General features: G+C 53.4%; 55 protein-coding genes, 1 other RNA gene and 2 pseudogenes. 35 read left to right on the top strand and 23 right to left on the bottom strand.

The window, feature by feature from the left end:
• The first annotated feature begins 364 nt into the window (after positions 1 to 364).
• From ACRRUX_RS15060 to ung, 3 genes and pseudogenes are all read left to right on the top strand, one after another.
• A complete protein-coding gene (locus ACRRUX_RS15060) occupies positions 365 to 934 on the top strand; it encodes a recombinase family protein (protein WP_432531786.1) in 570 nt (189 codons plus the stop codon).
• Between the two features lie 1,215 nt (positions 935 to 2,149).
• Positions 2,150 to 3,034 (top strand): annotated as a pseudogene (locus tag ACRRUX_RS15055) (YifB family Mg chelatase-like AAA ATPase); the annotation flags it as partial.
• Positions 3,035 to 3,103: 69 nt separating this feature from the next.
• The gene (gene ung / locus ACRRUX_RS15050; RefSeq protein WP_432531784.1) at positions 3,104 to 3,763 is read left to right on the top strand and encodes a uracil-DNA glycosylase; all 660 of its coding nucleotides are present in this window, start codon (positions 3,104 to 3,106) and stop codon (positions 3,761 to 3,763) included.
• A gap of 41 nt (positions 3,764 to 3,804) precedes the next feature.
• Here the strand turns inward: ung and ACRRUX_RS15045 are convergent, their stop codons facing one another.
• Positions 3,805 to 5,016, bottom strand: coding sequence for an HD-GYP domain-containing protein (locus ACRRUX_RS15045; RefSeq protein ID WP_432531782.1), 1,212 nt, complete (start codon positions 5,014 to 5,016; stop codon positions 3,805 to 3,807).
• Positions 5,017 to 5,382: 366 nt separating this feature from the next.
• Here ACRRUX_RS15045 and ACRRUX_RS15040 point away from each other — a divergent pair, with 366 nt between their 5' ends.
• The 4 genes from ACRRUX_RS15040 to ACRRUX_RS15025 all read left to right on the top strand — a co-directional run bounded on the left by ACRRUX_RS15040 (position 5,383) and on the right by ACRRUX_RS15025 (position 10,110).
• Positions 5,383 to 6,069: a DUF969 domain-containing protein gene (locus ACRRUX_RS15040; RefSeq protein ID WP_432531780.1), complete on the top strand. Its 687-nt coding sequence runs from the start codon at positions 5,383 to 5,385 to the stop codon at positions 6,067 to 6,069.
• On the top strand, positions 6,069 to 6,974 hold the full coding sequence (locus ACRRUX_RS15035) for a DUF979 domain-containing protein (RefSeq protein WP_432531778.1): 906 nt from the start codon (positions 6,069 to 6,071) through the stop codon (positions 6,972 to 6,974). Before ACRRUX_RS15040 ends, ACRRUX_RS15035 begins: the two co-directional genes overlap by 1 nt.
• Positions 6,975 to 7,012: 38 nt before the next feature.
• Positions 7,013 to 7,651, top strand: a complete 639-nt coding sequence (gene pcp, locus ACRRUX_RS15030) for a pyroglutamyl-peptidase I (RefSeq protein WP_432531776.1) — start codon at positions 7,013 to 7,015, stop codon at positions 7,649 to 7,651.
• A gap of 317 nt (positions 7,652 to 7,968) precedes the next feature.
• Positions 7,969 to 10,110 carry a M3 family metallopeptidase gene (locus tag ACRRUX_RS15025; protein WP_432531774.1) on the top strand — a complete coding sequence of 714 codons (2,142 nt, stop codon included), beginning with the start codon at positions 7,969 to 7,971 and terminating at the stop codon, positions 10,108 to 10,110.
• A 101-nt stretch (positions 10,111 to 10,211) separates the two neighbouring features.
• Here the strand turns inward: ACRRUX_RS15025 and ACRRUX_RS15020 are convergent, their stop codons facing one another.
• Both ACRRUX_RS15020 and ACRRUX_RS15015 read right to left on the bottom strand, forming a co-directional pair.
• A complete protein-coding gene (locus ACRRUX_RS15020) occupies positions 10,212 to 10,781 on the bottom strand; it encodes a hypothetical protein (RefSeq protein ID WP_432531772.1) in 570 nt (189 codons plus the stop codon).
• Positions 10,778 to 11,185: a hypothetical protein gene (locus ACRRUX_RS15015; RefSeq protein ID WP_432531770.1), complete on the bottom strand. Its 408-nt coding sequence runs from the start codon at positions 11,183 to 11,185 to the stop codon at positions 10,778 to 10,780. The genes ACRRUX_RS15020 and ACRRUX_RS15015 overlap by 4 nt, the downstream gene beginning before the upstream one ends.
• A gap of 191 nt (positions 11,186 to 11,376) precedes the next feature.
• Between ACRRUX_RS15015 and ACRRUX_RS15010 the strand changes: the two genes are divergently transcribed.
• Positions 11,377 to 12,183: a tetratricopeptide repeat protein gene (locus ACRRUX_RS15010; RefSeq protein ID WP_432531768.1), complete on the top strand. Its 807-nt coding sequence runs from the start codon at positions 11,377 to 11,379 to the stop codon at positions 12,181 to 12,183.
• A 24-nt stretch (positions 12,184 to 12,207) separates the two neighbouring features.
• Here ACRRUX_RS15010 and ACRRUX_RS15005 read toward each other — a convergent pair whose 3' ends face one another.
• Positions 12,208 to 13,083, bottom strand: a complete 876-nt coding sequence (locus ACRRUX_RS15005) for a DUF5694 domain-containing protein (protein WP_432531766.1) — start codon at positions 13,081 to 13,083, stop codon at positions 12,208 to 12,210.
• A gap of 165 nt (positions 13,084 to 13,248) precedes the next feature.
• Between ACRRUX_RS15005 and ACRRUX_RS15000 the strand changes: the two genes are divergently transcribed.
• The 3 genes from ACRRUX_RS15000 (at position 13,249) to ACRRUX_RS14990 (ending at position 15,737) form a co-directional block, all read left to right on the top strand.
• Entirely contained in the window at positions 13,249 to 13,734 is a 486-nt protein-coding gene (locus tag ACRRUX_RS15000) for a glutathione peroxidase (protein ID WP_432531764.1), read from the top strand.
• Between the two features lie 150 nt (positions 13,735 to 13,884).
• Complete coding sequence (locus tag ACRRUX_RS14995) at positions 13,885 to 14,766, top strand: acyltransferase (RefSeq protein ID WP_432531762.1); 882 nt, start codon at positions 13,885 to 13,887, stop codon at positions 14,764 to 14,766.
• A gap of 23 nt (positions 14,767 to 14,789) precedes the next feature.
• On the top strand, positions 14,790 to 15,737 hold the full coding sequence (locus ACRRUX_RS14990) for an acyltransferase (RefSeq protein WP_432531760.1): 948 nt from the start codon (positions 14,790 to 14,792) through the stop codon (positions 15,735 to 15,737).
• 203 nt (positions 15,738 to 15,940) lie between these two features.
• On the opposite strand, the gene ACRRUX_RS14985 is transcribed toward ACRRUX_RS14990, so the two are convergent.
• Positions 15,941 to 16,411 carry a DUF523 domain-containing protein gene (locus tag ACRRUX_RS14985; protein ID WP_432531758.1) on the bottom strand — a complete coding sequence of 157 codons (471 nt, stop codon included), beginning with the start codon at positions 16,409 to 16,411 and terminating at the stop codon, positions 15,941 to 15,943.
• A 236-nt stretch (positions 16,412 to 16,647) separates the two neighbouring features.
• On the opposite strand from ACRRUX_RS14985, the gene ACRRUX_RS14980 reads away from it, so the two are divergent.
• The 7 genes from ACRRUX_RS14980 to ACRRUX_RS14950 all read left to right on the top strand — a co-directional run bounded on the left by ACRRUX_RS14980 (position 16,648) and on the right by ACRRUX_RS14950 (position 24,405).
• Complete coding sequence (locus ACRRUX_RS14980; protein ID WP_432531756.1) at positions 16,648 to 17,364, top strand: GntR family transcriptional regulator; 717 nt, start codon at positions 16,648 to 16,650, stop codon at positions 17,362 to 17,364.
• Positions 17,365 to 17,374: 10 nt separating this feature from the next.
• The gene (prpB, locus tag ACRRUX_RS14975; RefSeq protein WP_432531754.1) at positions 17,375 to 18,247 is read left to right on the top strand and encodes a methylisocitrate lyase; all 873 of its coding nucleotides are present in this window, start codon (positions 17,375 to 17,377) and stop codon (positions 18,245 to 18,247) included.
• A 154-nt stretch (positions 18,248 to 18,401) separates the two neighbouring features.
• Positions 18,402 to 19,529: a bifunctional 2-methylcitrate synthase/citrate synthase gene (prpC, locus tag ACRRUX_RS14970; RefSeq protein WP_432531752.1), complete on the top strand. Its 1,128-nt coding sequence runs from the start codon at positions 18,402 to 18,404 to the stop codon at positions 19,527 to 19,529.
• 123 nt (positions 19,530 to 19,652) lie between these two features.
• A complete protein-coding gene (acnD, locus tag ACRRUX_RS14965) occupies positions 19,653 to 22,265 on the top strand; it encodes a Fe/S-dependent 2-methylisocitrate dehydratase AcnD (RefSeq protein ID WP_432531750.1) in 2,613 nt (870 codons plus the stop codon).
• A 56-nt stretch (positions 22,266 to 22,321) separates the two neighbouring features.
• A complete protein-coding gene (locus ACRRUX_RS14960; RefSeq protein ID WP_432531748.1) occupies positions 22,322 to 22,492 on the top strand; it encodes a hypothetical protein in 171 nt (56 codons plus the stop codon).
• 39 nt (positions 22,493 to 22,531) lie between these two features.
• Positions 22,532 to 23,743 (top strand): 2-methylaconitate cis-trans isomerase PrpF, encoded by a 1,212-nt coding sequence (prpF, locus tag ACRRUX_RS14955; protein WP_432531746.1) that lies wholly within the window; start codon positions 22,532 to 22,534, stop codon positions 23,741 to 23,743.
• Positions 23,744 to 24,045: 302 nt separating this feature from the next.
• On the top strand, positions 24,046 to 24,405 hold the full coding sequence (locus ACRRUX_RS14950; RefSeq protein ID WP_432531744.1) for a hypothetical protein: 360 nt from the start codon (positions 24,046 to 24,048) through the stop codon (positions 24,403 to 24,405).
• Between the two features lie 68 nt (positions 24,406 to 24,473).
• Here the strand turns inward: ACRRUX_RS14950 and ACRRUX_RS14945 are convergent, their stop codons facing one another.
• Positions 24,474 to 25,571, bottom strand: a complete 1,098-nt coding sequence (locus tag ACRRUX_RS14945) for a branched-chain amino acid aminotransferase (RefSeq protein ID WP_432531742.1) — start codon at positions 25,569 to 25,571, stop codon at positions 24,474 to 24,476.
• An 85-nt stretch (positions 25,572 to 25,656) separates the two neighbouring features.
• Positions 25,657 to 26,448 carry a TetR/AcrR family transcriptional regulator gene (locus ACRRUX_RS14940; protein WP_432531740.1) on the bottom strand — a complete coding sequence of 264 codons (792 nt, stop codon included), beginning with the start codon at positions 26,446 to 26,448 and terminating at the stop codon, positions 25,657 to 25,659.
• 278 nt (positions 26,449 to 26,726) lie between these two features.
• Between ACRRUX_RS14940 and ACRRUX_RS14935 the strand changes: the two genes are divergently transcribed.
• From ACRRUX_RS14935 to ACRRUX_RS14915, 5 genes are all read left to right on the top strand, one after another.
• On the top strand, positions 26,727 to 28,241 hold the full coding sequence (locus ACRRUX_RS14935; RefSeq protein WP_432531738.1) for a flavocytochrome c: 1,515 nt from the start codon (positions 26,727 to 26,729) through the stop codon (positions 28,239 to 28,241).
• Between the two features lie 14 nt (positions 28,242 to 28,255).
• The gene (locus tag ACRRUX_RS14930; RefSeq protein ID WP_432531736.1) at positions 28,256 to 28,621 is read left to right on the top strand and encodes a cytochrome c3 family protein; all 366 of its coding nucleotides are present in this window, start codon (positions 28,256 to 28,258) and stop codon (positions 28,619 to 28,621) included.
• A gap of 379 nt (positions 28,622 to 29,000) precedes the next feature.
• Positions 29,001 to 29,222: a hypothetical protein gene (locus ACRRUX_RS14925; RefSeq protein WP_432531734.1), complete on the top strand. Its 222-nt coding sequence runs from the start codon at positions 29,001 to 29,003 to the stop codon at positions 29,220 to 29,222.
• 81 nt (positions 29,223 to 29,303) lie between these two features.
• A complete protein-coding gene (locus ACRRUX_RS14920) occupies positions 29,304 to 30,446 on the top strand; it encodes a hypothetical protein (RefSeq protein WP_432531838.1) in 1,143 nt (380 codons plus the stop codon).
• Positions 30,447 to 30,740: 294 nt separating this feature from the next.
• On the top strand, positions 30,741 to 31,484 hold the full coding sequence (locus tag ACRRUX_RS14915; RefSeq protein WP_432531732.1) for a cupin domain-containing protein: 744 nt from the start codon (positions 30,741 to 30,743) through the stop codon (positions 31,482 to 31,484).
• A gap of 69 nt (positions 31,485 to 31,553) precedes the next feature.
• On the opposite strand, the gene ACRRUX_RS14910 is transcribed toward ACRRUX_RS14915, so the two are convergent.
• Positions 31,554 to 32,234, bottom strand: a complete 681-nt coding sequence (locus ACRRUX_RS14910; RefSeq protein ID WP_432531731.1) for a DUF1223 domain-containing protein — start codon at positions 32,232 to 32,234, stop codon at positions 31,554 to 31,556.
• Between the two features lie 281 nt (positions 32,235 to 32,515).
• On the opposite strand from ACRRUX_RS14910, the gene ACRRUX_RS14905 reads away from it, so the two are divergent.
• On the top strand, positions 32,516 to 32,785 hold the full coding sequence (locus tag ACRRUX_RS14905) for a Rho-binding antiterminator (protein ID WP_432531729.1): 270 nt from the start codon (positions 32,516 to 32,518) through the stop codon (positions 32,783 to 32,785).
• A 30-nt stretch (positions 32,786 to 32,815) separates the two neighbouring features.
• Here ACRRUX_RS14905 and ACRRUX_RS14900 read toward each other — a convergent pair whose 3' ends face one another.
• Complete coding sequence (locus ACRRUX_RS14900) at positions 32,816 to 34,294, bottom strand: Na+/H+ antiporter NhaC family protein (RefSeq protein ID WP_432531727.1); 1,479 nt, start codon at positions 34,292 to 34,294, stop codon at positions 32,816 to 32,818.
• A 265-nt stretch (positions 34,295 to 34,559) separates the two neighbouring features.
• Between ACRRUX_RS14900 and ACRRUX_RS14895 the strand changes: the two genes are divergently transcribed.
• Complete coding sequence (locus ACRRUX_RS14895) at positions 34,560 to 34,763, top strand: cell division protein ZapB (protein ID WP_432531725.1); 204 nt, start codon at positions 34,560 to 34,562, stop codon at positions 34,761 to 34,763.
• 66 nt (positions 34,764 to 34,829) lie between these two features.
• Here ACRRUX_RS14895 and ACRRUX_RS14890 read toward each other — a convergent pair whose 3' ends face one another.
• From ACRRUX_RS14890 to ACRRUX_RS14860, 7 genes are all read right to left on the bottom strand, one after another.
• A complete protein-coding gene (locus ACRRUX_RS14890; protein WP_432531723.1) occupies positions 34,830 to 35,042 on the bottom strand; it encodes a DUF1107 domain-containing protein in 213 nt (70 codons plus the stop codon).
• Positions 35,043 to 35,476: 434 nt separating this feature from the next.
• Positions 35,477 to 36,091 (bottom strand): thiol:disulfide interchange protein DsbA/DsbL, encoded by a 615-nt coding sequence (locus ACRRUX_RS14885; protein WP_432531721.1) that lies wholly within the window; start codon positions 36,089 to 36,091, stop codon positions 35,477 to 35,479.
• Between the two features lie 137 nt (positions 36,092 to 36,228).
• Positions 36,229 to 37,224, bottom strand: a complete 996-nt coding sequence (locus ACRRUX_RS14880) for a serine/threonine protein kinase (RefSeq protein ID WP_432531719.1) — start codon at positions 37,222 to 37,224, stop codon at positions 36,229 to 36,231.
• Positions 37,217 to 37,543, bottom strand: coding sequence for a DUF3630 family protein (locus ACRRUX_RS14875; protein WP_432531717.1), 327 nt, complete (start codon positions 37,541 to 37,543; stop codon positions 37,217 to 37,219). The genes ACRRUX_RS14880 and ACRRUX_RS14875 overlap by 8 nt, the downstream gene beginning before the upstream one ends.
• A 46-nt stretch (positions 37,544 to 37,589) precedes the next feature.
• Complete coding sequence (locus ACRRUX_RS14870) at positions 37,590 to 39,026, bottom strand: protein adenylyltransferase SelO (protein ID WP_432531715.1); 1,437 nt, start codon at positions 39,024 to 39,026, stop codon at positions 37,590 to 37,592.
• A gap of 22 nt (positions 39,027 to 39,048) precedes the next feature.
• Positions 39,049 to 39,339 (bottom strand): hypothetical protein, encoded by a 291-nt coding sequence (locus tag ACRRUX_RS14865; protein WP_432531713.1) that lies wholly within the window; start codon positions 39,337 to 39,339, stop codon positions 39,049 to 39,051.
• Between the two features lie 81 nt (positions 39,340 to 39,420).
• Entirely contained in the window at positions 39,421 to 40,149 is a 729-nt protein-coding gene (locus tag ACRRUX_RS14860; RefSeq protein WP_432531711.1) for a hypothetical protein, read from the bottom strand.
• A gap of 274 nt (positions 40,150 to 40,423) precedes the next feature.
• Here ACRRUX_RS14860 and ACRRUX_RS14855 point away from each other — a divergent pair, with 274 nt between their 5' ends.
• Positions 40,424 to 40,831 carry a nitrous oxide-stimulated promoter family protein gene (locus tag ACRRUX_RS14855; RefSeq protein ID WP_432531709.1) on the top strand — a complete coding sequence of 136 codons (408 nt, stop codon included), beginning with the start codon at positions 40,424 to 40,426 and terminating at the stop codon, positions 40,829 to 40,831.
• A gap of 91 nt (positions 40,832 to 40,922) precedes the next feature.
• Positions 40,923 to 41,807 (top strand): hypothetical protein, encoded by an 885-nt coding sequence (locus ACRRUX_RS14850; protein ID WP_432531707.1) that lies wholly within the window; start codon positions 40,923 to 40,925, stop codon positions 41,805 to 41,807.
• A 70-nt stretch (positions 41,808 to 41,877) separates the two neighbouring features.
• Here the strand turns inward: ACRRUX_RS14850 and ACRRUX_RS14845 are convergent, their stop codons facing one another.
• The 4 genes from ACRRUX_RS14845 to ACRRUX_RS14830 all read right to left on the bottom strand — a co-directional run bounded on the left by ACRRUX_RS14845 (position 41,878) and on the right by ACRRUX_RS14830 (position 45,909).
• Positions 41,878 to 42,453 (bottom strand): hypothetical protein, encoded by a 576-nt coding sequence (locus tag ACRRUX_RS14845; RefSeq protein WP_432531705.1) that lies wholly within the window; start codon positions 42,451 to 42,453, stop codon positions 41,878 to 41,880.
• A gap of 140 nt (positions 42,454 to 42,593) precedes the next feature.
• Positions 42,594 to 42,923, bottom strand: coding sequence for a YkvA family protein (locus ACRRUX_RS14840; protein ID WP_432531704.1), 330 nt, complete (start codon positions 42,921 to 42,923; stop codon positions 42,594 to 42,596).
• Between the two features lie 143 nt (positions 42,924 to 43,066).
• Positions 43,067 to 45,334 carry a YgiQ family radical SAM protein gene (locus tag ACRRUX_RS14835; RefSeq protein WP_432531702.1) on the bottom strand — a complete coding sequence of 756 codons (2,268 nt, stop codon included), beginning with the start codon at positions 45,332 to 45,334 and terminating at the stop codon, positions 43,067 to 43,069.
• Between the two features lie 170 nt (positions 45,335 to 45,504).
• Positions 45,505 to 45,909, bottom strand: a complete 405-nt coding sequence (locus ACRRUX_RS14830) for an MAPEG family protein (protein ID WP_432531700.1) — start codon at positions 45,907 to 45,909, stop codon at positions 45,505 to 45,507.
• A gap of 163 nt (positions 45,910 to 46,072) precedes the next feature.
• On the opposite strand from ACRRUX_RS14830, the gene ACRRUX_RS14825 reads away from it, so the two are divergent.
• On the top strand, positions 46,073 to 47,293 hold the full coding sequence (locus ACRRUX_RS14825; protein WP_432531698.1) for a threonine/serine ThrE exporter family protein: 1,221 nt from the start codon (positions 46,073 to 46,075) through the stop codon (positions 47,291 to 47,293).
• Positions 47,294 to 47,439: 146 nt separating this feature from the next.
• Positions 47,440 to 49,056: a ShlB/FhaC/HecB family hemolysin secretion/activation protein gene (locus ACRRUX_RS14820; protein ID WP_432531696.1), complete on the top strand. Its 1,617-nt coding sequence runs from the start codon at positions 47,440 to 47,442 to the stop codon at positions 49,054 to 49,056.
• Between the two features lie 392 nt (positions 49,057 to 49,448).
• Here ACRRUX_RS14820 and rnpB read toward each other — a convergent pair.
• Positions 49,449 to 49,812: RNase P RNA component class A (gene rnpB / locus ACRRUX_RS14815), an RNA gene on the bottom strand.
• 64 nt (positions 49,813 to 49,876) lie between these two features.
• Positions 49,877 to 50,722, bottom strand: a complete 846-nt coding sequence (gene rsmI / locus ACRRUX_RS14810; RefSeq protein ID WP_432531694.1) for a 16S rRNA (cytidine(1402)-2'-O)-methyltransferase — start codon at positions 50,720 to 50,722, stop codon at positions 49,877 to 49,879.
• A 186-nt stretch (positions 50,723 to 50,908) separates the two neighbouring features.
• On the opposite strand from rsmI, the gene ACRRUX_RS14805 reads away from it, so the two are divergent.
• The 4 genes from ACRRUX_RS14805 (at position 50,909) to ACRRUX_RS14790 (ending at position 54,348) form a co-directional block, all read left to right on the top strand.
• The gene (locus ACRRUX_RS14805; RefSeq protein ID WP_432531692.1) at positions 50,909 to 52,744 is read left to right on the top strand and encodes a penicillin-binding protein activator; all 1,836 of its coding nucleotides are present in this window, start codon (positions 50,909 to 50,911) and stop codon (positions 52,742 to 52,744) included.
• A gap of 13 nt (positions 52,745 to 52,757) precedes the next feature.
• Positions 52,758 to 53,084: a YraN family protein gene (locus tag ACRRUX_RS14800; RefSeq protein WP_432531836.1), complete on the top strand. Its 327-nt coding sequence runs from the start codon at positions 52,758 to 52,760 to the stop codon at positions 53,082 to 53,084.
• Positions 53,085 to 53,191: 107 nt separating this feature from the next.
• Positions 53,192 to 53,785 (top strand): phosphoheptose isomerase, encoded by a 594-nt coding sequence (locus ACRRUX_RS14795; protein ID WP_432531690.1) that lies wholly within the window; start codon positions 53,192 to 53,194, stop codon positions 53,783 to 53,785.
• Positions 53,782 to 54,348, top strand: coding sequence for a BON domain-containing protein (locus ACRRUX_RS14790; RefSeq protein WP_432531688.1), 567 nt, complete (start codon positions 53,782 to 53,784; stop codon positions 54,346 to 54,348). The genes ACRRUX_RS14795 and ACRRUX_RS14790 overlap by 4 nt, the downstream gene beginning before the upstream one ends.
• 7 nt (positions 54,349 to 54,355) lie before the next feature.
• On the opposite strand, the gene ACRRUX_RS14785 is transcribed toward ACRRUX_RS14790, so the two are convergent.
• On the bottom strand, positions 54,356 to 55,240 hold the full coding sequence (locus ACRRUX_RS14785; RefSeq protein WP_432531686.1) for a LysR substrate-binding domain-containing protein: 885 nt from the start codon (positions 55,238 to 55,240) through the stop codon (positions 54,356 to 54,358).
• Positions 55,241 to 55,354: 114 nt separating this feature from the next.
• Between ACRRUX_RS14785 and ACRRUX_RS14780 the strand changes: the two genes are divergently transcribed.
• Together ACRRUX_RS14780 and ACRRUX_RS14775 are read left to right on the top strand one after the other, a co-directional pair.
• The gene (locus ACRRUX_RS14780) at positions 55,355 to 56,230 is read left to right on the top strand and encodes a DMT family transporter (protein ID WP_432531684.1); all 876 of its coding nucleotides are present in this window, start codon (positions 55,355 to 55,357) and stop codon (positions 56,228 to 56,230) included.
• A gap of 171 nt (positions 56,231 to 56,401) precedes the next feature.
• Positions 56,402 to 56,543 (top strand): annotated as a pseudogene (locus tag ACRRUX_RS14775) (helix-turn-helix domain-containing protein); the annotation flags it as partial.

Raw genomic sequence — 56,543 nt, 5'->3', positions numbered from 1 at the left:
TTTCAGAAATGTACGAGTTTGTACGTTCGCTGAAAGACTGATTGAAGGTAAGCCAACAAAGGGGGGCATCATGCTCCCTTTTAATACTGCCCAAAGTTTTTACTCAAAAAATTCTGAGACGATATATATAACTAATCACTCAGCCCATTACCCCCATAGCCCCCACCAAGAACCACCAGCCAAGCCCAAAGCCACCACCAACAGCCAACACATAAAGCCCTGCTTCATTCCCTTCCTGTCTATCGCAAAGGTATACCCTTACGAACAACCGAAAATATTCTTCCGTAAACTTGTTGACCAACCTATTCGGAAGGATTACCGTATAACCACTTATCCGGAAGGACTGGACAGTTAGGCAGTTGATATGCAATACATTTACGGGCGAGTTAGTACACAAGACCAGAACGTTGACCAACAGGTAGCACTGCTGCAAGGCCAAGCAGGTTGGCAAGACGCAGTCATCTTTAAGGAGAAGGCTTCAGGTAAGTCCGTCGCTGGCCGTGAGCAGTTCGCAAAGCTCAGGGACACAGTGAAGACGGGTGACTCTGTTTTGGTGCAGTCTGTAAGCCGCTTAGGGCGTTGCACTTCAGACGTCTCTGAGTTTGTTCAGGAGATGAGGGAGCTTGGTGTATCTGTCTTTGTGTATGACTTGGGGATGCTGGACGTCTGCTCACCTAACGGGAAGATGCTTCTGGTCATCTTGGCTAGCGTTGCTGAGATGCAGCGTGAAGAGATACTGGAGAAGCAGAAGGTCGGCATTAAGCGTGCTCAAGCTGAAGGTAAGTTCAAGGGCAAGCAGCAATCCCCGAAGACAGTGCAGGCGTGCCAAAAGGCGCTTGAGTATGTCGAGAAGGGGTTAACAAAAGAGGCTGCGGCTAAAGCTGTTGGAATTGGTGTCACTACCCTTTATCGGTTCATTGGCGGCTATAAGTAATCCTTACAACAAAATGTGGAAGATGCGTACGCCCAAAGCAAACACTTAAACTGTACGGTGTACGCCCTCCTGCCTTTTTAGGACGCATCAAAGGGCTTCTTTTTTTAGGACGCATCTAATGGGTTACAGCTCAACTCCAAGCACCAAGCTTTCTAATTGGACGCATCAATAGAAGCCATGAGAAAAACTTTAAGATAAAGCTATTAGCCTTACCTACAGCCTCCGACTTAAAGCCAGCTATCAGCCCTACCATGACAGTGAATAATCATCACTAGCCACTAACTCAAAGCCAAGCTTCAAGCCATACCACAAGCTCACCAGCCACCAGCAAGCTCGCAGTCATCATCCAGAGACAAGTATTTAAGACGCATCACAGGAAGAGCCATGAGGAAAGCTATATACTTAAAGCTATAGCTATTAGCCTTACTCAAAGCTCAGTTGTAATAGTGAATAACTATACCCAGTCTTAGCTAGAAGCCTGTCTATGGCAGTTGCTGAAAGCTCAATGATGATTATGGTTATTGGTGTCTTAGCCATGCTTCAAGCCCTCTACTAACGTCCCTGAAAGCTCATGTATGATTGTGTATAACAATCCCTAGCCAATAGTCCTTAGTCCTTCAGAGCGCTTCCTGAAAGCTCACTACGCCTCAGACAACTTGAGCCTCGCAGTCATCATCTGGTGTGTCTCCAAGCACAGCGAATTGCCATGACTTAGGCGCTAGCCTGTCCATACAAACAACAGCGCCTCTTAGTCAAACTCTCCAAACCATGCAAGCCCCCCGAGAGCCATCCTAAGCGCTTATCCCACCTCCATGAGCATCCGTATGCCGAGCACTGAGTTATTGTCCTAAAATTGCTTACAGGAGCTTATGGCAGCATTCTTACAGTCAAAGCTAAGTAACATTGCAGAGACTCCCGCCACCAGCAGTAAGACAACGGATTGTCTGCTGTCTGCAACGCTTTGGATTTTGCTTTGAGGATTTTCAGAAAGCTCGCGCACGCGTTTGTTCTATGGTTTGTTATATATGGTTTGTTAGCTTATGGTTTTCGTAGTACCCAGAGCCTAAAAATCGAAGTACCCACAGCTAAATCTAGAAGCACCTACTTTCGATATTGAAGTACCAAAAGCCTACTCTTCAGCCCCACCTCAACACCCCCAAACAACATGTCTACCCAAAGGCCAAAACTTAGCCATACCGTAGACGGCACTATTGACATAACATGCTGTTTTTGGGCCCCCCTGGCACCGGCAAAACCATGTTGGCCAGCCGGATAATGGGGCTGTTGCCTCCGCTGAATTATCAAGAAGCGCTGGAGGTTGCGGCTATTCACTCAGTGGCAGGGCTGAACCCTCAACCTCAGCACTTTTACCAGCGCCCATTCAGGGCGCCTCACCACACTTCATCCTCCATTTCACTGGTCGGTGGCGGTACCATTCCCAAACCGGGAGAAATTTCACTGGCTCACAAGGGCGTGCTGTTTCTGGATGAGTTGACAGAGTTCCCACGTAAAGTACTGGACTGTCTGCGTGAACCGCTGGAAACCGGAGAGGTGGTCATCTCCCGGGCGGCCGCCAAACTCACCTTTGCCAGTGACTTTCAGCTGATCGCAGCCATGAATCCCAGCCCCTGCGGAGATGCAGGCCCCCAAAGCCGGGCAACGCCCGAGCAGATCAGCCGCTATCTTTCCCGTCTTTCCGGGCCATTTTTGGACAGGTTTGATCTCAGTATTGACGTGCCGAGGTTGCCTGCCGGGACCTTGAGTGAAGCCCAGCAACCCGGCGAAACGACTACCAGTATCCGGGCCCGGGTTCTGGCAGCCAGAGACAAGCAGCTGGCCCGTGCCGGCATGCTCAATTGCGATCTGGCTGGCAAACACCTGGCTCAGACGACCGGAATTAGCCAGCAGGATTTGCGTTTTCTGGAGCAAAGTGTGGAACGTCTTGGTCTGTCGGTTCGCAGTTTTCATCGATTGCAACGGGTCGCCCGCACCATTGCCGACCTTGATGGGGACGCCCGGGTGGAGCGCCGGCATCTGGCACGGGCTCTGGGATTTAGAGCCATGGACAGACTACTCGCCAGTCTGGCTCAAAACCGCTGATCCCTGACCATCGACATCAGTGCCGATTCCACATAGTATTTTGTCTGTTTAATCAACAGAGAACGCGCTATGACAAGCTGGACAGATCTGCTGTCGGATGAGAAACATCAGCCCTACTTTACCGATACGCTGAAATATGTAGCCCAGCGCCGGGCACAGGGCGTGACTGTGTATCCCCCCAAAGAAGAGGTGTTCAGCGCCTTCAGTGCCACGCCATTTGACCGTCTCAGAGTAGTGATTCTCGGCCAGGATCCCTACCACGGCCCGGGCCAGGCACACGGATTGTGTTTTTCGGTAAAATACGGCATTCAGCCGCCACCATCACTTATCAATATCTATCAGGAACTGCTGGCCGATATCCCGGGATTTCAGCCCCCCAGACACGGTTGCCTGCAGGGGTGGGCAGAGCAGGGTGTACTGCTGCTCAATACGGTACTGACAGTGGAGGCCGGGCAGGCGCATTCACACAAGCATCTGGGATGGGAGCGTTTTACCGACCGGGTTATTCAACAGATAAACCAGCATGCTCAGGGCGTGATTTTCCTGTTATGGGGCTCGCACGCCCAAAGAAAAGGTGAGGCCATCAACCCTCAACGGCATATCGTCCTGAGCGCCCCGCATCCGTCACCACTGTCGGCGCACCGGGGATTTTTTGGCTGCAGGCATTTCTCCAGCGTTAACCGGATCCTGACTGAGCGGGGAGATATGCCCATCAACTGGCAGCCCTGAGCGTTATCGCTCAGGTATCCAATGCAGCATCAAGCCGCGACTCAGAAGAAGGCGCTGGGGTCGAACGTCAGTGAGCCGGCGGAAATGCCCCGCTCAATCTCCAGCGGTGAACGCTGCAGATCCACAAAACTCACTTCCGTATAATGCTGCTGCTTCAGTGAGTAGAAACATTTCACCACAGGCTGGCGGACTTCCCGGCCACAGGCATCCCAGACTATTCCCACCCGGCCATCAGTCAGCTGCACCAAAGAACCAACCGGATATACCCCGACACAGCGGATAAACTCATAGACCAGTTGCTGATCCAGCTGATCCGGTGTCATCCCCAACAACACTTTAAACGCCGCCGCCGGGCTCATGGCCTCTTTGTAACAACGGTCAGCCGTGAGTGCATCATAGATATCGCAGATATTACTGATGCGTCCGTGCAGTGGAATCGCATCGCCGGCCAGTCCGCATGGATAGCCGCTGCCATCGAGCTTTTCATGGTGCATCAAACACACCTCCTTGCTCACCGGATGCAACTGTGTCGAGTTGGCCAGCGCATCCATGGCGAAAGCCTGATGCTGTTTGATTTGCTCATATTCCTGTGGCGTCAGTCTGCCCGGTTTATGCAGTATCCTGTTATCGATTCTGATTTTGCCAATGTCATGCAGAATCCCCCCTACCGCCAATTGCCTCAGGGTAGTTGCAGGCAGATCCAGATGACGTCCAAAGGTGACCAGCAGCACGGCAACATTCACCGAATGCTCCAGCAGGTAGGCATCTTTGCTGCGCAGTGCCGAGACATACTGCAGGGCATCAGTATCCAGCATCACAGATTCAATGATTTTGTCCGCCAGCACCTCAACCGGGGCAACTTCGATGGCTTTGCCCTCAAACACCTCTCCCAGTACTTTGCGGATCATCCCCTTGGCTTCTGTCACCAGATGCCGGGCTTTCTTCTGTCGGCACAGTAACGTCTGTCGCCGGGTGGAATTGGGAGCCTTCAACCCCTGCTGCGCCACTCTGTGCAAAGAGCGACTGCCCGCCTGATTATTCAACCCACTTCCCGGCAGGGATTTGTTGGCATCTACCCACACAAACTTGATATTACTTCGCTTAAGACGGGAGATGGCTTCGCGGCGTCTGAGCAGGCCTGCGGTCACCACGGTCAATACTTTGGATTGATCCACGTCTGTCACATACATCCCCAGTGCCAACCGGGAAACCGGCACCTTAATTAATTGTGATGATGCGGTGCTGGCAGTCATGCCAATCTCCAACTGATGACGTCAAAAATTCCGCAGCCTTCGTCCTGTGACGAACCTGCATTCCGGCCATTATTGTACGGTTCATCCTTCCTGCTGACATAGAACTGAGTGTAACTTTGTGTCTCACACCACAAAGCTGACATCAGCGGACAAAGATGCAACAGCTGTAACCGGTATTTATCGTTTAATAATCACTCACTGCAGCAAAGTTAATAAGTTGCACACAAAACATCATGATATTCCCCGCTTGTCGGCTGACGGCCCAATATTCAGTATTTTGTTCTGAATACTCTGCAATTCCTCCTTGAATCCCCTTGTCTTCACATGCTATTCAGCAAGACTAAATTAACTGACACTGACATACCTATGATCGATTTATGGCCCCTTATCGGCGTCGTCATTATTACCCTGGGTCTGGCACTGCGACTCAACACCCTGCTGGTGATCCTCACAGCAGGTGTGGTGACCGGACTGGTGGCGCAGATCAGCCCAATGGAGATCCTTTCCATCCTCGGCGAGTCATTCACCAACAACCGTTATATGTCGCTGTTCATTCTGGTGCTGCCCATGATTGGCGTGCTGGAACGTTTCGGCCTGCGTGAACGGGCTGAGCAATTGATCGGCGCCATCAAAAATGCCTCTGCCGCACGCGTGCTGATGAGCTACCTGCTGCTGCGCAAAATCACCAATGCCATGGGACTGAATCTGGGTGGTCACCCTTCGATGATCCGCCCACTGGTCGCCCCCATGGCAGAAGCTGCCGCGGAAAAAGGCCGCCAGCCACTGACTGACGATGAGCGCCAACGGGTCAAAGCCCTGTCGGCCGCCAGTGAGAACTTTGGCAACTTCTTCAGTCAGTTACTCTTTATTGGCACAGGCGGACTGCTGCTGATCAAAGGGGTACTGGATGACAATGGTTTTGCGGTCAAACTGGAAGACATGTACCTGTGGGCACTGCCCAGTGCCATCGGCTCCCTGATGATTTTTGGCCTGTTTGCCTGGCGCGCCGACCGCCGTTTGAAACGCGCCGCCACACAGCAGGAACAGAAATAATGCTGGAATACATTTATCAGGCCACCGGCCTGCTGCTTATTGCCTTTGCGCTGCAGACTTTCGCTGACAGGCACAACACCAAACGTCTGGGTACCGGGCTGTTCTGGCTGATCTATGGCCTGTCATTCTGCCTTGGGCCGTTCGTCCCTCACTGGCTGACCGGCCTGATGGTGCTGGCGCTGACGCTGCTGGCCGCCGGTGGTTTCATGGGCACAGGTCAGTATGGCCAGAGCACAGCCGAGTTTCGCAAAACCAGTGCCGAGTCATTGAAGAACAAACTGTTTATCCCCGCTGTGGTGGTGCCGGTTGGGACCATCGCCTGGAGCGTATTGACAGGTCAGAGCGCACTGATCGGCCTGGGGCTGAGCTCACTGCTGGCGCTGGCTGTGGCACTGTGGCTCACCAAAGGTCAGGCCAAACAGAGCCTGCATGAAGGCCGCAGGCTGATTGATGCCATCGGCTGGGCAGCGATTCTGTCGCAGTTTCTGGCTGCGCTGGGATTCCTGTTCAGTCAGGCGGGCGTGGGTGAAACCGTGTCGCAAATCGTTAAAGTGATCGTACCTGACAACAACCTGATGGCCTATGTGATGGCCTACACCCTGGGGATGGCAATCTTTACCATCGTCATGGGTAACGCCTTTGCCGCCTTTGCGGTGATCACTGCAGGTGTCGGCATTCCGCTGCTGATGGTAGATCAGGGCGGTAATCCGGCGATTATCGGCGTGCTGGGCATGTTGTCCGGTTACTGCGGCACCCTGATGACCCCTATGGCCGCCAACTTCAATATGGTGCCTGCGGCGCTGCTGGAACTGAAGAACAAAAACCAGGTCATTTACACTCAGGTCGCGCCCGGCCTGTGTATGCTGGCACTGAATACGGCTCTGATGTATTTCCTGGCCTTTTGAGGGCGATTTTGAGGACTGTTTTAAGGACTATAAGCAAGATGAAAAAGATACTGATCACCGGCTTTGAACCATTCGGCGGCGCCAGCATCAATCCGGCGCTGGAAGCAGTTAAACGCCTCGAAGGCCGCGCGCTGAATGGCGGCACCATAGTGACCTGTCAGGTGCCTGTGGTGCGCTTCAAAGCCATCGACGCCGTCATTCAGGCGATTGAAACCCACCAGCCTGACTATGTGATGACCATTGGCCAGGCCGCCGGTCGCGCCGGCATTACCCCGGAGCGCGTCGCCATCAATGTGGATGACTTCCGCATTCCCGACAACGACGGCATTCAGGTGATTGATGAGCCTGTTATAGAGGGTGGCCCGGATGCCTACTTCTCGACCCTGCCGATCAAAGCCATGACCAAGGCCATGCAGGATTCCGGCATTCCGGCGCAGGTATCCAACACCGCCGGCACCTTTGTGTGCAATCACCTGTTTTATGGCATTCAGCACTATCTGCGCCACAGCCATATCGGCCACGGCTTTGTGCACATTCCGCTGCTGCCGGAGCAGGCCACTGACGGCAACCAACCCGCCATGTCACTGGAGATGATCGCCGAAGGACTGGCGATTGCGGCGCAGGCCATCCTCGACAACCCGGTGGATATCAGCCGCGGCGCCGGCACTATCTGCTAAGCGACCAATACCTGTCCATCCCCAAGACCGCCATCGCGGTCTTTTTTATTATACGTTTGAAACTTCTGACCACATTTCAGCAATCCCTCAAGTAAATCAAATGATAAATTGAAATCAAGTTTTACCATTTTTGTTTAATTTCAACTTGTCTCATGCTAATGGATTGGACACAATCATGTTGCGTAACCCTATAACTCAAAGGGGAAGGACGTAAGGTAATACTCCCAGTGTCACCAATATCTTCCCTGATCCGGGTTGTTCGGGAACAGACCCGATGCCTTCGCAACACATAACGATAACAAATAGGAAATCCAAGCATGCATAAGAGCCTACTCGCCCTGGCTGTGGGAAGCGTTTTGCTTCTCGGTGGCTGCGCTCAGTACAATCAGGTTTCAGAAACTGCCAAACAGGCGCAAACCTTGACTGCCAATAACCCTTTTTATGCTCCAAGCCCGCTGCAATATCACGCTCCTGATTTTGCTGCGATCAAAAACGAACACTTTGAGCCTGCCCTGTTGCAGGGCATGGCCGAACAAAAAACCGAAGTACTGGCCATTGCCAACAACAGCGATGCCCCGACTTTTGCCAACACCATAGTGGCACTGGAAACCAGCGGTAAACTGCTGGGCCGCGCCTCGGCCGTGTTCTATAACCTGACCGGATCCAACTCCAACCCTGAGCTGCGTGCATTGCAGGGCAAGATGGCGCCACTGATGTCGGCCCACTCTGACGACATTAACCTCAATGCCAAGCTGTTCGAGCGGGTGGATTTTCTCTATGAAAACCGTCATGAGCTGGATCTGACTCCGGAAGAAGTCCGTCTGGTAGAGGTGTATCACCAGCGTATGGTACTGGCCGGTGCCAAGCTGACCGACGCTCAGAAAGAGCAAATCCGCAAGCTCAACAAAGAGCACTCTCAGCTGACCGACGAATTCCAGCAGCGCCTGCTGCGCCAGACCAATGAAATTGCCGTGGTAGTGAACTCCGCGACTGAGCTGGCCGGGCTGTCTGACAGCGCCATCCGCATGGCGGCAGAAGATGCCAAAGCCGCCGGGCACGAAGGCAAGTACCTGCTGACCATCACCAATACCACCCGTCAGCCGGTATTGTCGGTACTGGAAAACCGGGAGCTGCGTCAGAAGGTGTGGGAAGCCTCTGCCAATCGTGGTCTGAGCGGCGACAACGAAACCGCTTCGCTGGTTTCCCGTCTGGCGCAATTGCGTGCCGAACGTGCCGCGCTGCTGGGCTTTGACAACTGGGCCAGCTATCGCCTGGCACCACAAATGGCTCAGACCCCGGAAGCCGTTTACAAGCTGTTTGGTACCATGGTCCCCAAAGTGGTGGCCAACGCCAACAAGGAAGCCGCTGACATTCAGGCGATGATCAACAAAACCGGTGGCAATTTCGATCTTAAGCCATGGGACTGGGCCTTCTATGCCGAGAAAGTGCGCGCCGAAAAGTACGCGCTGGATGAAGAGATGCTCAAGCCTTACTTCGAGTTCGAGCGGGTACTCAAGGAAGGCGTGTTCTTCACCCTGGAAAAACTCTATGGCGTGACCTTAAAGCCACGTCCTGATCTGCCTGTGTACCACCCGGATGTAAAAGCCTACGAAATGTTTGATGCCGATGGCAGCAGCATGGCCATTTTCTATGCCGACTACTTTGCCCGTGAAGGCAAGCGTGGCGGCGCCTGGATGAGCTCATTCGTCGGCCAGTCAGGTCTGACCGGTGACAAGCCTGTGGTGGTCAACGTGATGAACATCAAGAAGGCGCCGGACGGCGAGCCGACCTTTGTCAGCTACGATGAAGTCACCACTATGTTCCACGAAATGGGCCATGGCACTCACGGTATGTTCTCCAAGGTGAAATACCCAAGTCTGGCAGGCACCTCAGTATCCCGTGACTTTGTGGAATTCCCATCCACCTTTGAAGAAGACTGGGCCGCCCATCCAGAAGTGCTGGCTAATTATGCCCGCCACTATGAAACCGGCGAGCCGCTGCCTAAAGATCTGCTGGATAAATTGTTGAAATCCCGCAGCTTCAATCAGGGCTTCGACACCCTGGAGTACATGTCTGCCGCGCTGGTGGATATGGAATGGCACTCCCTCAAGCCAGGAGCTCCCCTGCAGGACGTGGAAAGCTTTGAAGCCAAGGCGCTGGAGAAGCACGGCGTGAATATCGAGGCGATCCCGCCGCGCTATCGCTCTACCTACTTTGCCCACGCCTTCCCGGGTGGCTACAGCGCCAGTTACTACGCCTACATGTGGTCTGAAATTCTGGCAGCCGATGCCTTTGCCTATGTGCAGACTCAGGGCGGCCTGAACCGTGAAATCGGTATGAAGTTCCGCAAAACCATCCGCGAAGTGGGTAACAGCGTACCACCGATGGAAGCCTACAAAAACTTCCGCGGTCAGGAGCCGACCACTGACGGCTTGCTGGAGCGCCGTGGTTTGAAGTAAGCAAACCCGCAGTCACTTAAGCAAGGCAACAACGTTGCTTAAGCCGGAAAATGCAACAAGGTTGGCTCAGGCCAACCTTGTTTTTTATCACATCCGGCCAATTACCCGGCAGATTGACAAGGTCCCCCGCCGACCAACACATACTGCACGCCACTCCGCGGCCCGGTATCCGCCGTGGAGACCACAGGCTCAGCCGGCGCGATGGTTTGTGCAGCAAGATCCAGCTGACTGGTGTCCAGTTTGTAAACCTTGTCCACATAAGCCGAGAAAAACCAGAACGCAATCACCAGAATAATCAGGCCGATGACCTGCGAACTGATGCTGACACCGGCACTGCCAATTTTCAGCTCGTTAACCTGACCGCCATCGGCTTCATCACGTCTGAACTGCAAGTAGCTGAGCCACAAACCAAAGATCACCATCAGCAAGACCACAGCGCTGATTGCCATGGTTTGCATCGCCTGAAATTGCAGCGCCTCCAGCGCATTTTGATTAAGTGCCTGTTTGAGCGCCAAATCGGCTTTCAGCGAAGCCAGCTCCAACTCAAGCTTGGCGGTCTCAGTGGCCATACAGGTCTGATACCAGCTTTCCTGCAACTGACTGGCCGCAACATCCGCCCGGACTGCACCGGACAACAGCAGCAATAGCACCGCAGCAATCAACCTCATCATGGATTGCTCTCCCCGCCGCAGATCTTGCCGCACTGCAGCTGACACAGAGCATCAAGATTCACCGTCGTGCCAGCCCTGGGGCGAAACCCGGTGGCAATCACGATATCCCGGCAAGCCGGGCAGCCATTAAAGAATTGCTCAAACTGCCCCTGCAGCTCAGGGGTCACCAAATCCCCCGCCAGCGCTTGCAATAGCTTGCCATTATCCATTTGTTGCAGCTGCTGTTTATCCAGCACTAACTCAGGCACCAGCAATTTGCCCTGCTCTATCTGCAGCATGATCTCCTGCAGGTTTTTAAGCTGTTGCACGGAAGGTAAATCCCGCTGCATATCCCTTGGCATATCAACCGCTATTGCCGCACTGCTGAAGATCACACCCCATCCCAGACCCATCAATTTATTCATCAGGCTTCCTCCGTTTGAAGAGTCAGCATAAAAAATCCCGGTGACCATGCTCAATCGCCCAAAAGCACGGGTTTAGTACATCAGGCAAATACAAAACTGGATGCAGTGACGCATTTTCGCCAACCATCCAGTGATAAAATCATTACAAACAATTAGTTAGAACCATCTAATACAGAGTAACCGCAACTGCTATGAAAAGAACATTAACCACCCTTGCGGCCCTGTGTCTGTCAGCGGCCGCCTCTGCAGCTTCGCTGCAGGACTCCATGAACCTTATCGAACAAGGCCAGTACCAACAGGCCGCCCAGTCGTTGCAGACGCTGGCGGAACAAGGAAATGCCGAAGCCCAGTATCAACTGGGTGTCATGTATGCCCGCAGCCGTGGCGTATCACTGGATAACCAGCAAGCGGCACAGTGGTTTACCAAAGCTGCCGAGCAGGGCCATGCCCAGGCTCAGTATGATCTGGCCATCAGCTACACACTCGGACGGGGCGTGGAGCAAAATCAGAGCGAAGCGGTAAAATGGTTTGAAAAGGCTGCCAAACAGGATCAACCCGGTGCACAGTTCCGCCTGGGTAATATGTATGAAAACGGCATCAACCTGGCACAGGATGATGCTCAGGCACTGGCATTTTATGAAAAGGCGGCCAAACAGGGTCATGCTGAAGCTCAGCTGAACCTGGGTATGATGCTGACCAACGGCAAGGGCACAGACGTTAACCATGAGCAGGCAGTCAACTGGTTCCAGAAGGCTGCAGAACAAGGTAATGCCATGGCACAGAACAATCTGGCCATCATGTATGCCCTGGGTAAAGGCATCGCCAAGGATGAAAAACTGGCTTACATGTGGGCCAACCTGTCCTTCTACAACGGTGGCGCCGGTGATGAGATCGTCGAGATCCTCAATCACACCATGAAATTCGGTGACATTCGCGATGCCCAGAAGATGGCGGAAGATTGTCTAAAGAAAAACTATCGCGGCTGCGGTCAGAGCTAAGCAGCGTCGTCCTGCCTCCCCTTTTCAGGGGGTCACATAGTCCGCCAGCTCGACCCATTCCACATTGGGGCTCTGGCGGGCAAGCTGCCTCAGCCAATAGCTGTGGCCGGAACCGAAGATCACCACCACATTGTCACCGGGTTTGGCCTGGTGCATCAATTTGCTGAAAATCTTGGCATTGCGCAGATACCACATGGCATTCAGATCTGCACCGGCCTGCTCTTCGTTGTCACCGATCAACAGAAATTGCATGTATGGCTGATGCTGGATGTCGATCATGTCAGCCTGGTTAAGCCACAACAGCAATCCGGCGATCGAATCCTGTGCCTGACGACGCTCAAATTCGCGGATAAATGCCTGGGTGGTGGCCGCCGCGTTATCCAGCAGATACCGCTGGGCATTCTGGGCCGCTGCGGCCTGCAGCTCACCGTAAGGAAAATAATCGGGTTCATTCTCCTGTGGCTGTTCATCAATGCCATATACCACCGACAACCCGGCGGCCAGCGCCAGACGGTATCCCAGCTGGGCAGTTTCGCTGGTAAAACGGGGATCCGTCAGTTGCCCGGCAGTGAATCCTTCGTATTGTGGCAAACTCAGATCCGGACGCTCCGACAGTCGCTCGACCGCCACCATGGTAGGATGGTAAGCCAGCAACTGCTCCACCATTTGTTGCAGCTGAGCCTGTCTTGCCGGTGACTGCATGTCGTCCGCGCGGGTATTGTGTACATCCTGTCCCGGATTGCTGAAGTGATGACTGCCAATGATCATCACCCTGATCTTTGATTCATCCGTTTTTGACTCAGCGACATTGACCAGATGCGTCCATGCCAGCAGCAGAGTGGGTGCCAGCACCGCCAGCAGCAATACCCAGATAAACCAGCCTTTCCCCTTAGTTTCCATAGTCGACTCCCGCTTGTGCCAATATCAGCAAGCTACTCCCGGCAGCGCCGGGCGACAATCGCCCGAACAGCCAATACCAACCGGCGCAGACTCAGGCTGATCCAATGCCACGCAATTCGGGTATATTGGCAATATCCCAATTGTCTGAACACGCAGGAAAATCTCATGAGTGCTATTTACGATTTCAATGTCACCACGATTTCAGGTGACCCCCGAAGCCTCGGAGAATATCGGGGGAAAGTGATGCTTATCGTCAACACCGCCAGTAAATGCGGATTAACTCCCCAGTTCCGGGGCCTGGAAGATCTGTATCAACAATACAAAGAGCAGGGCCTGGTCATACTGGGTTTCCCCTGCAACCAGTTTGCCAATCAGGACCCCGGCAGCGAGTCTGATATCGCTCAATTTTGTCAGCTCAATTATGGCGTCAGCTTTCCCATGTTCGCCAAAATTGAGGTCAATGGTGAAAATGCCCATCCTCTGTATCAATACCTCAAACAGGCCGCGCCAGGGCTGATGGGGTCTAAATCTATCAAGTGGAATTTCACCAAATTCCTGATAGGCCCGGATGGGCAGCAAATAAAACGGTATGCCCCGACAGAGACCCCGGACAAGCTCACCGGAGCGATTGAGGCATTGTTGCCAGGATAACAGTCAAAATTTTTATTTTGCCACTTTCATCCGGATTGCCCGCCGAATGCCGGTTATCTGCTGGTCGGCCCAGCCAAAGCCGCTTGGGTAATTGAGCAAACGCCTTCCTGCAAGTAACATAGTGCTCCCAATTTTGTCAGGAGATACCGGATGACGAGGCTGTTGTCTCAGCTCAGGGGGAGCGTGGTTTTTTTAGGATATGTTTTCAACACGCTGTTCTGGGCCACCCCGCTGTTAATGGTAAGCGTGCTGAAACTCTTGCCGATCCCGGCGCTGCGCCGTCTGTGCAGCCGGATACTGGATGCGCTCGCCAGCGGCTGGATCAGCTGCAACAGCTTTATGGAAAAGCACTTCCATCCGGTCAAACTGACGATCACCGGTGACGTTCAGCTGAGCAAAGATCAGTGGTACATGGTGATCGCCAACCACCAGTCCTGGGTCGACATCCTGATCCTGCAGCGGATCTTTAACGGCAAGATCCCGTTTCTGAAGTTCTTCCTCAAGCAGGAACTCATCTATGTGCCGGTACTGGGCCTGGCCTGGTGGGCGCTGGATTTTCCCTTTATGCGGCGCTACTCCACGGGCCAGCTGAAAAAAAATCCCAAATTGAAAGGCAAGGATATTGAGATTACCCGCAAGGCCTGCGCCAAGTTCAAGCATCAGCCGGTGAGCGTGATGAACTTCGTTGAAGGCACCCGCTTTCAACCGGTGAAACACCGCAAACAGGGTTCCCCCTTCCAGCATCTGCTGCGGCCCAAGGCCGGTGGAATGGCATTTGCTTTGTCGGCCATGGAAGAAATCGATAAACTGCTGGATGTGACCATTTGTTACACCCAGGGAGTACCCAGTTTTTGGGATTACATCAGTGGCAATGGTGGCGACATTCGTGTGCATATTGAATTGCGTGAAATAGGTGCCAGCATGCGGGGCGACTATCAAAACGACAAGGCCTTCAAAAAGCAATTCCAGGAACAGCTGAATCATATTTGGCAGCACAAGGACGAAGTGCTCGGCCAGCTTCAGGCAGGCTGATACTGAGCGAGGTTAGAATTACTATGCTGAACTTTTTACCGGGACCGATTCTATTTGCACTCAGCAGTATTCTGCTGGTCATCAATACAGTGCTGTGGGGCGGGCTGATTTCCATTGGCGGCATTCTCAAACTGTTCGTGCCCTGGCACACCGGACGGCTGGCGCTGTCCCGCCTGATGAATCGCTGCCTGTGGGCCTGGGCGACCGGCAATGGTGGCATTCTTAAACTGATCGCCAGAATTGAATGGGATGTGCAGGGACTGGATAATCTGGATAGCAATGCCTGGTATCTGGTGATCAGCAACCACCTCAGCGGTTTTGATATTGCGGCGCAAACCTATGTGCTGCGCAATCACATTCCCATGCTCAAGTTTTTCCTCAAGAAAGAGCTGCTGTATGTGCCAATTTTGGGACTGGGCTGCTGGGCACTGGATATGCCCTTTATGAACCGCACCAGCGCTGCCAAACTCAAGAAGAACCCGAAACTCAAGGGAAAAGATCTCGAAGCGACCCGCGAGGCCTGCGAGAAATTCCGCGACATCCCCACCAGTATCATGAACTATGTGGAAGGCAGCCGCTTCACCGAGGACAAGCGCCGCCGCCAGAAGTCGCCATATCGCTACCTGCTCAAACCCAAAGCCGGTGGCATCGCCTTTGCGCTGTCCGCCATGGGGCCGCAGTTTACCAATCTGCTGAACGTCACTGTGGTGTATCCCGATGCCCCCAAAGATATTCTGGCAGGTGCCATGCAGGGCAAAGTAGGCAGGGTCGTTGTGCGGGTTGACGCCATGCCGGTACCCGAAGTGGATGCTGAACAATACTTCAGTAACGCCGAATACCGCGCCAGCTTCCAGCGCTGGCTTAACGGCGTCTGGCGTGACAAAGATGAACAGATCCATCAGTTGCTGCTGGAATATGGTGCCAACACTGACAGCTATCCCAGACTGGCAGAGCAAACACCAAGCCATTAAGCCATTGATACGGCGCAATCCGGATAACCGGGTTGAGCGCCTGAGTTCTCGTCAAAATGCATTGCCTGCAGCCATTGTGCGACAGGCAATGCGGTCCTCCCCCGGTGTCACAGTCTAAGCAACTTAATCTGAGCCCGGCTCCCGATACCGAACACGTCTTGTCGCCTTCAGAATCAGTAGCACTCAGGTTAGTGGTACTTAGGTTAGTGGCACTCGGCGTCCAGCTGTTCCAGATACAGCTGCGCTTCATCCAACTCCAGCTCACTGAACACCCGAATCCCGGCTTGCTTCAACGCTGCCGCGGTTAATCCATCTCCGTCTGTCAGGGTGCGACTGAAGCTGCCATCATAAATCCGCATGCTGCCACAGGAAGGACTGCGGGCTTTGAGGATGGCCATTTTCACCCCCTCTGCCTGAGCAACTGCCAAAGCCAGATTGGCGCCAAGGTGAAACTGGGCCGTCACATCCTGCCCATCACAGGTGATCACCTGCCCGCCGCGCTGCTCCGCAGGTGCCCTGGGGGTCGGCAGTCCACCACTGACCTCAGGACAGATAACACACAGTCGTCCCTGTGCCTGCCACTTGGCAATACAGGATTCGGTCAGGCGATTGTCTCCGCCGTCATAACGCACTTGATTGCCAAGCAGACAACTGCTGATCAGTATTTTTTCCATCTGCGCCACGCTCTCCTAACTGGACTGACTTCATACAGGACACAGCATAACCTGATTTTCCTACCGAACTATTGTCAACAATGCAATTTATCGAAAGTCGAATAAACATGATTCAACCCATTATTTTCAACGGTTTATATGTGATTAATAGGTAAAACAGTTACCAACAGGTTAATTCATTGTTGACAACGAATGCGTCCAGGGCTAATTTTTAGCCACCACTTCAGGGGGATGCTATGGATTCAGGCGTGATACCAAAAGAGCAGATGATGCAGGCTAAGCCCGGTCGACTGGTTGATCAGGTGCTGGCCGAATTGCAAACCGGCATCATCAAAGGTGACATCCCCCCCGGCAGTAAAATCAACGAGCAGGATATCGCCGAGCGCTTCGGCATCAGCCGCGGCCCGGCGCGGGAAGCCCTGCTGGCGCTGGAGCGTCAGCGACTGGTGGTACGCGCCCCCCATATCGGCGCCCGGGTGGCCCGCCTCACCGTCGCAGAGCTTAATGAACTGTATCAGCTGCGCAGCGTGCTCGAAGCTATGGCCTGTGAACTGGCCGCCAAACACATCAGTAATGCGCAGCTGGCTAAACTCAGAGAGCTGATTGACCACCAGCAGGCAGCACTCGCCAGCGACGACCCCTATTTTCAACAGCAGGGGGATGTGGATTTTCACTACCAGATTATTCAGGCCAGCGGCAACCGCCACCTGCAGGAAACCCTGATGGGCGGCCTGTATCACCTGCTGCGTATGTACCGTTTTCAAACCTCCAGCCGCAAACGCCCGACAGAAGCCATCGCCGAGCACAGGGCCATAGTCGAAGCCATCGCTCAGGGTGATGGCGAGTTGGCCGCCCTGTTGATGCGCCGCCATATCGAGCGCGGCCGCATCAGTACCGAACACAAACTCAAAGCCATGCAACAGGCCGACGGCCTGTCGTCACTCAATGAATAAGGAACACACAATGAGCGCAGGATTACGATTCCGCCAGGCACTGGCCAACGCCAAACCACTGCAGATTATTGGCACCATGAATGCTTACTTCGCCAAAATGGCCGAGCAAACCGGTGCTCAGGCGCTGTATCTGTCCGGTGCCGGTGTCGCCAACGCCTCCTACGGATTGCCGGATCTGGGCATGACCTCAATGAATGATGTGCTGATCGACGCCGGACGTATCACCTCAGCCACCCATGTACCGCTGCTGGTGGATATCGACACCGGCTGGGGCGGCGCCTTCAATATCGCCCGCACCATCAAAGAGTTTGAGAAAGCCGGAGTGGCAGCCGTGCACATGGAAGATCAGGTGGCGCAGAAGCGCTGTGGTCACAGACCAAATAAAGCCGTGGTCAGCACTGAGGAGATGGTGGATCGCATCAAGGCTGCCGTCGATGCCCGCACCGACGATAACTTCGTGATTATGGCCCGCACCGATGCGGTGGCCGTGGAAGGACTGGAAGCCGGTATCGCGCGCGCTCAGGCCTATCTGGAAGCCGGTGCCGATATGATTTTCGCCGAAGCCCTGACTGAGCTTAATCAGTACACCCGTTTTCGCGAAGCGGTCAAAGCGCCCATTCTGGCCAACATGACTGAGTTTGGTCAGACCGAACTGTTCTCCACCACTCAACTGGCCGATGCCGGCGCCGACATGGTGCTGTATCCGCTGAGCACCTTCCGCGCCGCCAACAAGGCCGCCCTGGAAGTGATGCAGGCGCTGCTTAAAGACGGCCACCAGCGCGCCGTGGTGGACAAGATGCAAACCCGCACTGAGCTGTATCAGTTCCTGGGATATCACGATTTTGAAGCCAAGCTGGATCAGTTATTCAGCGAAAGCAAATAAGCCGGTGACAGCAACTTAAAACACAGAGTCGGCGCCATCCTCCGGGGATGACAGCCGGCCACAGCAGCAGGGGCAAGAAGCCCGATGTCGTTGCTGACATTGTTTTGGCACATACCAAAGCGACATAAGAACGAACGCAAAGAGGGAAACAGCAATGGTCGACAAGAAATTAGGTGGTGCAGGTCTGCGTGGTCAGTCTGCCGGTGAAACCGCACTGAGTACCGTGGGTAAATCAGGTTCAGGCCTGACCTATCGTGGTTATGACATCAAGGATCTGGCGGCCAACACCCGCTTTGAGGAAGTCGCTTATTTGATCCTCTACGGTGAACTGCCAACTCAGGCTCAGCTGGATGCTTATCGTCAGAAGCTCAAAGGCCTGCGTAGCCTGCCTCAGGCGCTGAAAGATGTGCTGGAGCGCATCCCCGCCGACTCACACCCCATGGATGTGATGCGTACCGGATGCTCCATGCTGGGCAACCTGGAAACCGAGCAGGACTTCAGCGAGCAGAGCAAAGTGGCCGACCGTTTGCTGGCCGCCTTCCCGTCCATCATCTGTTACTGGTATCGCTTCAGCCATGATGGCGTGCGCATTGAAACCGAAACCGATGACGACGAAATTGGCGCCCACTTCCTGCACCTGCTGCACGGCAAGAAGCCATCCCAGTTGCATGCCGATGTGATGAGCGCCTCCCTCATCCTCTATGCCGAGCATGAGTTCAATGCCTCGACCTTTACTGCCCGCGTGTGCGCCTCCACCCTGTCGGATATGCATTCCTGCATTACCGGTGCCATTGGCTCGCTGCGCGGCCCGCTGCACGGCGGCGCCAACGAAGCGGCCATGGAGCTCATTCAGGACATGAAGGATGCCGCCGACGCTAAAGCCACCCTCAAAGGCATGCTGGAGCGTAAAGAGAAGATCATGGGCTTTGGTCATGCCATCTACCGCGAGTCAGATCCGCGCAATGCCATCATTAAAGAGTGGTCTGCCAAACTGGCCGATAAATATGGTGATAGCCGCCTGTACGATGTGTCAGTTGCCTGCGAAGAGCTGATGTGGGATGAGAAGAAACTGTTCTGTAACGCCGACTTCTTCCACGCCAGCGCGTACCACTTCATGGGCATACCCACCAAGCTGTTTACCCCTATTTTCGTATGTTCGCGCCTGACCGGCTGGGCCGCTCACGTGATGGAACAGCGCAGCAATAACCGCATTATTCGCCCAAGCGCCGACTATGTGGGGGTAGAGCCAAGGGTCGTAACGCCAATCGCCCAGCGTGGTTAATGACCCAACGCGGTGACTGTCATCCAATCAAAACGACAGTTAACCGCGCCATTTTGATGGCAGGCGCGGCTTCCCAACGGCCTGAGCGCCTGCCCTTTTCGATCCTGATGTGTGGATGATGCTATGACGACTCCTGTAAACACCCTGTATCGCAAGCCCCTGCCGGGCACAGATCTCAGCTATTTCGACACCCGCGAGGCGGTGGATGCCATCAGCCCCGGCGCCTATGACAAACTGCCCTACACCTCCCGGGTGCTGGCCGAAAACCTGGTGCGTCGCTGCGACCCAAACACGCTTACCGATTCCCTGAAACAGATCATAGATCGCAAGCGCGATCTGGACTTCCCCTGGTTCCCCGCCCGTGTGGTGTGCCACGACATTCTCGGCCAAACTGCATTGGTGGACTTAGCCGGTCTGCGTGATGCCATCGCCGACAAAGGCGGCGATCCGGCCAAGGTCAACCCTGTGGTGCCAACCCAACTGATTGTGGATCACTCGCTGGCGGTGGAACATGCCGGCTTTGAGCAAGATGCTTTCGAGAAAAACCGCGCCATCGAAGACAGACGCAACGATGACAGATTCCACTTTATCAACTGGACCAAGACTGCCTTCCGTAATGTGGATGTGATCCCGCCGGGCAACGGCATCATGCACCAGATCAATCTGGAGAAGATGTCACCGGTTATTCAGGTGCGTGACGGTATCGCCTTCCCCGACACCTGTGTTGGCACCGACAGCCACACCCCCCATGTGGATGCACTGGGCGTGATTGCCATCGGTGTAGGTGGCCTCGAAGCCGAAAGCGTGATGCTGGGCCGCGCCTCCTGGATGCGTCTGCCGGATATCGTCGGCGTGGAGCTGACAGGTAAACCACAGCCCGGCATTACCGCCACAGATATCGTGCTGGCACTGACCGAGTTTTTGCGTAAAGAGCGGGTGGTGGGCGCCTATCTGGAGTTCTTCGGTGAAGGCGCTGCTGCGCTCACCCTGGGCGATCGCGCCACCATCTCCAACATGACCCCGGAATATGGCGCCACGGCGGCCATGTTCTATATCGACAAGGCCACCATTGATTACCTTAAGCTCACCGGCCGTGACGACAAGCAAGTGGCTTTGGTCGAGCAGTACGCCAGACAGACAGGACTGTGGGCCGATACCCTGCAGAACGCCGAGTACGAGCGCGTGCTTGAGTTTGATCTGTCCAGCGTGGTGCGCAATGTGGCCGGGCCGTCCAACCCGCACGCCCGGGTCGCCACCAGCACCCTGGCAGAAAAAGGCATCGCCAAACCCTTTACCGAGACCCAGGGCGAAATGCCCGACGGCGCGGTAATCATCGCCGCCATCACCAGCTGCACCAACACCAGTAACCCGCGCAACGTGATTGCCGCAGGCCTGTTGGCCCGCAACGCGGTGCAAAAAGGTCTGGTGCGCAAGCCCTGGGTAAAAACCTCATTGGCCCCCGGCTCCAAAGCGGTAGAACTGTATCTTAAAGAAGCCGGTCTGCTGTCTCATCTGGAGGCGCTGGGCTTTGGCATTGTCGCCTTTGCCTGCACCACCTGTAACGGCATGAGCGGTGCATTGGATCCCAGGATCCAGCAGGAAGTGATCGATCGGGATCTGTATGCCACCGCCGTACTATCCGGCAACCGCAACTTCGATGGCCGTATCCATCCCTATGCCAAGCAGGCGTTTCTGGCATCACCGCCATTGGTAGTGGCCTACGCCATTGCCGGCAGCGTGCGCTTTGATATCGAAAAAGATGTGCTGGGCACAGACGCCAATGGCAAGCCGGTGACCCTCAAGGATCTCTGGCCATCGGATGAAGAGATCGATGCAGTCATTAAAGAATGCGTTAAGCCTGAGCAGTTCCGCAAAGTGTACGAGCCCATGTTCGATTTGAGTGTCGACTATGGTGAGCACAATGACCCCCTGTATCAGTGGCGCCCACAGAGCACCTATATCCGCCGTCCGCCCTACTGGGAAGGTGCGCTGGCGGGTGAACGGTCGCTCAAAGGCATGCGGCCGCTGGCGGTGCTGGGTGACAATATCACCACAGATCACCTGTCACCTTCCAACGCGATTCTGGCCAGCTCCGCCGCCGGTGAATATCTGGCAAAGATGGGTCTGCCGGAAGAGGACTTTAACTCTTACGCCACCCACAGGGGCGATCACCTGACCGCCCAGCGCGCCACTTTTGCCAACCCCAAGCTGTTTAATGAAATGGTGCTCAAAGATGGCCCGGATGGCGCTAAACAAGTAAAGCAGGGCTCACTGGCGCGTATCGAGCCGGAAGGCAAGGTGACCCGTATGTGGGAAGCCATTGAAACCTATATGGAAAGAAAGCAGCCGCTGTGCATTATCGCCGGCGCCGACTATGGTCAGGGCTCCAGCCGTGACTGGGCCGCAAAGGGTGTGCGTCTGGCCGGTGTCGAAGCCATTGTTGCTGAAGGTTTTGAGCGTATTCACCGCACCAACCTGATTGGCATGGGTGTGCTGCCACTGGAGTTTTTGCCGGGCACCACCCGCAAGACATTGGGTATCGATGGCACTGAAACCTTCGATGTCATCGGCGAGCGCATGCCGGGTGCGACCCTCACCTTGCTGGTGAACAAGACTGATGGTCAAACTCTGGAGGTGCCGGTGAAGTGTCGCCTCGATACCGCCGAAGAAGTCTCGATTTATGAGGCCGGCGGCGTGCTGCAGCGCTTTGCCCAAGACTTTTTGGCCAACTCGTAACTGGATATCAGGGGAGAGGTTAACACTCCCCTGCTTCCATTTTCAGGTATGACAGAATGAAACGACTGCACAGGTTTTTGCTGTTAAGCGCGCTGCTGATTACTGCTTTGGTGTGCTACCTGTTTGGTCAACTAAGTGGCGCATTGGGATTTTTAGTTCTGGGCATTGGAATGGAAATCCTGTTTTGGATGCAACTCTTTACCGGTAACAAGCCTGAGCGCAAATAGCGTGGGCGGTGCGGTTAAGCAAGACGAAAGGAAAGAACCATGACCTTTAAACCTCAGATTAAAATTCCCGCCACCTATATGCGTGGCGGCACCAGTAAAGGCGTATTCTTCCGCCTTGAAGATCTACCGCAGGTAGCCCAAGTGCCCGGCGAAGCGCGCGATGCGCTGTTGATGCGGGTCATTGGCAGCCCGGATCCTTATGGCAAACATACAGACGGCATGGGCGGCGCCACCTCCAGCACCAGCAAGTGCGTCATCATGAGCAAGAGCCAGGTGCCGGATCATGATGTCGATTACCTCTATGGTCAGGTGGCGATAGATTCGGCCTTCGTCGACTGGAGCGGCAACTGCGGTAACCTGTCCACCGCAGCGGGCGCCTTTGCCATTCACGCCGGCTTGATAGACCCAAGCCGGGTGCCACATAACGGCATCTGCGAAGTACGCATCTGGCAGGCCAATATCCATAAAACCATTATCACCAGAGTGCCGGTCACCAACGGCGAAGTGCAGGAAACCGGTGATTTTGAGCTCGATGGCGTGACTTTCCCCGCCGCCGAAATCGTGCTGGAGTTTATCGATCCTGCCGATGGCGAAGGGGCGATTTTCCCAACCGGCAATCTGGTTGATAAGCTGGAAGTACCGGAGGAGTTAGTCGCCGGCGGCGTGCTTGAGGCCACCTTAATCAATTCAGGGATCCCCACCATCTTCGTCAATGCGGCCGATATCGGTTACAGCGGCACTGAGCTACAGGATGCCATTAATGGTGATGCTGCGGCCCTTGCGCGCTTTGAAGCGCTGCGGGCCATTGGCGCCATGAAGATGGGCTTAATTAACTCGCTGGAAGAAGCCAAAACCCGCCAGCACACGCCGAAAATCGCCTTTGTGGCGCAGGCCAAAGACTATGTCTCCTCAGCCGGTAAGCAGATTGAAGCCAAAGATGTAGACTTGCTGGTTCGCGCCCTGTCCATGGGCAAGTTGCACCACGCCATGATGGGCACCTGCGCCGTGGCCATAGGCACAGCAGCGGCCATTCCGGGCACTTTGGTGAACCTGGCGGCCGCTGGAGGCAAGAGTGGCGACGAGTGTCAGGCCTCTGCGTTAAAAGCAGTAAACTTCGGCCATCCGTCGGGCACCCTGAGAGTCGGCGCCGAAGCCAAACTGGTGGATGGCCAGTGGCAGGTCACCAAGGCGATTATGAGCCGCAGCGCCCGCATTCTGATGGAAGGCGCAGTGCGCACTCCTCAGGCATAACAGTCACAGCGCCCCAACAGGGGCGCTTTTTATTGCTCTGCATCTTCGCGTCACCCTATTCGCCTGTCCCATGCTGCGTCTGCATGGCAGTTCAACCAAACTGAGCTTGAGTAGCTGTGCTCACTGCCCGCAAGGCTTTCACTCATTATCAATGGGTTATGCTCCTTCTGCTTGCCAATAACCAGTCGAACGACTGACACATCCATGCAACATTCCCAATACCAACATGGTAATATTGCGCCCGGAAAATCAGGGATGACTCAACAAAATGATTGAGTAAAAACAAAGGAATGGGCACACAATTGAAATCAGCTAAACACATTATTCTTGCTGTTTTGGTATCCGGAGTCCTGACAGGCTGCGCCAGCAATATCGCGCCAGAAACGGCCGAGCATCATGCCAGTCGACTCTGGATCCCCATCGGCCACATCATGGATTGGAGCCCCCTTTTCCCTCAGGAGAATGTCAGCTTTACCGTCAGTTATTCGATAACAACGGAGGGTGAAATCGCTGAATTGAAGGTATATAACATAGTGCCAAGCGCTGAATACGACCCCATTGCGTTTGAGCAGCTAAACCAGATCAAGTTTGTCGCCACGGCAGAAAACGTGGAAAAGCAGCCGGTATCAATTACCACGCAAATCGAACTGGGCACTCTCTGATAAACCGCCGGAATGCAGACGCAAAAAAGCCACCCTCAGGTGGCTTTTTCATCACAGGCAATTGCCTGTCAGGCTTCTGTATACAGGCGTGGCACCCTGACCACCCAGCCAGCAGGGCCCTGGGTTTTACCATTCTGAATGTCAGTGAACAGTTTGTAGATGCGGCGGACATGCGGGCCAACCTGACCGTCACCGACAGTGACAGTACGGCCATCTTCAAAGATGTAAGAGCCCACAGGTGACACCACGGCCGCGGTACCGAAACCTCCGGCCTCAACAATCTCACCGGCCTCAATGTCGGCGATGAATTTGTCCAGCATCACGGTTTCCTGGCGTACTTCGCAGCCAAGCATGTCACTGAGCTCCATAATCGACAGTGAAGTAATGGACTTAAGAATAGTGTCGGTGAATTTGGGGATGATCACTGTGCCGTCTTTGCGCACATGGAAGTGGTTCATGGCGCCCACTTCTTCAATCTGCTGATTGTTGGCATCCAGATACAACACCTGAGCAGCCCCCATTTCCGCAGCCGCTTTGGCGGCACGCAGCGAAGCGGCATAGTTACCCGCCGCCTTGGAAGCCCCGGTTCCGCCGGACACAGCCCTGTGGTATTTGGTGGTAATGAGCAAGCGGATGGCATTGCTGAAACCGGCTTTGTAGTATGCGCCGCTGGGACTGAGCATCACACAGAAGGTATAACGGCTGCTGGGGCTGACCGACAGCCTGTCTTCAGTGGCAAAGATGAAGGGGCGAATGTAAATACAGGCACCATCCTGGCGAGGGAACCACAGGCGATCGACATCGATCAGCGCCTGGATCGCCTTGACCTGCATGGCTTCGTCCAGCGCAGGAATGCACACAATTCCGGCGCTGCGATTCATGCGCTCGGCGTTCTTGTCGATACGGAATGTATAGATTTCACCGTCGTCGTGCATGAAGGCTTTGGCGCCTTCAAAAATAGACTGGCCATAATGCAGCGCCATGGTGCCCGGCATCAGCTCAAAGGGGGCGTAGGGCACAATGCGGGCATCCCGCCACTCACCGTCATAAAAATCCATGACGAACATATGATCGGTACGACGTACGCCAAAGCCGACATCCCCTTCCGGCACGAAAGGTTCCGAGCGGCGCTCTGATGAAGGTTTTAAATTATATTTGATTTCCATGGCATACCACCTTGTTGATTGTTTGAGCAGACTAGGGAGAGGCTCAAACAAAGTCAAGCAAGTGGCAGCCGGATCACAGATTTTCTCAGCTTGCCCGCGTCTGCTCGCGGGTACAGTCGCTACTGCAACCGGGTTTGACGCTGGCCAGTTGGTTGCAGGCGGCACAGGTCATGTGTGCCCGGTAGTGTTTATCGAAGAACACTTTAGTCTGCAGCTCCAGTGAGTCGAACTTCTCGCGGGTCAGCGGCAATTGCCAGTGATACTGCGCCATCAATCTCGCCAGATGGCGGTAACAGGTCTCGCGCCGCTCCCCCAGAAAATCCGGGTTGATCAACTGGCTTTCAAACTGAGTAAGAGAACCGGTCAGGTAGAAGATAATGCCCTGCGCCAGCTCTGCCTGTTGCAGCGGCGAAGCATTCAGCTCACCTTTGGCGACCGCCTCCTCCAGCGAGCTGCGGATAAAGGTCCAGAAGGTATTGATACGCTTCTTGAAGCGTTCAATCTTGTCAGCACTGGCAAGCTGCCACACCATGGTGTTGACCGATACCGATCTTAGGGTGAAGAAACTCTTGGAGCGTTTGATAGTCTCGAAGGTAAACAGGACGGGTAACAGCACCTTTTCCTGCGCCGTCAGTTCCGGATTTTGCGCCAGAAAGATCGGCAGATTGTTGCTGGTGGCGTTGCGCATAAACAGGCAAACCAGAATATCTTCCTTGCCTTCAAAGAATTTATACAGGGTTCCGGTTGAACAGCCCACTTCCTTGGCCAGTTGTGAAAACTTGAATGACACTATGCCCTGAGTCTCAATCAGGTGCTCGGCAGCATCCAGAATTTGATTGCATCTCAGGGTGGTCAGCGGCTCAGATGGGCACTTCATGTTCTATCACCTTAGGGTTAATTGCTGCGCAGAGTATGTGCAAACTCACACTAAAACAACAGGCCACTCACCCCAAAGCTGAAGCTGATTCACATTTCCCCAAGGGGTATATCATTAATTCGTGAAACAACTCATATACCCCTTTTGGCAGAAGAGAAAACTTGTTCGTGAGAGGAATCCCGAAGAAACTTTCCATCTCCATCTGCCCGTGAGCCAGTTCACTCTACCTCTGTGAATACGCATATATCTTGAGGCCATCATTTATTGAGGTCATCAACATGCAAAACAGACGTAACTTCCTCAAGCTCGGTGCCGGTGCGGCACTGGGTGGTCTGGCAGCCAGCTTCTCTGCCACTGCTGCCGCTTCCTCCTGCAGCAAAGAGATCAAATGGGATGAAACCCATGACGTAGTGATTATTGGTTCCGGCTTTGCGGGTCTGTCCGCCGCACACAATGCCAAGAATCAGAATCTGGGTTCAGTACTGGTACTGGAAAAGATGCAGGTTATCGGTGGAAACTCTGCCATCAACGGCGGTTGGTTTGCCGTTCCCCGCAACCCGATTCAGCTGGCACAGGGAATTACCGATGACAGCCCGGAAGAACTGGTAAAAGATCAGATGATCTCCGGCCGCGGTATGGCCAGCCGTCCACACCTGATGCGTATCGCCGAGCACGCGCTGGAATCCTTTGAGCAGTGTGTTGCCAACGGTGTCACTTTCCGTGAAGGCTTCAACATGCAGGTGGGCGGCCACAACAAGGCCCGCGCCGTTCGCACCACTTATGGAACAGGCGGTGAAATCACCCAGAACTACTACGAAACCTGCGTAAAGCAAGGCGTAGACTTCCGCAAGCAGGCTTATGTTGAAGACTTCATCATGGATGGCACGACTGTGCTGGGTGTGAAAGTGCGTTTCAACTACCAGTTCCCGAATGCCAGCTCAGGTCAGGTGAAATTCATCAAAGCCAATAAAGGCGTGGTGATTGCCACCGGCGGCTTCGCCCAGAACATGACTCTGCGCAATATCTTCGATCCATCACTGGATCCAACCTATGACTGCACCAACGCCAAGGGCGCTACCGGTGAAGTGACCATGACCGCCATGTCTCACGGCGCGCTGGCGGTGCATATGAACATGATCCAATCCGGTCATTGGGGCAGCCCGGATGAAGGAGGCTTTGGCTGGTCCAACGCCCTGCTGTCCATTACCTGGCACGAAGGTATGGTCGTGAGCGTGCTCGATGGCAAACGCTTTATGGATGAACGCCGTGACCGAAAGTACTGCTCCGAGCGTATCAGCGCCAACCGTTATCCGGACAACAGCCCGGCATACCCAATCGCCTTCTTTAACTATAACGACCATCCGGATGACGACCGTGTGACCCGTGCACTGCGTGACAAGATGGCCTGGGTGATGAACTCAGTGGAAGAGATGGCTGAGCGCTTCAATATCGATCCCAAAGCCCTGCAGGAAAGCATCGATCTGCACAATCAGCACGTTGCCGCACGCCACGATCCGCTGTTTGGCCGCAAGATGGACACCGCCCGTCATCTGGCACCACCGTTTGTCGTATCCCGCGTATGGCCAAAAGTGCACTACTGCATGGGTGGTCTGAAAACCGATACCGAAGGTCGGGTACTGGCTTCCAGGGATCTGAGCGTAATGAAGAACCTGTACGCCATCGGTGAAGCCACCGGCGGTATCCACGGTGAAACCCGTCTGAGTTCCTGTGCCTGTCTGGAAGGCCTGGCCATGGGTATTGTTGTGTCCAAAACCATCAAAGCTGACGCGTAATTAAGGAGCGCATAATGAATAAGTTGTTAACCGCTCTGCTCGTCAGTCTGGCACTGACCGGCGCAGCGCAAGCCGGCGACATGATCAAGATGAAAGGCAAACTGGAAGGCCGAGCCAACCACGAGATGCTGCACTCAGACTGTGCCAACTGTCACGTTGACAAGAACAAGAAAGCCATCGACGACAGCGCCTGTATCGAGTGTCACGGTAAACCGTCTGAAATCGCCATCGATGAGAGTGTACTGCCGGTTCATGAAGCCAACCCGCACAAGTCGGTACACTTCGGTGATGGCGCCAGCTGTCTGGCATGCCACGCCGAGCACAAACAAAAAGCCCCTATCTGTACTGACTGCCACCGTACCTGGTTTAAGGTCATGTAACAGCCGTTACGCTTCAACCGCCGTTGCGGTTGAAGCGCAGCGCCGGACATTCGGCACTATGTCGGCCTTCGCCCCCGTGAAGGCTGACTTTTGGTGCTGGCCCAATGCCCCCGGCCAGCACCATACATCCATCTATCACATCCCACTCTGTTAACCAAAAGTTTCGTATCCGCCCTGCCTAATAGCTTTCTCTAGTTACCTGCAAGTAAAAAACGTTTCCAAACATCACGACTACAAGCGGGTTTCAAATGGACGTCACAAATAAATAAGTTCACAACCTCATTAACGTTAACTGCATCACTAATTGGTGTTGCTCAATCTGGTGAATTGATTGAGGTGAAAGGTAAACTCCTCGGTCGCGAAAATCATAGTTTTCACTATGAAGATGGCTGTCAGGCGTGCCACCAGGGATCCGGCAAGTAAAACGCAATCGATGCTGCGCGTGGAGTGCCACGACGAGATTACCGGCATCGCAATGGACGAGAGCAAGCTGGCTGAACCGGAAGCCCATCCGCACAAGTCCATCCACTTCTGTCAGGATGCGGGCAGTTTGGCCTGTCACGCAAAGCAACAAAAACAAGGCTTTGCCGCGTGCCAGTAGCCACCGCACCAGGTCTGAAGAGATGTAATTAAAAACAAGAGGGGGAGTTTGGGAAAGACCACCCCCTCAATGTACCTAGGAATAAGAATGATGAACACTAAGTTTATGTTGTCCTTAGTGGCGGCTGCTGTCAGCGCGAGCTCCTTCGCCGCCCACGCAGCGCAGGAAGATGGAATTAAATTCGGCGGCTCTGTTCGCGCTAACTATCAGTGGGCCGATGACAAATACGGCAACGAAGATAAAGGCGGCGAGTTCAAGTTTGACGTCGTGACAGCGAAAGTCAGTGCCAAGCAGGGTGACTTCGGTCTGGAAGCGGAATACCGCTTTGCCTCTGACAAGAACTTTATCAAGTACGGCTACGGCTACTACGATATCAACCCGGATCTGCAACTGCAGGTAGGTATCACCCAGGTTCCATTCGGTAACCCGGGTATTGCTTCCAACTCATGGTGGATGACCATTGGTTACTACATGGGCTTCGAAGATGACTATGATACCGGTATCAAGGCCGTGTACCAGAAAGGTGGCTGGGCCACTGATATCGCTTACTTCAACGGCGCAGAATACGGTGCCAGAGAAGCCAAGCAGTACGCAGGTGATATCCACACTGGTACCGTAAACGGTCACGAGTACAACAACGAAGAACGCAACCAGTTCAACCTGCGTCAGACCTACACTGTTGAACACCACGGTGGCTCCACCACTTTCGGTGGTTCTGTCCAGTACGGCCAGCTGTACAACAGCAAGACCAACAACAGCGGTGACCGTCACGCCTTTGCGCTGCACATGAGCACCAACTATCAGGGCTGGAACTTCACTGCTCAGGCACTGACCTATGAGTTCAATACCGTTGACGCTGAAGCCGGCACCGAACACATGGTTGCCTTCGCTCAGGGCGGCTGGGGACTGGAAGTGGCTGACAAAGGTCAGCAGTACACCTTCAACGTGTCCAAGACCATTGGCACTGACTTCGGCAGCGTAAAGCTGTACAACGACTTCAACGTGCTGACTCCGGATGTTGACGACAAGCGCTTCAAAGACAGCTACCAGAACGTTACCGGTGCTGCCATTGTTGCCGGCCCAACCTATTCCTCCATCGATCTGTCATTCGGCAAGAACATGTGGGGTAGCTCTCTGAACGCTGGTGGTATCGGTCTGATCCCGCTGGAAGGCGCTGATCACTGGGATGCCCGCGTTAACATCAACGTAGGTTACTACTTCTAAGTCCGGCACCAGGCGGCAGATACCGCCGCCATGACCTCCAAAGGCCTGCAACTGCAGGCCTTTTTGCTGTCTGTCACAGCGACCCACAATGCTTTGAATTGGGTCACTGAAATTCAAATTTGCAGCAGGACAAAAATATTCGCGACCCGCTTCACGAATAAATTTGTTAGTGCCATATGGCCGTGATCCGATTCACCGTTAGCGAAATTCAGCCGTTCTATTCTTGTTGCAAGCAGCGCAAAATGCCCGCCATTAGCGGCTTTGCGCCCTATCTAAGAAAAAGAGATGATGACGATGAAACTGAAAATGATCTGCGCCCTGGTGGCTGCCGTGACTTCTACCGCCGCCCTGGCCTCCGGCCCTCAGTGTAACCATGCCCAGCTGCCATATCAGCAGATGACTCCGGTTCCGTATGACAGCTCACCCTACGTACCACAGGACACCATGCCTGAGCAGTGCCGCGACCCACAGGTAGAAGCGTATATCGCCGCCTGGGAAGCCGGTAAAATCGACTTCAACACCATTCAACCTAACGACAGCATTCCAGCCGACCAGCGTTTCTGTAAGGGCCTGGATGACAACGGCAACATTCTGGAAGTAAAAAACTGCGACCTAAAAAATGCGCCAGTAGGTTACATGTGGAAAGATCTGGCCGATTATCCGATGGTTATTGGTATCACCAATGGTGGTAAATCTGACCACGAGCCACATTTCCATGGTCAGCCAGAGTGCTACTATGTGGTGAACGGCGAAAGCCCAACCCTGGCCGACAACAAGTTCCGTCCGCTGAAAACCGGTCAGTACTTCTACATTCCGGGTAACCATATCCACAACACGCCAATCATGAACGAGGAAGGTCTGGGAGTCATGTACTGGTATCCGAAGAATGCTCATTTCGACGGTTTCAAATACTACTGGCGTAAAGACGTGAAAAACCTGCGCGTAGCCGAAGAAGCCTTTGATCGTGTGGATCAGATCCGTAAGCGCGATCTGGGTCTTGGTCCTTACGGCACCAACGAAGCCTTCTTCAAGAAGTAATTCGTTGCCTTTGTGTTGCTCCCTTGATTCAGGGATTAAGCCGGCCGCAATATGCGGCCGGTTTACCATTCAATTCACCAAAGCCCCCTCCGCCTGCAAAGGTCTGCCCTGCAGCTCAAGCCAGGCCACCCAATACCGGGCCTGACCGGGATCCGGTTTATCGGGAATGACGCCGGCAAAGCCGCTGTCGCTGCGGCCTATCTCAGTGACAGACAGCACTACAAACGGATTGGTTAATGTTCTTCCCTGATTTTCCCCGCGCCGGATCTGGACCTCACTCACAGGGACTACCCAGGCAAAGTTGAGCCTGGCTTTTGCTGGCAAATGCCCATGAAACACTGCGGTAAGGTCAGTGCCATTAAGCATTACCTCCAACTTCCCCACAGACTCGCCCGGCAGTGCCGGAAGCGACATCAAAGACCAGCCAAGCAGGCTCCAGCGACGCAGCTCTTCCCCATTGGCAAATAACTGCGGGGTGTAAACCTGACTGCCAAGCCCCTGACGAAAGTGCGCGTACTGACGATTGGAAAATGACGCCTTAGACCAGGTGTCCGGCCACCCCAAGTCATTCCAGTAAGTCACGTGAAAGGCCAGCGGGAACACGCGTTGCCACAGCTGCGGGTGCTGCTGCAATTTCGCCAGCCATTCGTCTGCCGGCGGACAACTGCTGCATCCCTGGGAGGTAAACAGTTCAATCATCAAAGGCGCAAATTGACTGCTGACATAGCGCTGCCCTGCGCCATGAGCCATCCCCGTGACAAATATCAATCCACATATCGTAAGCCGGATAACACCTTTCATTTCTGCTCTGACACGCAAGTAGCGGGTGAAGATACAGACCCGGACAACAGCCAAGAGCTTTCGCGCCGTCAGAAAAACGCTGGTTTGCCCGGGGGTATCCGCCCCGGGCTTGGGCGCTGAAGTCAGGTTATTGAGTTGCCGGGCAGACACGCAAGAACAAACGGAAGCTTTCCCCCCCTTGTACTGAATGCACCATCAGGCTAGCTTAAAGAAAAGAAACAGGAGGGATTATGCAAGCTTATCAACCCATCGCCTGTGCAAGATATGATTATCTGGAACTGGCCTGCATCCGCGGTTATCCACTGCTACTGGAATTACGCGGTGGGGAGCGGGTCAACGGCAAAGCCATCACGACCGAGTCCCGGGCCGATAAAAGCGAATGGCTGGTGATTGAGACGCCGGTACAGACCCGCTCAATCCGCCTGGATCAGATTCTGGCCATCACCCCAACTCTGGAAGGCGCTGATTTCGGTCGCGTGATTATCTCAACAGCTCAATAATCTGCGGCTTGATAACCGTCTGCGCCTGGTTCACTCTGCCAGGCCATCACGGTTGACAAAGTGGCGTTCAAGCACAGTCAACAGCAACACAGTTACCACCAGCGCAACCAACCAGCTGGCGCCTTTGCCAAGTCCAAGATTCAGCATTTGAAATCCAACCATGGCACTGAACGCCACCGCCAGCGCAAAAGGCAACTGGGTCAGCACGTGGGCTCTGGGCTCACAGCCGCTGGAGGTGGCACTCAGCACACTGGTGTCTGAAATTGGCGAGCAGTGATCGCCAAATACTGAACCGGCCAATACCGCACTGAGTGCCGGCAGCAACAATTCTGGTGCGACCTGGGCGGCTATCTGAGCGCCGATGGGGATCATGATGGCAAAAGTCCCCCAGCTGGAGCCTGTGGTAAACGCCATCATGGCGCACAGCAGAAACATCCCCGCCACCAGCAGGGACGGATTGAGGTAATGTCCCGCCCACTGAGCCAGCATCCCGGCAATATTCAAATCCTTGATAACCGAACCTATCATCCAGGTACACAGTAAAATGCCGATGGCAAATCCCATGCTGCGAACACCGTGCAGCAGATCACCAAGCAAAGCCAGTCCGCCACGACCAGCCCGCAACATCATCAGCACACTGACAGCAACCGCCAGCAATGCCGCATTGCGCATCGCCTCTCCGATATCCGCTGCCGCCAGCCAGGCCATCACGCCATTGCCATCAGCCTTGCCCGCCCCTGACCATAACGTCAATCCCACAGAAGCCAGCAGCAATGTCAGCATCGGCAACAGCAACAGCCAGGGATTACCGCGGGTTATGGCATCATTGCGGGTATCAGGAGTCAGAGCAGGCCCAAAGCCAAAGCCTCGCCATGCCACATACAGCGACACAGCAATAGTCAGCACCGCATAGAAGTTCATCTGCGCCAACTCCAGAAAGGCGCTCAACGGAGATATGGGTAAGAAGCTGATCCCGGCCAACAGCGCAATCAGATAAGGTCCCCAGCTGGAAAATGGCAACAGGGCGCATAGCGGAGAGGCATTGGAATCAACAAAATAGGCCAATTGTTCGCGACGGATCCGATAGCGATCACTCAGGGGCTGACAAACATGGCCGACCGCCAGGCAACTGAAGATACCATCAATAAACACCAGCCAGCCCAGCAGTATAACGCCAAGCCGGGCCTGACGCCGGGTGTGGATCCGCTGATACAGCCAGTCGCCGAACGCAGTGACCGCACCGCCACGAGCAAACAGCTGGGTCATCACCCCGAGCAAGACCATAGCTGCCAGCACGTCCAGATGCCAGCCCTGCCATTGGCCATCACGATAGAGTTGACGGGTGGCAATGTCGCCAAGATAAGACAAAGCCCTGAGCGGCTCAAAACCACTGAATACCAAAGCTCCGGCAACAATACCGGCACCAAGGGCCAACAAAGTCTGACGAAATACCAGTGCCAGCACCAGAGTCAGAAGTAGCGGTAAAAAGGCCAGCCAGGTTGCATCCATTGATACTTGTCCCCATCCACATGCAGTGTCCATTAAAAACGTTCGGCAATCCGGCAAAGACGGCAAATGCCTCCACCTGGCAGAATCTGCCAGAGAGTATCACTGTTTTTACTCCCCGCTTAACCACAAAATGCTAAAAAACTTTAAACATCATCCAATTAATGAGTGAAATTTGGCCACTTGACTGACAGCGCTATTCCTCTGGCCCCGCGCACTGCTAGAATCAGAATCCTATCAACGCATCCTCAATACAGGAAGGACTCCCATGAGCCTTGAATTACTGTCCAAACTGGAAACCAAAATCCAGGCGGCACTGGAAACTATCGAACTTCAGAAAATGGAGTTGGAAGAAGAAAAGCAAAAAAATGTTCAATTGCAACAGCACAACGAGCAGCTGCAGCAGGAATTGAACAGCTGGAATGAAAAGGTCACCGGTCTGGTTGGCCTGCTGAACAACGAAGTCGATTAAGATTTCTTGTGTATTCGCGGCCTCAATACTGATTTGGGGCCGGAATCATGAGGCGAGGCAGAATGATCAGGCGCTTTTGGCGGCCTCCAGCTGCTGGTTGATCATCTGGTTTAACTCACTGACAGCCTGCTTTACTTCAGGATCGCTTTTGCGCGGCAACAAAAAGCGGCCCTTCTCAAATTCAAGTCTGCCCAGGTCTTTCACCCAAATGACCCCATTGAGAACAATGCGGGCGTGTTTAACGATCAGTTTTGGTGCATATACCGGAAAAACCCTCACATGACCTCCTTATTCAGACCACCGCGACTCAATCTGGTGGATCCGTTGTTGTTATGGTCTGTCCCCCGCTAGTCACTCACCACAAGCGACCCGGAGCCGGCGCAAAGTTTACATACTTTTGACCTTATGTCAGGTCAACAAGTTTCATTGCAGGCTAACTATTCCCGTAAACAAATCATTCCACCCGCGTAATTGATTGATAAATATACTAGCAGAAGAAGATTAAGTTAAATCAATGTTATCACAAGCAGGCTTGTCAAAACTTTGACGCTCTGTTAGGTTACGGATGTTACTCAGGGTAAAACTGAGCCTTCTGGCTCAACCTAACCGCATTTCTTGCGACCAGGAAATGCGGTTTTTTTTCGTCTGCTTAACGGCTCAGGCACAACAAAAAAGGCACCACCCGGGTGCCTTTCAATAGCCAGCCAACTCGCTTATGGCTTGTTTTGCGCCAGATAGTAAGCGATGTCCAGCATGTCCTGATAGCTCTTGATGTTATCGGTCATTACCAGATATTTGTCATTTACGATCAGCGAAGGAACACCCTGAATACCAGCGTTTTTGGTATCTTTGCGCATCTTGGCAACCTGTGAATTCACCATGAATGAATTGGCTGCGGCATCGAAGTCCTTGCCTGATACGCCATTGGCGATAAACACATCACGGATATCATCAGCACTGGTGAAACGCTGACGCTTTTCATGAATGGCAGAAAACAGTGCGGGCTCAACCTTGTCCAATACACCCAGCTGCTTGGCAATGGCGTAAGCACGGGACATCTGCTCGCCCATAGGACCACCGATAAACTCCACATGAGCCTGATCGAATGTTACACCCTCAGGCAGAGTTTGCTTGATGGTAGGCACTACGGTTTTCTGGAAGTTAAAGCAGTGACCACAGTAAAAGGAGAAAAACTCAGTGATTTCAGGCTTGGCACTGCCAGGTCCTGGATTAATCACCTTGTAATGAACCCCTTCTTTAAAATCGGCGGCATTGGCCATCAGTGGTGCCATCAGCAACGCGGCAACCAGCAACATTGTTTTTTTCATCTGTTTTCCCTATTTCAATGTGTCTGCCAACTCATACCTGACAGCTTGTCGGCAGACTAACACAATTGTTTTTTTGAGTGTAGTGAGCAGAAAAAGTTCACCAACCGGCTGATTTTTATGCCCGCCAGCCCCACCACTCAGAATGGTTGCAGACTGAGTGGCGCCTCATCCAGCATTTGCAACTGCTCCTGCAGCGCAGCTATTTGCTGACGCCAGTATCCGTCTTCCGCAAACCACGGGAAATAACGGGGAAACGCCGGATCATCCCAGCGACGGCTGATCCAGGCGCAGTGATACAGCATCCGCATCGCCCGCAAAGGTTCGATCAATGCCAGTTGCGCCGGATTAAAATCGCAAAACTCCTGATAACCTTCCAGCAAAATATCCAACTGCAGCAACCGGGTCTGACGATCGCCTGACAGCATCATCCAGATGTCCTGCACTGCAGGCCCCATGCAGGCATCGTCCAGGTCAACAAATCCCGGACCATCAGGGGTCCACAGAATATTGCCCGGATGCAGGTCGCCATGCAGCCGGATAGCCGACGCCGCATGGCGCTGCCAGTGTCTATCAACCGCATCAGCCAGTCGTTTGGCGGCATCAAAAAAGTCAGCCTCCAGATGTACCGGCACGTGGCCATTTGTGGCCAGTGATGAGATGGCTGCATGACACCAGATATCCGGCGACAGCGTCACTCGGTGGGCAAACCGATGAGCGCTTCCCAACTGGTGAATACGACCGATAAAACGACCAATCTGTTCCAAATGTTCGAAATTATCGACCTCAAACTGACGCCCGCCAACTGAAGGAAACAGTGCAAAACGATAGCCCCCGAACCAGTGCAGAGTCCTGCCTTCAAGCTCAAGCGGTGCGGCCACCGGCACTTCCTGATCTGCCAATTCCAGCGTGAACTCATGCTCTTCCAGAATTTGCGCATCGCTCCAGCGACCCGGTCGATAGAACTTCACCACGTAGCGATGGCCACGATCACAGCGAAACTGGTACACCCGGTTTTCATAGCTGTTAAGTGCCAACAGACCGGTTTCCGGATAGATCCCCAGGCTCTCGATACCGCTCAGGATCACATCCGGTGTCAGTCCGTGGTAATCAACGGCGCATTTGGATTCATGCATCTTGATGTCTCCCATGTTCAGGGGATAAGGGCAGCAGTCGACTCAGGTATTCCAGCACCTCAAATTCCTCCGGGCGCTCCACGCTCAGCCAGCAAATATCGCCATAAAATTCGTAGTGCAGCCACAGCCTGCAGCCTTCAAAATCGAGCAGCCATTGGTGCCGATCGGCACCCCACTGTTTTTCAAGCACACTGCAATCCAGTGCCCCGAGCAGCGGCAAGGCAAAGCGGTCAAACTGCTCAAAGTCGATTATCGCGCGGATCTGCAGGCTCAGATGTGCCGGATCCAGCTCATATCCGTGAATCACAATCGATTGCAAAAGCCTCTCCTGTAAATGCATGTTCAGCCCGCTGACGCGAAAAGGGTCAACTGCTGCAGGAACAAATGAGTCCCTCCCCCCAACGGGGAGGACGGCGGGCATACTGCGCCATATCCGGTTGCTCGTCAAATGGATTGCGCAGCAGCTGATACAGGGTATTCAAAGGCTGATTATCACCTTGCTGCGCAGCGTCAATCGCCTCCTGCGCCAGATAGTTACGTAAAATATACCTGGGATTGGCGGCCTGTCGCTGCCGCCGCCAGAGTTCAGCATCAGCAACCCGGCCAAGCCGCTTTTCATAGGCCTGAAACCAGGCATCAAATGCCGCACTGTCAAGGCACTCATCTCTCAGGGCAAAATGGCTTTCACCCGGCCGCCATTGCGCAAACATCCGCATGCTGTTGGTGTAATCCAGCGCATTTTTCTCAAACAGGCTCATCAGCCCGCTGACAATTTGTAAATCCTCTGCCGCCTGACCAGCAGGCAATCCTATCTTCTGTCGCATCAGGATAAGGTAGTGCTGCACCAGCGCATGCTGATAACCGTCCAGCCCTGCGATCAGAGCATCCGATGAAATCAAAGGTGATAACGCCTGTGCCAGCCGCTGTAAGTTCCACAGCGCAATACCTGGCTGGCGGTCAAAGGCATAACGCCCCTCGGGATCAGAGTGGTTGCAGATGAAATTTTCCCGGTAGGTGTCCAGGAACGAGAAAGGACCAAAATCGAAACTGTCTCCCAGAATCGACATGTTGTCAGTATTCATCACCCCGTGGGCAAAACCGGCGGCCTGCCAGTGGGCGATCATCACAGCTGTGCGCTGTACCACTTCGGCAAACCAGGCGGCGTAACCGGCTGTATCGCAGCTCAGATGCGGGAAATGCTGGTTAATCGTAAAGTCCACCAGCTGCCGCAGGCGCTCCGGATCCCGTTCACCATGGGTAACATATTCAAAATGACCGAAGCGGATATGACTGCGCGCCAGCCTGACCGTAATGGCGGCAGTCTCCAGCGACTCTCGCCAGACCTGAGTCTCAGAGCCCACCACCGCCAGAGCACGGGTGGACGGCACCCCAAGATGAAACAGGGCCTCTGAAACCAGAAACTCCCGCACCGCAGAGCGCAATACCGCCCTTCCATCACCATGACGGGAATAAGGGGTTTTACCGGCGCCTTTAAGTGCAATATCCCAGTATTGACCATCAATGTCCCTCGCTTCACCGAGGATCATCGCCCGGCCATCCCCCAGCCTGGGGGAATAGCCGCCGAACTGATGTCCGGCGTAAACCTGCGCATGGTAACTGGCACCGGCCATTCTGGCGTTGGCGGAGAAAACTGCCAGCGCATTGGCATCCGGCCCCACCAGCGACAGCATCTCTGCCGCATCCTGACTCCACAGCAGCCAGCGGGGATTCTCCAGCCCCTGAGGCTCAACCTGTGATAAAGCCCATGGCAGATGAGTCGCAAACGCCTGTCTCAGTTCCATAAGCACTCCTTTGCCTGGTGGTTCAGCGGCTCAAATCCTGACAATGCAGCATGCCCTGCTCGTCAGTCTGACACTCAAAGCCACAAATATAGTCCCCTTTATCACCCGCCAACCGGCGCATGCCCTCGCCTTTAAGACGGCATTGCTCCAGAGTGCCATAATAGCCGCTGATGGCATCCATTTTGAGCGACTCCACCTGAATAAAGTCTTCACCTGGCTGAATATCCGGCTGATAAATCAGACTCCATTTCCCACCCTGAGTGCAGCCACCCAGTGCCAGTGCCCCGGCAACCAATAACAATGCTGTTTTCACTTGAAAGCCCCCCATTAAAAAAGCGAGCCATCGGCTCGCTTTCATTGTACACAGGCAATCACCGGGAAATAACCATGATATTTATCCTGCTTTAACCTGTGCCCGGCGGATACGGGTCAGACGTCCTGCAAATCCGGTCACCGTGCCATCTTCAAGCCCCAGCGCCTGCGCATCCTCGCACACAGCAATCGCCTCACTGTAGTGCCCTGAGTCTGCCAGTAAAGTCGACAACTGCATATGACCCACGCCCTGCAGCGTAGACTTGTCCTGTTGTTTGAGCGCGGCGACTTCCTTATTGAATCTGGGCAGCAACCTAGCTCCCCATACCAGCATATCCGGCTGTTTACGCTGACGGTAGCACTGGTTTAGCAGTCCCAGCAGCAGTTGATATCCCTGGGCAGAATTGGCATGTCCCAGATAATCAGTGATGTCATCGGCACTGAACGCTGATGGCACGGGCAACGGCATGGCAGGAAGGTCATCAGCCTCATCCACTTCTGATACTGGCTCTGGCTCTGGCTCTGGCTCTGGCTCTGGCTCTGGCTCTGGCTCTGGCTCTGGCTCTGGCTCTGGCTCTGGCTCTGGCTCTGGCAGAGATTGTGGCTTGGCCGCCGTCTCGACAACAGCGGACTCACCAACCTTATCAGATGACACTGTGTCTGCCCCGCTGATGCTGTCAGAGGCTGAAGCGGCGTGCCGCTCCCGCTTCAACTCGGAATGCATCAGCTCTTCCTTTGCCAGACGCTGCGCTCTCATGTAAAGAAATACGCCGATGGCGACCAGCACTATGATTGCAAGAAACTTAATCATGTCTTCACCTTAACTCCGTTTTCAGTCAAACGGGATTCGATTTATGGCAGGGTCAGTGAACAACTTATCAGCGTTATTATTAAGGGATTCTCTCGCCCAAGATCAACCCAAATGACGGATTTTCAGCCTAATTTAACCTTCAATACAGCAATCCGACGCCATACAGAGGCGCCAAAACATGCATACCGTGCGCAGCTTCAAGAAATCGACCAAGGTTTTTGCCCGACTACCGGCTGCGGCTTAAGATGAATTATGGTTTTTCAGGACAGACACTATGACAAATGCATTTAAACTCGGCCCGGTGTTGCAGCGGGAATATGACACTCTGGCGATCATGGTGAATCTGTATTGCAAAGACCATCATCAGGGCAGCATGCCCTGCGCCGAATGTGCAGCCTTTTTACAGTACGCCGGAATGCGTCTGGATCGCTGCCCCTATGGCGAGGATAAACCTACCTGCAGCCGCTGCCCGGTACATTGCTACAAACCCACCGAAAAAGCACTGGCAAAGACCATCATGGGTTATGCCGGACCGAGAATGATCTTCCGACATCCGGTTATTGCCATTCGCCATCTTATCCATGAACGTTGCCGCCCCGATGTAGGTAGGCCACCTAAAGACAAATCCAATCGCCACCAGCGACAATTGGCGGCAGAGAAAACCCGCCAAACCAAAGATTGAACAGAATTTATACGTACCGCCATCAGCTTTTTTAGCAAAGTCGGTTTAAGCCCTACCTCCTTGCGAGTACAATTGCTTGCGAGGTAAGAATATGAACGGATTGGGACAGTTTTTTCTTGAAGCCTATTGGTGGCTTTCACTGTTAGGTGGTATTCACTGCCTGCTGTTGAGTCTGTACATCCGTTACGTCTATCAGGAAAGTCAGGACAACCATAAACTGCTGGCAGGGATTTTTGCACTGCTGTCGCTGTATTTCTTCACCGGCCTCATCAATTATCAAAACAGTCCTGCGCCCCTGCACCTGTTATTTGTCCTGATTATCCCCGTCTATTTCCTGTTGATGCCCATGCTGTATCTCTACTGCAAGCGTGGACTGGCCCGGGAAAATATTGATGTTCGATATTCTCCCCATTATGTGCCGGCATTGCTGATGTGGCTGGTCGCTTTTGTCTCGGTAACCTGGGGCTGGTACCGCGCTTCCGCCGGCTGGCAACTGGCGTTTGACAACATGGGGCGGCTGGAACATCTGGGCATAGTTGGCACTCTGTTGCCGGCCCTGTTGAGCATCCAGACCTGCATCTACTTTGTGTTGTTGATAAAACTGCTGCAGAAGTACAAAGGCCGTGGATACCGGGCCCATGCCGACAGCCTTAAAGACATTAAATTCCGCTGGCTGCTGGCACTGACCATTGCCATGCTTGGCAACTGGATCATTCGCATGTTTTTGCTGATCCTGCCCTTTTATCTGGGTGGCGAACTGTCTCCGCTGGAAAAGGCACTGCCAAGATTGCTGTTGTTGTTGACGGTTTACGGACTGGCGATTTTTGGTCTCAAGCAGATTACCCGGGCGGCTTACCTGCGCGGCACTCTGGAACGGCAATCACAGAGTTATTCAAGCTCTTCAACCCGTCAGTTGCTGGATTCAGAGGAATTGAGCTACCTGCAGGAAATCCTCAGCGAAGGGAAACGCGGCTAACCCGTCAGGCAGATACAGATAAAAAACAGCCCGGCAATGCCGGGCTGTTTTTTATGATATGCAACTGAGATTACTCATCGCCCCAGGGCGCCGGTGGCAACGCAACCGGCTTGCTCAGATCAAAGTCAACCCTGAAATCCCGGTTTTCCCGGGTCAATCGGTAGCTGAAAGACGCCGGATACAGATACAGATGCCACACATTGGTCACCGACTGGCCCAAACCATTCTGTTTGAAATTATCAATGGAGAATTCATCCACCGGAAACGACTGTTCGTTGGCCGTCCCGGCCGCAGCCGTATGACCACCATACATGGAAACTTTATCTTCACTGCCATCCTGATGGCGGTGGTCATGCTTGAGTAACAAGCCTGTGTCGGTACGGGTAATCACCCAGGTCCGGGATCTGTCTTCGCCGACATGAAACGGGATCTTGAGCTGCATATCGTTACACTCGCGAATATGCATCACCAAACGTTGGCTTGAGAAATTGCTGTCGGCTTCATTGCCGGCGGTCACCCTGCCTTCAAATGCCTGTCCACAAAGCGCACTGAGATTATCAAAAAACTGATTCTGAACGTTTGCGGGGTCGGCCAAAGCCGGCAATGACAGACCACATAGGGCCAGGGTATAGAGGCGTGTTTTCATTATTGTTGTACTTCCTTGCCTGCCAATGAGTTTGGCAATGTTATTGTCAGAGATATTGCAGTCAGCGTGGAGCATGCGGCAAAACCAAAACAATTTAAACGACGCAGCCAACTGAATGGCCGTCATACCTGCTGGACGGGTTAATCCCCAAACCAGCGGGTCATGGTCTGGGCTGACTTGGCTTTGACCTGCTCATCAATAAACAAGCTCACCATGCCGATAGCGGCCGCCAAGGCCCCGAGATCATCAGTAAAACCCATCATGGGCGTCAAATCAGGAATGGCATCCAGTGGCATAATAAAATAGCCAAGCGCACCGTAAATCACTGCCCGGGCCCACTTTGGAGTATCGGGTCGCTGAGCTGCATAGTAGAGCCACAGCGCTTTTTCCACGACTTCGCGACCGGCACTGCGGGCGTAGTCCGTCAACTTGCGCCAGAACCCCTGCTCTGTGAATGCATCCTCAGACATAGCTGCTCCTTCTGTTCATAGTCCGAATATACCCCAATTCCCACAGCCGGATGAAGTGCGTTGCCGCAGAAAACAGCAGCGCCGCATAAGCGGCGCTGATTCGTACCCTTCATCTACAGAGTGTGGATTGGCAGAATATCGGTTTACTTCTTGCCGGCCGGGCGCTTACCAAACACAGGTTTGGCGCCCGGTCTGGGTGAACGTTTACCATCGGCAGGACTGGAGCTGCCCCTGGGTTTCCCACGACTTTCCTGACGGGCCGAAGGTTTGCGCGGATCATGCTGATTGTCGCTGAAACGGGTCGCCGCTTTCTGCCCTTTACCGGCTGGCTTGGCTGCCTGAGTTTTCTGTCCCCAACCTTTGCCATCATTCCGCCCCTCAGGCGGCACCAGACATTCAGGACCATGACCAATGAGATACTGTTTACCCATGGCTTCCAGCGCCTCGCGGATCAGCGGCCAGCCGGCACTGTCATGATAGCGCAGCAACGCCTTGTGCAACCGGCGCTGACGCCCCTTCTTGGGTACGCTCACCTGCTCACTGTTGTGTTTGACGTTTTTCAGCGAGTTCAGCTCGGTGTGATACATAGCCGTGGCATTGGCCATGGGCGATGGATAGAAGTTCTGCACCTGATCCAGTTTAAAGCGGTTGCCTTTTAGCCACAGCGCCAGGTTCACCATATCTTCATCCGTGGTGCCCGGATGGGCCGCAATGAAGTAAGGGATCAGATACTGCTGCTTGCCCGCCTCTTTGGAATAGCGGTCGAACAGCTCTTTGAATTTGTCATAGGTGCCCATGCCGGGTTTGAGCATCTTCGACAGCGGCCCTTCCTCGGTATGCTCAGGCGCAATCTTCAGGTAGCCACCCACATGGTACTTGGCCAGCTCGCGCACATAACGGGGATCTTCAATCGCCAGGTCATAACGTACACCGGAAGCGATAAGCACCTTCTTGATCCCCGGCACATCCCGGGCGGCGCGGTATAAATCAATGGTGTGCTTATGATCTGTGTTCAAATGACCACAGATGGACGGATACACACAGGACAGACGGCGACAGGTCTTCTCCGCCTTTTCACTGCTGCAACCAAGGCGATACATGTTGGCAGTGGGGCCGCCAAGATCCGAGATCACTCCGGTAAAGCCCGGCACCTTATCCTGAATCTCTTTGATTTCCCGGATGATCGAATCCTGCGAGCGACTCTGGATAATACGCCCTTCATGCTCCGTAATAGAGCAGAAGGAGCAGCCACCAAAGCAGCCGCGCATGATGTTGATGGAGGTCTTGATCATGTCGTAGGCGGGGATCTTTGCCTTACCATAAGCCGGGTGCGGAATACGCTGATACGGCAGATCAAATACCGCATCCATCTCATCCATATTCAGCGGCCAGGCAGGTGGGTTGACCCACACCGCCCGATCACCATTAGCCTGATACAGAGCGCGGGCGCAGCCGGGGTTGGTTTCCTGATGCATCACCCTTGAAGCGTGGGCGTAAAGATACCTGTCTTCCGCCACCTTTTCATAGGCAGGCAGCATCACATAGCACTTCTCCCAGGGCTTGGGTTTGGGCGGCTGCACACTGATGGGTTTGGGTGCATCATTATCAAAGATTTTGACATCGCTGGGACCGGACAGATTCTGACAGCCCACATCATCCGCACCATACGGATTGGGAATAGGATCGATTTTGTGCAACTGATCCAGCTTGCGGGAATCCATACCGCGCCACTCAGGTAGAGGCTGTTTGACAATAACCGCCGTGCCGCGAATATCGGTCAGCTGCGCCGCCGATTCGCCGCCTGCCAGACGATGTGCCACCTCCACCAGCGGCCGCTCGGCATTGCCGTAGATCAGAATATCGGCCTTGGCGTCAAAGATAACGCTGCGGCGCACTTTGTCGGACCAATAATCATAGTGAGCCAGACGTCGCAGGCTGGCCTCAATGCCGCCTATGATGACAGGCACCTCTTTGAAGGCCTCTTTGCAGCGCTGGGTGTACACCGTCACAGCCCGATCGGGACGTTTGCCACCTTCATTGTCCGGGGTATAGGCATCGTCATGGCGCAGTTTACGATCTGCCGTATAACGGTTGATCATCGAATCCATGTTGCCGGCCGTCACCCCAAAAAACAGATTGGGTTTACCCAGCTTCATAAAATCTTCTTTGCTGGACCAATCCGGCTGGGAAATAATCCCCACCCGGAAGCCCTGAGCCTCCAGCATGCGGCCAATCACCGCCATGCCAAAACTGGGGTGATCCACATAGGCATCGCCGGTGACAATAATGATGTCACAACTGTCCCATCCCAGTTTGTCCATCTCTTTGCGGGACATGGGTAAAAAAGGCGCAGTACCATAGCACTCCGCCCAATATTTGGGATATGTAAATAGCGTCGACTCAACCTGCATGACTGTAAACCCTGTGGACTGCTAACCCGTTGAACTGTTACCCGGAAGCGAACCGCCAGAGCATAATGAACGATACTCTGGCACGCTGCCAATGCCCGCAGAACAAGGCCTGACGGAGCATATAAAGGGGCCGGAGTATACCAGTCAGCAGAAGCTTAGGCGAATAATTATCAACCGACTAACTGCGCGACGGCCAACGCCAAATTGACCAGCGCCAGACAAATGATGACTCCCCAGGTCAACAGCACACCCCAGAATCGCCCGGGATGATAGCCCCCCTCGCCACGGATCAGTCCCACCGCGTGCATCACTCTGGCCAACAACCACAGCATTCCCAGCAACACCAAATACGGCATGGGCAATCCGGCCAATTCAGCCAGTAACATCAACAGCAAAGTGACAGGCGCATTTTCCAGCAAATTGCCATGTACCCGATCTGCTATCTGTAATGCCTTGTTGCCATCAGTGCCCAGACCAATACGGACCGCCCGCCGCACTTTGATTACCCGCCAGGAAAAATAGATCGCCATAAGTGCTGTCAGCGAAGCAACTATTGCTGTAATAACTAGTGTCATCGCCCTCTCTCCAAATTAGATCTCATCATCAACATTCAGCGTTACAACAATAATTGCAACCAAATGATTTAATTTGCGCATCATCATTAACCGCACCGTAAGATTGGGTTAGAATGCGCCACCTTCCGGTTTCACAACTCCAGGCGACAGGGACGCAATCCGATTGGATACTCAGGAATTCCTAAAAAAGCGTAAATTCATCATCCAGTTAGGCAAAGCGCTGCATAAATTCGGCACTCCCGCCTATCGCCTCGAAACCCATCTCAGACGGGTCGCGCTCAAGTTGGGGATTGAGGGTTATTTCCTGATCACTCCCACCACCATGACCTTTGTGTTGCAGCACGATGCAGATCAGGAATACAACCACATGGCCAGGGTCAATCCGGGGGAACTGGATCTGGGCTCATTGGCCCGTACCGATGAACTGGTGAATCAGTTGTTGGAAGGTGAACGTACACTGGATGATGCCATCGACCGACTCAAAGAAATTGCCGAAAAACCAGCACCATATGGACGCCTGCTGACCGGACTGTCTTTTGTGCTCAGTCCTGCTGCCTTCGCCATGCTGATGGGCACCAGCTGGCAGGATGTATTCTGGTCAGGCATGCTCGGCTTTCCCGTGTATTTTCTGGTGCTGGCAGCGGAAAAATCCAAACGCATGGCGGAAATGCTTGAGCCGCTGGCCGCCATCATTTGCGCCATCGGCGCCTGCGCCATCGCCCATATCTGCCCGACGCTGAATATTCCCGTGGTGATTCTGTCATCCATCATTATTTTTATTCCCGGCTTGGCCCTGACCCTGGGGCTGGCAGAACTTGCCGCCCGCGATCTGATGTCGGGAACAGCCCGCATCATGGATGCCATGATGCTGATGTGTAAGCTTTATTTCGGCGGCATGCTGGGGATGGTGATAGGCCACGCTCTGTTTGGGGAGGTCACGCCTGCGCCGGCAGTCCCGCTGGAGCGCTGGTTAAGCTGGTTGGGCGTCCCCCTGTTGTCAGCCTCGTTGGTGATCCTGTTCAAGGCCCGCAGTAAAGATGCGTTGTGGGGAATTTCAGCCGGGATCATCGCCTTTCTGTCTGCACAGGTTGGCGGCTTGTATCTGGGTGAATCCATGGGGATCTTCGTTGGCGCCTTCGCCGTAGGTATCTATGCCAACTTATACAGTCGCTGGCAAAAAGCGCCGGCCAGCATTGCCTTGCTGCAGGGGATCGTGATTCTGGTACCCGGCAGTAAAACCTATATTGGACTCAACGCCCTCATCTCCGGTGAAGTGATGTTAAATCAGGTGCAAATCGGTACTCAGGTATTCCTGATTTTCATGTCACTTGTCGCCGGTCTTATCTTCTCCAATGTCGCGGTACCACCACGTTCCACGCTTTAATCCGCGCGCGTCAGCCCCATAATTCAACGAGCAATTGCAGGCATTTTTATGACCTGCAATTGACATTCCATACTTCCTGATGACACTGTGATGATTAAGAATTGAGCTATAATTCAATTCATTGGCACAAGACCCAGGGAGGGAAAATGGCCTCATCAAGGTTAATCCCGTTGGCATTGCTGGCATTACCTTCTCTGGTGTGGGCGGAGGATCTCCAGCCACTGCCGGATAAAGAAAAATCAGTCACTGTCAGTAAAATTCTGGTGGTCAGCCATCCGATTTTCGACGAGTCTGCAGAGGATACTTTCTTCCTTCACAACTGGGCCAATTTCCTGCACATCAACACCAAAGAACAAACCGTGCGCAACAACCTCAGTTTTAAAGAGGGGGATGTTATCAGCGAGCAGGAAATGGCAGAAGCCCAGCGTATTCTGCGTGCCGAACACTATCTCAGAGACAGCCGCATCACTGTGGCAGAAAAAGATCCGTTGGCCCCCTCCACCAACGAAGATGTGGTCGTTGTCGAAACCTGGGATAACTGGTCACTGCTGCCGACATTGAGCTTCAGTCGCAGTGGCGGACAAAATAAATTCTCCGTTGGGCTAAAGGAAGACAACCTGTTGGGACTGGGTATTGGCACCCGCCTGAAATATCAGTCAACTCAGGACAGAACCGGCTACAAACTTGCTGTCGACTCACCGGTCAACTGGTTGCCTCACGCCCGCATCAGCGCCGATATCTATGATAACAGCGATGGTCAGGCCGCTCGCCTGTTCTTCATTAAGCCCTTCTTCACACTGGATGGAAACAATCAATACAGTATCGATTGGCTGAAAGATACCCGTGATGATACTTTGCGACGCAACGGTGAGGATGTCGCCGGATTTGAACACCAAATCAATTACTTCGATTTGCACTATGGCACTCTACTCAGCTGGGATAGCCACGTCAGTCAACGCCTGCTGTTTGGTATCACTCAGAATCAGCAATCCTTTGAAACCTGGGAAAAGTTTCCTGATACTGAGCTGCCCAAAGACAGAGATTTTCTGTATCCCTGGATCGCCTGGGAATTCATTGAAGACAAACATGGCGTTTTTCACGATATTCGCCTGATCAACTTCAATGAAGATATCAATCTGGGCTGGCACCACTTTGTCAAACTGGGTCTTGAAACCCGAGATATTGAAGGCAACACTCCAGGTATTCATCTGAATTGGCGTTCAAGCCGCGGATTTCAAAGTACCGATTCACTTTGGTTACTTGAGGCCGGGGGGGATGCACTGCTCAATACCACTCAGGCGGACAAATATAATCTGCAGCTGCAAGGAGAGTGGTTTTATCGGATCTCCAATAAATGGAAGCTGTACAACCGCATTCGTCTGGCAGCCAGCAAAAACAACTTTATTGATGAACCTCTCACGCTGGGTGACGATTCGGGCATGCGCGGATATCCTGACGCCTACCAGTGGGGAGACTATCTGTGGCAAGCCACCAGTGAAGTCAGGTATTACCCCAATATCCACCTTTATCAATTGGCAGAGCTGGGCTGGGCCATGTTTGCCGATGCCGGGCAGGCGTTTGGCGGCGATCAGGCGCTTAACGATGTTTCAGGCCCGCTGGCCAGCGTCGGCATAGGAGCCAGAATTTACTCTTCCCGCTCCAGCTACGGTAATGTGGCCCACATAGATTTCAGCGTACCACTGAACCGGGGGCCAGGGCTGGATAGTTGGGAATGGCGTTTTTTGATACGCAGCCATTTCTGATCTGCAGGGCTGCACGGCGCATCAGCAGGGGAGATTCACGACAAAATACGTGACACACATCACTAACACGTCTATATTTTAACGTTAGGAAACGATGTTTTTGCCTTGAAGACGGGGCGTTGACTCATCCTACTGATTTTCCGGCAACAGCCAGTTTTTCGGCCGAGTTGAAATGTCAGCGTTGAGGTAACGCCCAACAGAGGCTCAAACAGAAATTCCTTTTCAGTCCGATTTTTCCTTTCTTATCGGGCATAACTAAGCCGCCCAAGGGCGGCTTTGTTATATCCTGTTATCGGCGAAATTTGACTTCGCTGTACCAGCGCGTGTACCAAATTCCTCGACATAACAAAAACAAAAAACCGCATCCCTTGCGGAATGCGGTTTTCATAAATTTAGCGAGTTGGCCGATAAGCCGGGTCCTGTCTTGGACAGTCATTCATCTAGGCCTGCAATCACTCACAGGCTCGAGCGATCTACCCGGTTCCAACGCGAGCCACGCATTATCTTACCGAGGTAAGAAGTGGAACCCTATTTGATCTTGCTCCGGGTGGAGTTTACCGTGCCACGAACTGTTACCAGCCGCGCGGTGCGCTCTTACCGCACCCTTTCACCCTTACCGGCCCGAAGGCTGGCGGTCTACTCTCTGTTGCACTGGTCGTCGGCTCACGCCGCCCAGGCGTTACCTGGCACCCTGCTCTATGGAGCCCGGACTTTCCTCCCCGCTCTTGCGAACGCGGCGACTGTCTGGCCAACTCGGCGGCGATTATACCCAAGCCCTTGGGGCAAACCAACCTAATTTTGGCTTTGCTGGATTAAACGCTTAAAGGCCAGCCTCCAGGCCAGCTTTATACAGGGCATTTTTCTTCAAATCGTGGATTTGTGCAGCAATGGCCGCGGCTTTCTTCAGCGGCAACTCAGCGCTCAGCAACTTCAGTGTTGCCATCGCTACCGACGGCACACCTTCATCATCTGCAGCAGCCGCAAAACCATGGCACATCAGTACAATTTCACCTTTCTGCTGATTATCATCGGCTTTAACTCTCGCCAGTACCTCTGCGGCGGTGCCGGTTAGAAAGGTTTCGAACGTCTTGGTGACTTCACGGGCCATTACAATTTGCCTGTCTTCACCAAATACCTGAGCAATCGCCTCCAAACTGTAAACAATACGATGAGGTGACTCATAGAAAATCAGCGTGTGAGGATCTTCTTTCAACTCGGTCAACTTATCCAGTCTGGCCTTTTCTTTCGAGGGCAAAAAGCCCTCAAAAGAGAAACGATCCGAGGGCAAACCGGATGCACTCAACGCGGTAATGGCTGCACAAGGCCCAGGCAATGGAATAACCATAAAGCCTTCGCTGCGCAAATGGGTGACCAGATGATAGCCTGGGTCAGAAATCAGCGGCGTGCCGGCATCAGATATTAATGCGACCGACTGGCCCGCCGCCAGTTGCTCTGCAATCCACTGCGCCCGGGCTCGCTCATTGTGATCATGCAGCGCCGTTGTACGGGTGCTGATACCAAAGTGTTTCAGCAATTTGCCACTGTGACGGGTATCTTCACAGGCGATCAAACTGACTTGCTCCAGCACTTCAATGGCACGCGGACTCATATCCTGCAAATTGCCAATTGGCGTTGGAACAATATAAAGCGCGACCGGCAGGGTCATAGTTACCTCAGAAGTCTGTCAAACCCGGGCCAAACGAATGGCCCAGGTTTTATGTATTCAGTATTTATCAGCCCAAATGGGCTGATAGTAAGTGACACCAGTCCCCGCCAGGAGTGGGTGGAACTAGTCACATTCTTATGCAGATTGGTATAAACTACAGCCAGCATTTTATCAGAGTGAAGCCAAGTGTTGAAAAGCATCAAGACAACAAAGTTTATTCCCCTGGTGGTTTCTGCTGTCATTATGGCCGGCTGCGCCAGCACACAGCCCAGCGCACCGGTGGCCGAAGAGGTCGTCTCACTGGAATCAGCGGACAACACTCCCGCTTGGTATTTAAGTAAAATTCAGCCAAATCAAAGCCTGCAGACTCAGCAAAGCTACACTTTGCTGGCGGCCTGGGCATACCTGAAGCAAGGCGACACCGGCAGTGCAGACAAACTGCTGCATTCTTTGAAAGACGCTCTTAACACTGAGGTCGCGATTCAGGCTCAAAAACGCTATTTGCAGGCGCAGTCACTGCAGATGCAGAGCAAACCGGAAGATGCCCTGGCCGAACTGGTGTTTCCTGCGCAATGGGCTCTGCAGGACTGGCAGTGGCGCGAATACTATCAGTTAAGAGCAAGACTGTACGGTGAGCTGCAACAACCTATTGAACAGGTTCGTCAGCTTAGTTCACTGGAACGTTATGTTCCCGCACATGAACGCAACCAGATCAACGATGCGATTTGGAAAGCGCTGCAGCCCCTGAGCAGTGAACAGCTTGCCAGATTTACCGATGACCATAGCAACAGTATATTTGCAGGATGGATGCAGCTGGCTTATCTGGCCAAGCACTATGCTGTGGCGCCCAATGAGCTGATCCGCTACCTCGGCCAATGGCAACAACAAAATCCTTCTCACCCGGGCGCAGTGAAACTGCCGACTGATCTTGAAAAGGCGCTGAACACCAAACCGTATCGCCCTCAAAAAATCGCAGTGTTACTGCCGCTGACCGGTGCCCGGGCCAACATCGCCAATCCGGTGAAACAGGGAATACTCTCCAGCTATCTGGCAGGAGGCGATCCTCAGGTTGAAATCGCTTTTTACGATACAGCAACGGATGTAGTGACTGCCTATCAGACCGCGCAGTCGCAGGGCGCCGAGTTTGTCATCGGTCCTCTGCTGCCGGACAATGTTAATAAACTACAGGCATTTCTGGCACAATCAGACCAGATGCCAACCGCACTGCCGCAGCTCTATCTCAACCAGCCAAGCCAGTTGAGCCAACTGCAAAACCAGTACTTTTTTGCGCTGTCCCCCTCACAGGAAGCAGCGGACGCGGCCAAACACCTGTTCCAGGATGGGGTCAAAATGCCGCTGCTGCTGGTCAGCAACGATGCCACCGGGCAACGCATGGCAGAAGCATTCAAGCAGGAGTGGATGCAACTGACTGACAAAGAAGCCGAAGTCCATTTCTATCCCAATGGCGACAAAATGGGAGAAGCGGTTAAGGCAGCATTGGGAGTCAGGGATTCCGAAGAGCGTATTGCCCGCATGAAACAACTGATCGGTAATCAATTACAGGGGGACTTCCGCTCCCGCAGAGATATTGATGCGATTTACATGATCGCCAATGCCGGCGAACTGACGTTGCTCAAGCCCTTTATCGACGTCAGTTTCAGTGTATTTGCCCAGCCGGTACCCCTGTACACCTCCAGCCGGGGACGTTTGGATAAGGACACCAGCCAGACCGCCATCGAACTGAACAACATCAGCTTCAGCGACATTCCCTGGTTGATACAACCCAATGAAGAAACCGCCGAAGTCGCCAACCTGTGGCCTACCTGGCGTAACAGCCAGAAACGTCTGTACATTATGGGTTATGACGCCCTCGATTTGGTTGGCCGGCTGGCTCAGATGCACGCCTTCCCGGGTTTTCAGTATCAGGGCCGCAGCGGTGAGCTTTCCGTCACCCCTGAAGGAGTCATAGAACGCCATCTGAGCTGGGGCAAATACCAACGGGGTAAACTCAAGCCACTATAAACGCAGGAGCATGATGGATCAGGGACAGATAGCGGAACAACAGGCCAGGGAATACCTGCAACAACAGGGACTGAAATGGGTAGCATCCAATGTCCGCTACCCCTTTGGCGAACTGGATTTGGTAATGCGTCACCGGGAGTTCTGGGTATTTGTGGAAGTCAAATACCGCTCATCTGCAGGTTTTGGCGGCGCTCTGCATGCCGTCGGAAGCAAAAAGCAACAGCGTTTGCATAAAGCCGCCAGCCACTATCTGCAACTCAACCGTATTCAGGCACCCTGCCGCTTCGATCTGGTCGCCATCGAAGGCAACCAACTTCAGTGGCTACAGAATATCTTTTGATTCGATTGAGATAATCTGCAGTACTTTAAGAATTTTACAAATGATGCCTCAACTCAGCATACCGTTTATGGCATCATAGTCGCTCGATAGAGATTAAGGGTTCATCCATGTTAGAACGTATCAAAGACAGCTTTACTGAATCTATCCAAACCAAGATAGATGCAGCTGAAGCGCTTCCTGAATCCATTGCCAAAGCCGCTGAAATGATGGTTCAGTGCCTGCTTGGTGGCAATAAGATCCTGGCTTGTGGCAACGGTGGCAGCGCCGGTGACGCGCAGCACTTCTCTGCCGAACTGCTGAACCGTTTTGAAGTAGAACGTCCACCATTGCCAGCTATCGCACTGACAACGGATACCTCCACCATTACCGCCATTGCCAACGACTATAGCTATGACGAAATCTTCTCCAAGCAGATCCTGGCACTGGGTCAGCCTGGCGATATTCTGCTGGCCATTTCTACCAGTGGTAACTCAGGTAACGTCATTAAAGCCATGGAAGCGGCGTTGAGCCGGGATATGACCATAGTGGCCCTGACCGGCAAAGACGGTGGCGCAATGGCCGGTCTGCTGGGTGGCGGTGATGTTGAAATCCGCGTGCCATCCAATGTGACCGCCCGTATCCAGGAAGTACACCTGCTGGTGATCCACTGTCTGTGTGACAATATTGACCGCACACTGTTTCCACAGGACGAACAGGCATGATACGAGTTATCCCACTGTTATTGGCAATGTCACTGCTCTCAGGCTGTGCAGGAGTCGTGGCAGTGGGCGCCGTAGGCGGTGCGGTAATGGCGAATGATGAACGCAGTTTCCGCACTCAGCTCGACGATACCAATGCTGATTTTGAAATCGCGTCGGCGTTATCAAAACATGAAGATCTGCAGAACCAAACTAACATCACCGGGGTAGTGATGAACGGAAATACACTGCTGATCGGTCAGGCTCCCAATTCCATGTTGCGTGACAAGGCCATTAATACGGTTAAGAACCTGCAACTGGGTGGCAAGCTGTTCAATCAGATCCGCATTGGCAACCCTACTTCATTTACTACCCGCTCTAACGACGCCTGGATCACCACCAAGGTAAAATCCCGCATGCTCAGTACCGATAATCTGGATGTCACCAGAGTGAAAGTCATCACTGAAAATGGCGAGGTTTTTCTGCTGGGACTCATCCCCAAAAATCAGGCTGATCTGGCCGTGGATGTCGCCCGCAATACTGCAGGAGTCCGTAAAGTCATCAAAGTCTTTGAATATATTGAATAACCTTAAGCTAGCTTTCCTGACTCTTAGCAATCAACCACTCAACAAATAATCTGATGTCAGGATTCTCCAACTTGCGCTGTTTACAGCACAGATTGAATTGAAAGCCTGTATGTAGATCCGGCCAGTCCAGTGCAATCAACCGGCCTGAGGACAAATCCCCCTGCACCATAAAGTCAGATGCCAGCGCGATACCTAATCCCGCGGCAGCGGCCTCAACAGACATCAATACATGACTGAACATCTGCACCTGACTGGCTGCAGGCAACGACATGTTATGTTGAGCTCCCCAGCGCTGCCAGTCCACGCCCAATTCCCCCTCATCCACCGCCAGTAATGTATATTCACTGAAAGCCTCCAATGCGCGGCTATGGGAGCAACTGAGATAATGTGGACTGCAGACAGGGATCATCCGCTCGACATGTAAGGTGTGATGCCAGAATCCGACGCCACCACTGAGGCTACTGATATAAAGATCAGCCTGCTCAATGTGGATTTGAGGATCATGGGTCAACATATCCAGCCGCAGTTTGATGAGTGGATACTGCTTTTTAAAATCAGCAAGCCTTGGGATCAGCCATTTCACTGCAAATGAGCTGTATAGTATCAGGCGAATTTCCGCATGTTCTTCCCCTTTGATATCTGCACAGACCTGCGCCAGATGATTCAGACTGGATTCCATTTCCTGCGCCAGTGCATAACCGGCTGACGTCAGTGATAGTTGTCGGTTACGCCGGTTAAACAAACTGACTCCCAGATAATCTTCCAATTGCCTGATCTGATGTGAAACTGCACTTTGACTGATACACAACTCTTCCCCGGCCCGGGAAAAGTGCTGCAGCCGTGCGGCAGCTTCAAACACCTGTAATGCTCTCAAGGGTGGCAACCGTCTCATCCGTGTCTCCCTGCCTTAAGATGAATTGAATTCATCATTGATGACTAATCATCATTTCAACTGAAGTTTGCCCAAGCGTACCATCCACTGCATCAGACTTGTAAGGTCAATTTCATGCAAAATCATATCTTTGTAGGACTCATACTACTTATATCAGGCAATCTGTTCAGTGCCCTTTATGATGTTTCAATCAAGTGGCTGCCCGCAGAAACCAGTGCAGCTGACTTTTTGCTGCTGCGGCAAATACTGTCTGTGCTGATGTTAACCCCTCTGTGGTTATGGATGGGGAGACCTGCAGCGCAAAGGCTAAAGGTACATCTGTTCAGGGCAAATATCGGCGTACTGGGAGCGCTGTGCCTGGTGATGGGGCTGATGGTTTTGCCACTGGCCACCGTCAGCTCGCTGTTCTACTCGGCGCCTTTGATGATCATGCTGCTTGGCTATCTGTTTTTGAAAGAAAAGATAAATCCTGGGCAATGGATGTGTGCAACTCTGGGATTTATTGGGATTCTTATCATTCTGCGTCCGGGAGAGATGAGCATAGCAGGCCTGCTCGTACTGTTCAGCGCCCTGACTTTTGCAATCAATCAACTGGCGCTGAAAAAGCTATCCAGCGATGAGCATCCCATCATGCCGTTGATGATGTACAACCTGCTCGGCATTCCTTTGGTCATGACACTGTCGCTGATTAACGGCTTCTCCGGCTTTAGTTGGCCCATGCTTTGGGTGGCCTTTGCAAGCAATGTGTTTTTATTACTGTATCATTGGCTGTGTGTCCTGGCGTACCGTAAAGCGCAGGCATCAGATATCGCCATTGCTGAATACACAGGTTTGCTGTTTATTGTGTTCTTCGGCTGGCTGTGGTTCGATGAATGGTTGGATAGTCTGACCTGGCTGGGCGCCGGATTAGTGGTGCTGCCTTCTTTGTTACTTCCACCAATCAAACGGTTGCTCCGCCATCGACGTCTCTCTGCAGCGACCTCAGGATGACCGGGATGCTTTAGTTTCAACACATGCAGCAGATGCGTCGACCACATCCAGGCTCCGATATAACAGCAAGCCGCATCAGCCTATGACCTCTCCAACACCTGATGGGGTCGAACCGGCTCAGGTCAAAAATCGGCTTAATTTATTGTCCGGAATTAGTTGACCACTACAGTCTACAGTTTGGCCAATGTGTATCGATTGCTTCATGCGCTGGATTTCAGTTGGATAACCAGCCGCTCAAAACACCCCAGACAATCGAATGAAGCTCAAGAGGCTTTTAAAAAATTTCCTGATGGAAACGATCCTTCACATCCTG

It is taken from the genome of Shewanella sp. GXUN23E (assembly GCF_050865035.1).
Classification (GTDB): domain Bacteria; phylum Pseudomonadota; class Gammaproteobacteria; order Enterobacterales; family Shewanellaceae; genus Shewanella.
Note: the sequence above shows the minus strand (reverse complement) of the source record. Positions and strands in the feature narration are given on the sequence as shown.

Bases quoted from the DNA above. Each gene is read 5' to 3' on its own strand.
- prpC (WP_432531752.1), top strand. From the start codon at position 18,402: ATGGTCGACAAGAAATTAGGTGGTGCAGGTCTGCGTGGTCAGTCTGCC.
- ACRRUX_RS14980 (WP_432531756.1), top strand. From the start codon at position 16,648: ATGGATTCAGGCGTGATACCAAAAGAGCAGATGATGCAGGCTAAGCCC.
- ACRRUX_RS14855 (WP_432531709.1), top strand. From the start codon at position 40,424: ATGACAAATGCATTTAAACTCGGCCCGGTGTTGCAGCGGGAATATGAC.
- ACRRUX_RS15045 (WP_432531782.1), bottom strand. From the start codon at position 5,016: ATGACTGCCAGCACCGCATCATCACAATTAATTAAGGTGCCGGTTTCC.
- ACRRUX_RS14870 (WP_432531715.1), bottom strand. From the start codon at position 39,026: ATGGAACTGAGACAGGCGTTTGCGACTCATCTGCCATGGGCTTTATCA.
- ACRRUX_RS14840 (WP_432531704.1), bottom strand. From the start codon at position 42,923: ATGTCTGAGGATGCATTCACAGAGCAGGGGTTCTGGCGCAAGTTGACG.
- ACRRUX_RS15025 (WP_432531774.1), top strand. From the start codon at position 7,969: ATGCATAAGAGCCTACTCGCCCTGGCTGTGGGAAGCGTTTTGCTTCTC.
- ACRRUX_RS14830 (WP_432531700.1), bottom strand. From the start codon at position 45,909: ATGACACTAGTTATTACAGCAATAGTTGCTTCGCTGACAGCACTTATG.
- ACRRUX_RS14880 (WP_432531719.1), bottom strand. From the start codon at position 37,224: ATGCATGAATCCAAATGCGCCGTTGATTACCACGGACTGACACCGGAT.
- ACRRUX_RS14960 (WP_432531748.1), top strand. From the start codon at position 22,322: ATGAAACGACTGCACAGGTTTTTGCTGTTAAGCGCGCTGCTGATTACT.
- ACRRUX_RS14900 (WP_432531727.1), bottom strand. From the start codon at position 34,294: ATGGATGCAACCTGGCTGGCCTTTTTACCGCTACTTCTGACTCTGGTG.
- ACRRUX_RS14935 (WP_432531738.1), top strand. From the start codon at position 26,727: ATGCAAAACAGACGTAACTTCCTCAAGCTCGGTGCCGGTGCGGCACTG.
- pcp (WP_432531776.1), top strand. From the start codon at position 7,013: ATGAAAAAGATACTGATCACCGGCTTTGAACCATTCGGCGGCGCCAGC.
- ACRRUX_RS14995 (WP_432531762.1), top strand. From the start codon at position 13,885: ATGACGAGGCTGTTGTCTCAGCTCAGGGGGAGCGTGGTTTTTTTAGGA.
- ACRRUX_RS14985 (WP_432531758.1), bottom strand. From the start codon at position 16,411: ATGGAAAAAATACTGATCAGCAGTTGTCTGCTTGGCAATCAAGTGCGT.
- ACRRUX_RS14785 (WP_432531686.1), bottom strand. From the start codon at position 55,240: ATGAGACGGTTGCCACCCTTGAGAGCATTACAGGTGTTTGAAGCTGCC.
- ACRRUX_RS14910 (WP_432531731.1), bottom strand. From the start codon at position 32,234: ATGGCTCATGGCGCAGGGCAGCGCTATGTCAGCAGTCAATTTGCGCCT.
- ACRRUX_RS14885 (WP_432531721.1), bottom strand. From the start codon at position 36,091: ATGAAAAAAACAATGTTGCTGGTTGCCGCGTTGCTGATGGCACCACTG.
- ACRRUX_RS14835 (WP_432531702.1), bottom strand. From the start codon at position 45,334: ATGCAGGTTGAGTCGACGCTATTTACATATCCCAAATATTGGGCGGAG.
- ACRRUX_RS14845 (WP_432531705.1), bottom strand. From the start codon at position 42,453: ATGAAAACACGCCTCTATACCCTGGCCCTATGTGGTCTGTCATTGCCG.
- ACRRUX_RS14940 (WP_432531740.1), bottom strand. From the start codon at position 26,448: ATGAAGTGCCCATCTGAGCCGCTGACCACCCTGAGATGCAATCAAATT.
- ACRRUX_RS14790 (WP_432531688.1), top strand. From the start codon at position 53,782: ATGATACGAGTTATCCCACTGTTATTGGCAATGTCACTGCTCTCAGGC.
- ACRRUX_RS14895 (WP_432531725.1), top strand. From the start codon at position 34,560: ATGAGCCTTGAATTACTGTCCAAACTGGAAACCAAAATCCAGGCGGCA.
- ung (WP_432531784.1), top strand. From the start codon at position 3,104: ATGACAAGCTGGACAGATCTGCTGTCGGATGAGAAACATCAGCCCTAC.
- ACRRUX_RS14990 (WP_432531760.1), top strand. From the start codon at position 14,790: ATGCTGAACTTTTTACCGGGACCGATTCTATTTGCACTCAGCAGTATT.
- ACRRUX_RS15005 (WP_432531766.1), bottom strand. From the start codon at position 13,083: ATGGAAACTAAGGGGAAAGGCTGGTTTATCTGGGTATTGCTGCTGGCG.
- ACRRUX_RS15035 (WP_432531778.1), top strand. From the start codon at position 6,069: ATGCTGGAATACATTTATCAGGCCACCGGCCTGCTGCTTATTGCCTTT.
- rsmI (WP_432531694.1), bottom strand. From the start codon at position 50,722: ATGACCCTGCCGGTCGCGCTTTATATTGTTCCAACGCCAATTGGCAAT.
- ACRRUX_RS14915 (WP_432531732.1), top strand. From the start codon at position 30,741: ATGAAACTGAAAATGATCTGCGCCCTGGTGGCTGCCGTGACTTCTACC.
- ACRRUX_RS14925 (WP_432531734.1), top strand. From the start codon at position 29,001: ATGAAGATGGCTGTCAGGCGTGCCACCAGGGATCCGGCAAGTAAAACG.
- ACRRUX_RS15015 (WP_432531770.1), bottom strand. From the start codon at position 11,185: ATGAATAAATTGATGGGTCTGGGATGGGGTGTGATCTTCAGCAGTGCG.
- ACRRUX_RS14860 (WP_432531711.1), bottom strand. From the start codon at position 40,149: ATGATTAAGTTTCTTGCAATCATAGTGCTGGTCGCCATCGGCGTATTT.
- ACRRUX_RS14800 (WP_432531836.1), top strand. From the start codon at position 52,758: ATGGATCAGGGACAGATAGCGGAACAACAGGCCAGGGAATACCTGCAA.
- acnD (WP_432531750.1), top strand. From the start codon at position 19,653: ATGACGACTCCTGTAAACACCCTGTATCGCAAGCCCCTGCCGGGCACA.
- ACRRUX_RS15040 (WP_432531780.1), top strand. From the start codon at position 5,383: ATGATCGATTTATGGCCCCTTATCGGCGTCGTCATTATTACCCTGGGT.
- ACRRUX_RS14905 (WP_432531729.1), top strand. From the start codon at position 32,516: ATGCAAGCTTATCAACCCATCGCCTGTGCAAGATATGATTATCTGGAA.
- ACRRUX_RS15000 (WP_432531764.1), top strand. From the start codon at position 13,249: ATGAGTGCTATTTACGATTTCAATGTCACCACGATTTCAGGTGACCCC.
- ACRRUX_RS14820 (WP_432531696.1), top strand. From the start codon at position 47,440: ATGGCCTCATCAAGGTTAATCCCGTTGGCATTGCTGGCATTACCTTCT.
- prpB (WP_432531754.1), top strand. From the start codon at position 17,375: ATGAGCGCAGGATTACGATTCCGCCAGGCACTGGCCAACGCCAAACCA.
- ACRRUX_RS14795 (WP_432531690.1), top strand. From the start codon at position 53,192: ATGTTAGAACGTATCAAAGACAGCTTTACTGAATCTATCCAAACCAAG.
- ACRRUX_RS14930 (WP_432531736.1), top strand. From the start codon at position 28,256: ATGAATAAGTTGTTAACCGCTCTGCTCGTCAGTCTGGCACTGACCGGC.
- ACRRUX_RS14780 (WP_432531684.1), top strand. From the start codon at position 55,355: ATGCAAAATCATATCTTTGTAGGACTCATACTACTTATATCAGGCAAT.
- ACRRUX_RS15060 (WP_432531786.1), top strand. From the start codon at position 365: ATGCAATACATTTACGGGCGAGTTAGTACACAAGACCAGAACGTTGAC.
- ACRRUX_RS14850 (WP_432531707.1), top strand. From the start codon at position 40,923: ATGAACGGATTGGGACAGTTTTTTCTTGAAGCCTATTGGTGGCTTTCA.
- ACRRUX_RS14945 (WP_432531742.1), bottom strand. From the start codon at position 25,571: ATGGAAATCAAATATAATTTAAAACCTTCATCAGAGCGCCGCTCGGAA.
- prpF (WP_432531746.1), top strand. From the start codon at position 22,532: ATGACCTTTAAACCTCAGATTAAAATTCCCGCCACCTATATGCGTGGC.
- ACRRUX_RS15010 (WP_432531768.1), top strand. From the start codon at position 11,377: ATGAAAAGAACATTAACCACCCTTGCGGCCCTGTGTCTGTCAGCGGCC.
- ACRRUX_RS15020 (WP_432531772.1), bottom strand. From the start codon at position 10,781: ATGATGAGGTTGATTGCTGCGGTGCTATTGCTGCTGTTGTCCGGTGCA.